Below are 56340 nucleotides of genomic sequence, written 5' to 3' on the forward strand. Positions count from 1 at the left end.
GCGGGGCCTGGACCTGTCGAGGGCGGGGTTCCGGATCACGGCCGAGCTGGGTTCCCTGGACGGCGGGGCGCCCATCGCCCCCGGGGTGTGGGGCCCCGCGCTCTGTGGCCCTGCGGCACGGATTCCCGCGGTCCACGGCCGGCCGGCCGCGCCGCAGGCTACGCCTGCCGACCCGGCCCGCCCACGGTGTCGAACTCGGCCCACACCGTCTTGCCCAGCTCGTGCCGCTCGGCTCCCCAGCGGTCCGAGGCGTGCTCGACGATGAAGAGGCCGTGCCCGCCCGGAACGGACGGCTCGTGCGGGCGGCGCGGGGACGGCAGCGTGGAACCGCCGTCGCTGACCTCCACGCGCAGCCGCGCGGGCGAGGCGTCGAGGACCAGCTCCAGCGGTCCGCCGGCGTGCAGCATGGCGTTGGAGACCAGCTCCGCCACCAGCAGCACGACGTCCTCCACCCGGTCCTCGTCGACCCCGTCCGGGCCGGCGGGCCAGGCCCAGTCCTCCAGGCAGCGCGTGGTGAACGCGCGGGCCTTCGCCACCGGCCTGGGCAGGCCGGCCAGGGTCATGCGTCGGCGCTGGCCGCCGGGCGGCAGGACGCCCGGTCCCGGCCGGCCGTCGTCCAGGGTCCCCGGGATGGTCGTCATGTGCGGGTGCCCCTTCGGTCCTGGACCCTCGGTCTCGGTACTGGTGTCGATCGCTCCGGGTCGGTGGTGTTCGCGACCCTGTGCCCGGCCCCCGGCCGGGCACGTCTGCTCGGATGCCCCGTCACGGCCGGATCATGCCTCCCGGACGTGAACCCGGTCCTCAGGCGGCCAGAGCGGCGTCGACGGAATCGAACACGGTGAAGACGGCCTGCGCTCCGGTCAGGTCGAGGACCCGCCGTACGGTGGGTGCCACCGCCGCCAGCCGGAAGTCCACGCCCGCCGCCAGGGCCGCGGCCCGCGTCTTCAGCAGCAGGTTCAACCCGGAGGAGTCGCAGAAGCCGACCCCCGAAAGGTCCACCACGACCACCGGGGTGCCCTGTTCGACCAATGCGGACAGCGATTCCTGTGCGGGGGCCAAGGACTCGATGTCCAGGTCCCCCGCGACGTGACACACGGCCACGCGCTCCTGCGTACGGTCCACCCGCACCGTGAGCGGGCTCTCGTCCGCGTATCCGGCGCCCGGGCCGGTTCCCTGCTCATTACCGGCTGACATGGTCGTCTTTCCCTCCAGAGACAGCGCATCGACCTTACGCAAGCGGTCCCGCGCAGCCAAGCCCGGGTCCTCATCCCGTTCGCCCTCGTGTTCGCCCCGGACTTCCCGCCCGTCCCGGGCCTCCCGTCCGTCCGCCGGACCGCGCCCGGCGGGGCCGTCCCGGGCCTCGGCGGGGCCCCTGGTGTCCGGGGCCTCCCGGCCCGCTTCCGCGGGCGTGCCGGTGGTCACGGGGCCTCCGGGCGTTCGCGGACGGACACCCCGACGAGGCAGGTGTCGTCGTCGGTGTCGGCGAGGCTGTAGCGGAGCAGGTGGTCGAGGTGGCCCTCCAGGTCGCCGGGGCCTCCGACGGCCTCCCCGGCCTGCTCCGTGAGGGAGATCAGGCCGGTCAGCGAGGCCTGGAGGGACTGGTCCCGCCGTTCGATCAGCCCGTCGGTGTAGAGGACGAGCAGATCGCCCGGCCGGAGCTGGACCTCGCTCTCCTCGTACTCGGCCTGTCCGAGCACGCCGAGCAGGATGCCCGAAAGCTGGGGCAGGGTCTCCGCGCCGCCCTCGCGCAGCAGCACCGGCGGCAGGTGGCCGGCCCGGGCCCAGCGCAGGCGCCGGGTCTCCGGGTCGTACAGCCCGCACACGGCCGTCGCGGTCAGGTCCTCGGTGAGTTGGTGGGTGATGCTGTTGAGCCAGGTCAGCAGCTGGGCCGGGCCCGCCCCGGTGGCGGCCAGCCCGCGCAGGGCGTTGCGCAGGGCGACCATGCCGGTGGCGGCCTCGATGCCGTGTCCGGCCACGTCCCCGACGCACAGCAGGATCTTGCCGGAGGGCAGGGCCACCGTGTCGTACCAGTCCCCGCCGACGAGGTGGTCCTTCTCGGCGGGGCGGTAGCGGACGGCGACGCGCAGGTCCTCCGCGTCCACGGGACCGCGTACGGAGGGCATGATGGCGTGCTGCAACTGCCGGGCCAGTCGGCTGCGTTCGGCGGCCTCCTGGGCGGTCTGCGCCAGCTGGTCGCGGGTGGCGGCCAGGGCCACCTCGGTCCAGTGCTGGGCGGAGATGTCCTGGTAGGCGCCGCGCACCACGGTCAGTCGGTGGTCGGGGTCGTGGACCGGTTCGGCGACCACCCGGATGTGGCGGGCCACCCCGTCGGGCCGGAGGAGCCGGAAGGCCGTGGACGAGGGCCGCTGGTGGTGGAGCAGGTTCCGCAGGAAGCGGCCGATGGCGTGCCGGTCGTCGGGGTGGGCGTGTTCGGCGAGCTCTTCCAAGGGGATGGGCGGGGAGGTCGGGGGCAGGCCGTGCAGTTCGTACACGGCTTCGTTCCAGGCGATCTGCCGGGTGCGCAGGTTTTCCTCGAAGCCGCCGATCCGGCCGAGTCGTTGGGCGTGCTGGAGGAGTCGGGCCACCCGGGGGGTGCCCTCGTCGATCCGCCAGACGACCGCGAGGCAGTCCCCGTGCCGGCTGACGCTCACCTTGGCGGTGGTGCTGAGGGGGACGCCGTCCACCATCGCCGACAGGGTCATGGCGCCGGTGTGGAAGGGCTCGCCGGTGACGAAGACGTGTTCGGCCTTCTCCAGCAGGCCGCCGGGCTCGGCGGCCAGGGGGTACGCCTCCAGGAGCCGGGCCCCGAGGATGGCGCTGTTGGGGCGGCCGGCGAAGTCGACGAAGGCCGGGTTGAGGTAGCGGATGCCGAACCGGGGGGCGCCGGGCGCACCGCCCGGGTCCGCCTGGAGGATCAGGCAGGGGTCCATCAGGCCGTCGGTGAGCGAGCGCAGTCCCTCGAAGTGGGCGTCGCGTTCCCCGGCGGCGGCGGAGCCGTCGTCCGCCCAGTTCTCCAGGGTCGCGGCGCACAGCTCGGCCAGTGCCTCGAACTGTCGTTGGAGGGGTTGGGACTGCTCGGGGAGCGGTCCTTCCCAGCAGATCTCCAGGACGCCGGTGAGGCGGCCGCCGATGCCGGCGGGCACGGCGAGCCGGCCGCCGCCGATGCCGTGCTGGCCGATCGAGGGGATCCCGGCGCCGGCGAGCGCCGGGTAGGCGACCGCGGCCCGCTGGTCCAGGGCCCGCCGGGCGGGGGTGGGCACGCCGGGGGGCACGTGCCGCCAGCGGTGCGCCTCCTCCTCGCTGAACCCGGCGCTGCCGGCCAGGGACAGGGACTGGTCGGGGTGGGCGGCCCAGACGGCCACCGCGACGGCCCCGAGGGGGCGCAGGGCGTGGTCCAGCATGGAGCGGGCGACCGCTTCGGTGTCCTGTCCGGAGAGGGCGTGCGCCTCGGCGCTGCGCAGCCGGACGGCGACGGAGTCGGTGCCGGCCGGGTCGGGTGCCGTCGCCCCGGCGGGTACGGCGGCGGAGGCGGTGACGAAATCGCGGGCGACGGCCGAGATCCGGTCGGCGGCGGCCTGGTTGACGAGGTCGGCGGCGAGGACGAGGGGGGTGACGCCGGCCTTCTCGGCGAGTCCGGCCAGTTGGACGGCGGCTTCGGTGGGGCCGCAGTGGAGCCGTTCGACGAGGACGCCGACGGCCATTTCGACCAGGGCCCGGCCCGCCGCGTCGGCGTGGGCCTGTTCCAGTTCGCGGCGGAGCAGGTCGACGGTGGTGGCGAGGCGGCCCACGGCGGTGCCCTCGTCACCCGCCGGAGTGCCCGCCGGGCCGTCCGGCGCCAGGTCCTGAGCGAAGTCCGGCGCGAACTCCGGCAGGGCGGCGGCCCGGGGGACGGGCAGGTCGGTGCCGCCGGCGGCGGAGGGGGCATCGGCGGCGGGGGCCCCGGTGGGGCCTTCGCCGGCGTGCGGCTCCTCGACGTGCTGCACTGCGGCGGCTCCTCGGGTCTGCGGGGGCTCGGGCGCCCCTGTTCCTGCGGTCACGGTGGTCTCCGGGGCCTCAGGGGGCGAGCTGGCGGGTGATCCGGGCGACGAGCTCCCCGGCGTCCACCGGCTTGGTGATGTAGTCGCTGGCGCCGGAGGCCAGGCTCTTCTCGCGGTCTCCGATCATGGCCTTGGCGGTGACGGCGATGATCGGGAGCTTGCCGTGTTCGGGCATGTCCCGGATCGCCGCGGTGGCGGCGTAGCCGTCCATCTCGGGCATCATCACGTCCATCAGGATGACGTCGATGCCGGGGTGCGCGGCCAGGGCGTCGAGCGCGGCGCGGCCGTTCTCCGCCTGGAGGACCCGCATGCCGTGCAGTTCGAGGATCCCCGTGATGGCGTAGAGGTTGCGGTCGTCGTCGTCGACGACCAGGGCGGTGCGGCCGGCCAGCGAGGGGTCGACTTCGGGGTCCCAGGAGCGGCCGGTGTCGGGTTCGGTACGGGGGACCAGGGGGAGCACGTCGCCGGGCCGGTCGGCGCTCATGTGGAGGGCGATGCGTTCGCGGAGCTCGTCGAGGCCGGTGATGAGCTCGGTGAGGCCCGCGCCGCCGCGGTCGCGCAGGATCCGCGCGTCGTGGACGGAGGCGCCGCGACCGGCGTGGGCGAGGACGGGTACGGCGTGCAGGGCGGGGTCCCGTTCCATCTCCTCCAGCAGGGCGATGGCCTCGCCGCCGGGCAGGTCCAGGTCGAGGACCACGCAGTGGCAGGGGCTCGTGGCGAGGGTCGCGGCGGCTTCCTGGCCGCCGACCGCGGTGATGATCTCCACGCCGCGGGTGTCCTGTTCGCCGGTGCGCCGGGGCAGGCCCGCGACGGCGTTCTCGGCGACCAGGGAGAGCAGGCCGCCGGCGCGGGACTCCACGACGAGCAGGCGCCGTGGCCCGGGGAGTCCGCCGCCGGGCTCGCCGGGGCGGGCCTGCCCCGCGTGGACGTCGTCCTCCGTGGGGGCGAGGACGCCGGCTTCGATCTCGCGGGGCGCGCCGGAGGCCGTGGCCTCGGCGAACTCGGAGCGGGCCACGGGCAGGTAGAGGGTGAAGGTGCTGCCCTTGCCGAGGGTGCTCTCGGCGGTGATGGCCCCGCCCAGCAGGAAGGCGATCTCCCGGCTGATGGACAGGCCGAGGCCGGTGCCGCCGTACTTGCGGCTGGTGGTGCCGTCGGCCTGCTGGAAGGCGCCGAACACCGATTCCAGGTGCTGCGGGGCGATGCCGATGCCGGTGTCGGTGACCTGGAAGGCGAGGACCCGGCCGTCCCGGCGGACGAGTTCGGGGACCCGGGACTCGTCGGCCGGTTCGATGCTGACCTCCACCCGGCCCTGTTCGGTGAACTTCACCGCGTTGGAGAGGAGGTTGCGGAGGATCTGGCGCAGCCGGTAGTCGTCGGTGAGCAGTTCCGCGGGGACCTCGGGGGAGGTCCGGACCGTGAACGACAGGCTCTTCTGGCTGGTCATGGGCCGGAAGGTGGCCTCGACGTAGTCCAGCAGCCGGCTGAGGGGGACCACCTCGGGGGTGAGGTCCATTTTCCCGGCCTCGACCTTGGACAGGTCGAGGATGTCGTTGATGAGCTGGAGCAGGTCGGAGCCGGCGGAGTGGATGATGCCGGCGTACTCGACCTGCTTGGCGGTGAGGTTGCGGCTGGGGTTCTGGGCGAGGAGCTGGGCGAGGATCAGCAGGCTGTTGAGCGGGGTGCGCAGTTCGTGGCTCATGTTGGCCAGGAACTCCGACTTGTAGGTGGAGGCCACGGAGAGCTGGTGGGCGCGGGCCTCCAGCTCCTGGCGGGCCTGCTCGATCTCCAGGTTCTTGGTCTCGATGTCGCGGTTCTGGGCGGCGAGGAGCTCGGCCTTGTCCTCCAGTTCGGCGTTGGAGGCCTGGAGTTCCTCCTGCCGGGCCTGGAGTTCCTGGGAGCGGGTCCGCAGCTCCTCGGTGAGCCGCTGGGACTCGATGAGGAGTTCGTCGGTGCGGGCGTTGGCGACGATGGTGTTGACGTTGACGCCGATCGCCTCCATCAGCTGGTCCAGGAAGTCCCGGTGGACCTGGGTGAAGGGGCGGACGGAGGCCAGCTCGATGACGCCGAGGACCTGGCCCTCGACGACGATGGGGAGGACGACGAGGGAGAGGCGTTCGGTCTGCCCGAGCCCCGAGGACACCGCCAGGTATCCGGCGGGCAGTTCGTCGACGGCGATGGCGCGCCGGCTGCGGGCGGCCTGTCCGACGAAGGACTCGCCGAGCCGGAAGCGGGTGGGCCGGGAGCCGTCGGGGAAGGCATAGGAGCCGACGAGCTGGAGGAAGGTCTCCTCGGCGGTTTCCTCGGCGAGGTAGAAGGCTCCGCACTGGGCGGACACCAGCGGGGTCAGCTCGTCCATGATCGACTCGGCCACGAGGGTGAGGTCGCGGCGGCCCTGGAGGAGGGCCGAGATCCGGGCCAGGTTCGTCTTGAGCCAGTCCTGTTCCTCGTTGGCCCGGGTGGTCTCGCGCAGGGACTCCACCATGAAGTTGATGTTGTCCTTGAGGTCGGCGACCTCGCCGGAGGCGTCCACGGTGATGGAGCGGGTGAGGTCGCCCTCGGCGACGGCGCCGGTGACCTCGGCGATCGCGCGGACCTGTCGGGTCAGGTTCCCGGCGAGTTCGTTGACGTTCTCCGTCAGCCGCTTCCAGGTGCCGGAGACGCCCTCGACCTCGGCCTGGCCGCCGAGCCGGCCCTCGCTGCCCACCTCGCGGGCCACGCGGGTGACCTCGGCGGCGAAGGAACTGAGCTGGTCCACCATGGTGTTGATGGTGGTCTTGAGCTCCAGGATCTCCCCGCGGGCGTCCACGTCGATCTTGCGGGTGAGGTCGCCCTTGGCGACGGCGGTGGTGACCTGGGCGATGTTGCGCACCTGACTGGTCAGGTTGTGCGCCATGAAGTTGACGTTGTCGGTGAGGTCCTTCCAGGTGCCCGCGACGTTGGGGACCCGGGCCTGGCCGCCGAGGATGCCCTCGGTGCCGACCTCACGGGCCACGCGGGTCACCTCGTCGGCGAAGGCCGACAGGGTGTCCACCATGGTGTTGATGACGCCGGCGAGGGCGGCGACCTCGCCCTTGGCCTCCACCGTGATCTTCTGGGAGAGGTCGCCCTTGGCGACGGCCGTGGCCACCTGCGCGATGGAGCGGACCTGACCGGTGAGGTTGGAGGCCATCACGTTGACGTTGTCGGTGAGGTCCTTCCAGGTGCCCGAGACCCCGCGGACGGTGGCCTGGCCGCCGAGGTTGCCGGCGGTGCCGACCTCGCGGGCCACGCGGGTGACCTCGTCGGCGAAGGCCGACAGCTGGTCCACCATCGTGTTGATGGTGTCCTTCAGCTCCAGGATCTCGCCGCGGGCGGTCACGGTGATCTTCTGGGAGAGGTCGCCCTCCGCCACGGCCGTGGCCACCTGCGCGATGGCGCGTACCTGACTGGTCAGGTTGCCGGCCATGAAGTTCACGGAGTCGGTGAGGTCGCGCCAGGTGCCGGAGACGCCCTGGACGTCGGCCTGGCCGCCGAGGATGCCCTCGGTGCCGACCTCGCGGGCCACGCGGGTCACCTCGCCCGCGAACGAACTGAGCTGGTCCACCATGGTGTTGACGGTGTTCTTCAGCTCCAGGATCTCGCCGCGGGCGTCCACGGTGATCTTCTGGGAGAGGTCGCCCTTGGCGACGGCCGTGGCCACCTGCGCGATGTCGCGGACCTGGGTGGTGAGGTTGCCGGCCATCGCGTTGACGGAGTCGGTGAGGTCCTCCCAGGTGCCGGAGACCCCGGGGACCTGCGCCTGACCGCCGAGCTGTCCCTCGGTGCCCACCTCGCGGGCCACGCGGGTCACCTCCGAGGTGAACCGGGACAGCTGGTCCACCATGCCGTTGAAGACGGTGGCGATCTCGCCGAGCAGGCCGTCCGCCTCGCGGGGCAGCCGGATGCCGAAGTCGCCGTCGCGCACGGCCGTCAGTCCGGCCAGCAGCAGTCGCAGCTCGGGCTCGCCGACCTGCGCGACGCCGGTCCCGGCCCCGGCTCCGGTTCCCTGGGCCGGCACAACGCTCTCGGACGGTGATGCGCCAGCCATCGAACGTCGCCTCCATAGCCCGCCGGGCCCCTCGGCCGGCATCGATCCCGCGCGTCCCCGGGCGACCGCGGACGGGAGCCCGTGGCCCGCCGTCCGACCTGCGCGGACCGTCCTGCGGCACCCCCTCGTGGAAGGGGGCCCGGCCGGGTGTGCACGAGGCCGTACGGGGTGTACGGGTCGGGAGATTACCCCATGTCAGGGGGGCTCCGGAGGGCCCGGAAGGGCCCGGAAAAAACACCTGCGGACGCGTGCATGGAAGCCGGGAATAGGGGCATACGCGGTGCCTCGGGTGGGGCCCGGGCCACGGCGCCCGATCGGTGCCGGAGTGGCCCCGGCCCCCCCGGGCGGGAGCTACCAGGAGGACCTGGTGACCCCCGGCAGGAAGCCGGCGTGCGCCTGCTCCCGCATCCGGATGCGGGAGAGTCCGAACTTCCGCAGGTACCCGCGGGGACGGCCGTCGACGCCGTCCCGGTTGCGGAGCCGGGTGGCGCTCGCGTCGCGGGGCTGGGCGCGCAGTTCGGACCGCGCGGCGGCGCGTTCCGCCGCCGTCGAGGCCGGTCGCCGCAGTACCTCCTTGAGCGCGGCCCGCCTGGCCGCGTACCGCTCCACTACCGCGCGGCGGTGCTCGTTCCGCGCGATGCGGCTCTTCCTCGCCATCAGACCTTCACCCCGCGGGCGCGGATCCGGGCCACCGCGGCCTCGACGCCGATGGTGTCGACGGTCTTGATCGCCTTGGCGCTCAGGGTGAGGCGGACGTGCCGCCCCTCGCTCGGCAGCCAGTAGCGCTTGCGCTGGATGTTGGGGTCGAAGCGGCGCGGGGTACGCCGGTGCGAGTGGGAGATGTTCCTGCCGAACCCCGGTCGGGCTCCGGTCAACTGGCAATGCGCGGACACGGTCTCACCTGTCCCTCTCTCGACGGATCCGTCGACGGAAGTCGTTATTGGAAATGATTTCCATTCCCGTATAGTAGCCGCATGCCACGCACCGACCACATCCCCCTCGCCATGCGCCGCACCCGAACCGACCGCCCCCACCACCCGCGGGCCCGGCACCGGAGCACCTCGTGACCCTGTCCGTCGCCCTCGTCGGCGGGCTCCACGCGGACGCCCGCAAGGAGGTCGTGGACCGGCTCCTGCGCACCGTCCCCGACAGCCTCGCCCTCCACCACGACCTGTCCGCCGCCGCCCGCGGCACCGTCCGGCGCGTGGTGCGCGACGCCACGGGAGAGCTGTCCCGGGCCGAGGTGCCCCTCGTCGACGACTGCGCCTGCTGCGCCCTGCGCGAGGACCTGCTCCCCGCACTGCACCGGCTCGCCGCCTCCGGGACGACCCGGCTGGCCGTCATCGAACTCTGGGACTCCGTCGAACCGAAGCCGATGGCCGAGACCGTCGCCGCGCACGGCGGCGACGCGCTCGCCCTGACCGCCGTCATCACCGCCGTCGACCCCGCCCTCGTCCTGCCCTACCTCGCCAACGGCGACGACCTCGCCGAAGCGGGCCTCGCCGCCGCTGCCGACGACCGACGGACCATCGGCGACACCTGGGCGCGACAACTCGAATACGCGCCCGTGCTCGCCCTCGTCGACGGCACGGAGGACGATCGGCGGACCCACGAGGAGGACCACGCCCTGCTCGCGCAACTCCATCCGACCGCCCGGCGCGTGGCGGCCGGCTCCGGAGCACTGGCCGCCCACGCCTTCGCCGGCTTCGACGTGGACGCGGCCGCGGCCGCCCAGCACCCCGCCTGCGCCCGACTGCCCCAGGAGGCCGAACAGGCGGGGGTCTCCACCCTGGTGTGGCACCGGCGCCGCCCCTTCCACCCCGAACGCCTCTACCGCGCGCTGGAAGACCTGAGCTGCGCCGCCGCCCGCAGCCGGGGCCGGTTCTGGCTCGCCGACCGCCCCGACACGCTGCTGGCGTGGGGCGCGGCGGGCGGAGCCCTCTGCGTGGAGGAGACCGGCCCCTGGCTGTCCGCGCTGCCGGACGCCGCCTGGGAGCTGGTGCCGGCGTTCCGCCGGGCGGCCGCCTCGCTCGACTGGCACCCCCGGCACGGCGACCGCTGTACGCACCTCGTGTTCACCTCGCCCGACCTCGACCGCCCCGGACTGGAACGACTCCTGGAGTCCTGCCTCCTGACCGACGCCGAGTACGCCGCCGGGCCCGAAGGATGGCGGGCCCTCCCCGCGGCCTTCGACACCCTCTTCGACCCCGTCCCGTAGCACCGAAGCCCCTGCCCGACCGGCGACCGCCCCACTGACCGTCCGCCCGGCCACCCGTCCGACCGACCGAGGAACCCCCATGGCCCTTCGCCCCAAGTCCCCCAAGTCCCTCAAGGCCCCCAGGGGGCTCGCGTCCCGCCGCAACCCGCTGGACGCGGCGGGGATCACGTACATCGACTACAAGGACACCGACCTGCTGCGGAGGTTCCTCTCCGACCGGGGCAAGATCCGCAGCCGTCGCGTCACCCGCGTCTCGGCCCGGCAGCAGCGCCGACTCGCCGCCGCGATCAAGAACGCCCGCGAGATGGCCCTGCTCCCGTACGCCTCCCGGTAGGAAGCGCCCGACGCGCACCACCGACCACCCCGGCTCCGCCCACCACGCACCCCGACCACTCCTGAGGAGACCTCCCATGGCCGTTCCCAAGCGCAAGACCTCCCGCAGCAACACCCGCCACCGCAGGGCCCGGTGGAAGGCCGCCGCGCCCCGGCTCGTCACCGTCACCGTCGACGGCTCGCCGCACCGGGTGCCGCAGCACCTCGTGAATGCGTACGAGCGCGGCCTGCTGCGCCCCGAAGGCTGAGCGGGCCGGCCCTCAGGGGCGGCGGCCCCAGGCGAGCAGCATGCCGGGCCCCAGCTCGGCAGGGCCGGGGGAGGAGGGGGTCGCGGGGGCGGCCAGGACCGCCAGGGCTTCGTCGACGGTGGTCGGGTCCACCCCGCCCCGCTCCTCCAGCGCCGGCCGCATCCGCTGCCAGGTCGCCCGCCAGAACTCCGCCAAGGGGCCGCCGGGCACCAGCGGCGGGCAGTACAGTTCCGCGCCCACCCCCACGAGCCCCTCTTCGTGGAGGAACCGCGGGTACCGCGTCACGGGCCCGATGTCGGTGCCGATCGTCGCCCGCAGCGCCCGCCACATCGCGTCCATGGTGCGCCGGTACGCCGACGGCGCGGCCGGGTCGGAGTCCGGAGCCGGGTTCGGGTCCGAAGGCGTGCTCCCGCCCGAAGCGGCACCGGCGGCGGGGTCCACGGCGTCCCCCAGCAGGAGCAGGCCGCCGGGGGCGAGCCGCGCCGCCAGCCCGGCCAGGACCCGACGCCGCTCCGGCAGGTGCATCAGGACGAACCGGGCGTGCACCAGATCGAACCGGTCCGACCCCAGGGCCGAGTCCAGGGAGGCGGGGTCGGTGACGTCCGCGAGGGCGACGCGCAGCCGGGCCGCGGCACCGGAGGGCGGGGCCGGGCCCGGATCCAGGGACGCCGCCAGGCCGGCCAGAGCGGAGGTGTCGCGGTCCACCGCCACCACCTCCGCGGCCCCGCCCTCCGTGAGCAGCCACCGCGCCACGGTTCCGGTCCCCGCGCCGATCTCCAGGCAGCGCTGCCCCGGCCCCGCGCCCAGCGCCCGCAACCGGCCGGTGGTCACCGGGTCGTAGACCACCGCGGCGTCGTCGATGCGTTCCGCCTCGCGGGGATGGGCGGGCTCGAACAGGTCTTCGCCGTAGTGGCCCGAGGTCCCGGGCGCGGCCCGGGGGACCTCCGATGGGGAGCCCGTTCCGTCCGCCCGGTCCGCCGGGTCCGCCGGGTCCGCCGGCCGTTCCTCGGTCATGACCGCTCCTTTCGTGCGGGTCGTGCGCGTCATCCGGGTCGTCCGGGTCGTCCGGGTCGTGCGGGTCGTGCGGTCCGTCGCCCCGGCCGGCCGCGGGCGGCCAGCAGGCAGGCGGGGACGGCCACGGCGGCGCCCGTGTACAGCAACACCTGATAGTCCGTGGCGTGCAGGATCTGCCCGCCCACCGCGCCGGCCACCGACAGGCCGACGAACAGCGCGCCGTTGTTCCACGACAGCACCGCCGTGGCCCGGCCCGGGAAGAGGTCCACCAAGTGCCGCTGCTGCGCCGGGAAGAAGGCGTACGCGGCGAAGGCGAACAGGCCCAGCGCACCGGCGAGGGCCCACGGCACCGGGTAGGCCAACGCCACCACCACTTCCAGGACGGCCGTCAGCAGCAGCGCCGTCCCGGTGACGCGTACGGCGCCGGCCCGGTCGGCGAACCGGCCCCCGACCTGCCCGCCGATCACCGCGCCCACCCCGTAGACCACCAGCAGCCAGGTCACGCTCGAAGCCCGGCCGTCCGCGTGGAGGGCGACCGCCAGGAAGGTGTAGAGGGTGTACACGGAGAAGGCCCACAGCGCCGTGACCGTCACCGCCGACATCGCCGCGGCCGTCCCGGGGGACCGCGCGCCGTGCCGGGCTCCGGCCTCGGACGGGGCGTCGACGGCCCCCGCCGGTGCCGGACCGACGGCGGGCTCCGCGGCCACGGCGGGCTCCGGGGCGGCCGCCCCTGGGTGCCGGCGCCAGACGAAGGCGTGCGGGAACGCCAGCAGGAAGGTGCCCGCCGCCAGGATCAGGAAGGCCGACTCCCAGCCCACGTACCGCCCCAGCAGGGAGCCCGCCGGGGCGCCCACCCACAACGCCGTGAGCAGTCCCGAGCCCACCACCGCCAGCACCTGGGCCCGCGCCCGGTCCCGGGCCCGCGTGCTGACCAGCGCGTACACCGTCGGACCCGTCGCGGCGGCGGCCACCCCGGCCACCACCCGGGCCGCGAGCAGCAGACCGAAGCCGGGGGCCAGGGCCGTGCCGACGTTGGCCAGGGAGAACAGGACGAGGGCCACGACCAGCACCGTGGCCCGGTCCCACCGGTCGGAGATCCAGCCGGCGACGGGCGAGGCCACCACGTACGCGACCGAGAAGGCCGTCACCAGCAGGCCCGTACGGGCCGCCGAGACCTCGAAGGAGGCCGCGATCGCGGGGAGGAGCGGGGCGACCACGAAGAGGTCCGTCCCCACCAGGAACTGCGTCAGCCAGGCCAGCGCGACCGGCCCGGCCGACAGTCCGGGCGCCGTGTCCTGAGTCGCCCCGCCACCGGTCGGGCGCATGCCCCCAACGTAGGTCCTCCCGCCGGGCCCGGCCAGCGGGCCCGTGCCCGCCGGGTCCGGCCGGACCTGGGCGGACGTTCGTACAACCCCACATGCGGGTGATCCACACGGCGGGCCCGGTCCGCCCGCCTCGCGCCGGCGTTACGAGGTTGTACGTCTGACGCCCCACGGCGTCGCACACGACATCGATACGGCGGCGCACAGCGCCGTACGGCGTCCCGCGAGGTCACAGGGCGTACCTCCGATGCCGCTCGCCGCCCTCCCGGCGCCGCGGCCCCAGCCCCCACCCCTCCGGGAGACCACGTGACCCGCGATGCACGGCCCGCCCTCGACCTCGCCCTCCGCCGGACCCTCGGCGAACGGAGGATCGGGCTGGTGGCCTGGCGGCTGCTCGTCCTCCAGATCGCGCACCCCGCCGTCGCGGGCGGCATGAGCCGCTACTCCACCTACCGGGCCCACCCCTGGCGCCGCATCGAGCACACCATGGAGAGCGGCAGCCGCCTCTTCTTCGCCGGGCCCGAGGAGCGCCGGCTGGAGGTGGCACGGCTCCAGCGCACCCACCGCCGCATCCAGGGCACCGACGACACCGGCCGCCCCTACACGGCCGAGGACCCCGAGACCCGCGCCTGGGTCATGGTCACGCTGTACGAGTCCATGACCGCCATGCACGAGCTGTCCGGCACCCCGCTGCCCCCGGCCGCCCGCAAGCTGCTCTACACCCAGTTCAAGGAGGTCTGCGCCGACCTCGGGATCCCCGAGGAGGTGCTCCCGGCAGGTGCCGACGACGTGCCCGCCTACGTGGACCGCATGGTCCGCGAGGTCCTGGAGTACGGAGAGGAGGTCCACTACCTGCTCCACGAGATGCTCCGCGAGGCCCCGCTGCCCCGCAGGCTCGGCCCGCTGGCCCCGGCCTGGCCGGCGCTCCGCTCCGTCATGGCCCGCGGGCTGGCCGCGCTCACCGTCGCGGACCTGCCCCCGGCCTGGCACGAGCGGTTCGGCACGCCCCGCCCGCGCGGCGCCGCGGCCCTGTCGTGGACCCTGCACCGGGGCCTGCGGCTGGCCATGACCGGCCTCCCCGACCACCTGCGCTACCGCCGCCACTCCGCGGACCGCGACCGGGCCCTCGCCGCCAGGCCCGCACCGAAGGTGCCCCGGGCCCGCACCGCGAGCTCCCGGCCCGCCCGGCTCGAAGCCTTCTTCCGGCAGGTCCTCGACCAGACCGGCGACGGCCGCGTCGACACCGCCGACCTCCAGGCCATGGCCCACAACATCTGCTGGCGGCTCGAACTGCCCGTGGAACGCGAGGACGTGCTCTACGCCGCCTTCGAGGAGTGGTGGAAGCAGCTCCGCGCCGGCATGGACGGGGACGGCGACGGGGCCGTGGACTGCGCCGAGTTCGTGACCGCGATGACCGCCGGCCTCGACCGGGACCCCGGCTACCTGGAGCGGGGGCTCGGCCCGGCCATGCGCGCCCTGTTCCGGGCCGCCGACACCGACGGCAGCGGCCACCTCTGCGCCGACGAGTACCGGGTCCTGTTCGGCGGCTCCCGCGTCCACCCGGCGGAACTCAACGACGGCTTCCGGGAGCTCGACGTCGACGGGGACGGCCGCATCAGCGAGGACGAGTTCGTGGCCGCCTTCACGGACTTCTTCACCGCCCGCACCGACACGACCGCGGGCACCGCCCTCCTCGGCCGCGCCTGACCCCACCGAGCCGGGACCCCACGTGGGGCCCCGGCCCCTGTTCGTGGTGTGCCCGGTCACGGGCTCCGGGGCGGAGCTGCCGGTTCCGGCGAGGTGGGGAGGGGCGGGCCGAAGGTGTCGTGGTCCGCCGGGACGCCCTCGTGGGTGCCGCCCTCGGAGTCCCCGTACCGCCAGGTGAAGGGCAGGCCGCGGGCCCGGGTCGGGCGGGGGCCGTCCATCAGGTGGAAGTGCAGGTGCGGCTCGCTGGAGTTGCCCGAGTTCCCGCACGCGGCCAGTACCTGACCGGCGGTCACGCGGTCGCCGACCGCCACCTCAAGGGAGCCGCGCCGCAGGTGGGCCAGCACGGCGTGCACCCCCTCCCCCAGGTCGAGGACGAGGTGGTTGCCCAGGAGGAACCGTGGCCCGCCGACGGCTCGGACCAGCCCCTCGGCGAAGAAGTAGGGCAGGCCGGCGACCGAGGTGCGGGTCAGGTGGTCCCGTTGCCCGCCGGAGGCGGCGACCACCACACCCGCGCCCGGCGCGAGCACCGGGGCACCGAAGGCCGGGTACGCCTCGGGGCGACGGAACGGCGGCCACAGCCACACCGGTTCCGGAGCGGGCCTCCGCACCAGGTCGACGGCGTAGGTCTGCGCGTACGCGTGCGTGTGACCGGGCGTCTTGGTGGCGGGTCCGTTGAGGGCCGTCCAGAGCCCTCGCACCGGCAGTTCCGTCCGCGACGGAGCCCGCCGCGGTTCCGGTGATCGCCGGGCCCGCTGGAAGCCCCACCCCAGCAACACCCCGGCCACGGCCAGCCCGAGCCCGGTGAACCACAGGGGCCCCAAGCCGCGTTCGTTGATCACCAGACACAGTGCGCCCAGGACGAGGATCCGCGCGTACTGGGCCATGAGCACCCTGACCATGCGGGCTCCCCCTTCGTCGGTAGCCCCCGTAGTCCAGTCGCATCCGTGCCCCCGGGCAACGGCTCCGGGGGAGATCGTCCGGATGGCGCTCAGGGCCGGCCGGGAAGGCGTCGGGCGGGTCGTTCCTCGCGCGTGGGGGACGGTGGGGTGGTCGTCGGCGGGACGGCGGGTGCGCGGAGGCCGCGGACGGCGGGGAGGGCCAGGACGACGGAGTTGGCGAGGAGCTGCCAGCCGACGCCGACGGCCAGGACCGGACCGATGCCGGTGGACTCGGCCAGCGGCCCGGCGAGGGCGAGGCCGATCGGTCCCACGGAGTACGCGCCGAAGGTCACGTACGACATGACCCGGGAGAGGCTGTCGACGGGGACGTGCTGCTGGATGGTCGTCATCCAGAGGCTGTTGAACACCGCGCTCGACACTCCCGCGGCCACGGCCGCGGCGCACACCGTCCACAGCGGGGCGCGGACGGCCAGGGCGGCCGAGGGTGCCGCCCACAGGAAGGTGATCGTGGTGGTCACCACGAGCGGCCGCGACGGGCGGCGGCCCAGCAGGAGCAGCCCGCCGAGCAGGGAACCGCCGCCGAAGGCACCGACGATCAGGCCCCAGGCCTCCGGGCCCCCATAGTGGCGGTCGGCGGAGATCGGACCGAGCACCAGGTACGGGGCCCAGACCAGCAGGTTGAAGAGGGTGAACTGGAGGGTGACCGTCCACAGCCAGGTGTGGGCGGAGAAGGTCTGCCAACCGGCGCGGAGTTCCGCGAGCACGGAGCCGCTCCCGGTGCCCGGGGCCCGGTGCCCCGTACGCAGGAGGAGCAGGGCGCCGATGCTGATCAGGTAGCTGAGCGCGTCCACGAGGAGCACCGTCGCGGCCGAGGTGAGGGCGACCAGGACGCCGGCCAGGGCCGGACCGCCCACGCTCGCCACCGACTGGGCCATGCCCAGCAGGGAGTTCGCCTCCGGGAGCCCGTCCTTCGGGGCCAGCTCGGGGACCAGGCCGTCGAACGAGGGCCGGAACAGGGCCTCGCCCAGTCCGCCGCAGGCCGCGAGGGCGAGGACCGCCCAGAGCGGTACCGGGCCGGCCAGGAAGAGCAGCGCCAGGATTCCCTGGCTGAGCGCGCGGACCGCGTCGGCCGAGAGCATGACCAGTCGTCGTGGCAGCCGGTCGCCGAGCACTCCGCCGCCCAGCAGGAAGAGCACCATCGGGACGATGCGGGCGGCGAGGACGAGGCTCAGATCCGTGGGCGAGCCGCCGTGGTGGAGGACCGCGAAGGCCAGGGCCACCGAGGCCATGGAGGTGCCGAGGTGAGAAGTGGCGTACCCGACGAAGAACACGGCGAACTCGCGCTCGCGGAGCACGGCCCAGCGCCCACCGGCGGCGGAGGCCCGTCCCGGACGGGCGGGCCGTATCACGCCGGGGCCCCGGTGCCGGGAGGGCCCCCGGTGCCGGGAGGGCGCGTGGTGGAGGGTGGGTGCCTGGTGGCGGGTGGGGCCAGGAAGCCGTCGACGGCCTCGCGGAAGCCGGGCCAGAGGCGGCTGAACTCGTCGAGAGCGGCCAGGCCGGTGTCGGTGAGGGCGTAGTAGCGCCGCGGCGGTCCGGCGGCCGACTCCTGCCAGGTGGTCGCGACCAGGTCGTCGCGGCGGAGGCGGGAGAGCAGCGGGTAGACCGTGCCCTGGCCTGTGGCCAGCGCCCCGGACTCCTCCAGCGCGTGCAGGATCTCCACGCCGTACCGGGGGCGGTCCCGCATCAGGGCGAGGACGCAGTACTCCAGGACACCTTTGCGCAGCTGGGCGGTGGCCCGCGCCTGCTTGGTCGACTCACCAGGTTCCATGCGTTGCAAGTTACCTGGCGGGGCGAGGAGCGGGGAAGGGCGCCGGATCGGCGTTCGGGTGACGGACAGTCGGGTGACGGAGGCCGGGTGGGATGGGCGGGGGTGTCGGTGCGTCAGCCGTGCCGGAGGGAGCGTTCCGTCACGGGGAAGTCGAAGTGGGTGTCCGGGTGCTCTTCCGGGCGGTGGGTGAAGTGCCACCACTCCTCCCGGAGCCCGGTGAAGCCCTGCGCGGCGAGGACGCTCCCCAACAGCCGCCTGTTCTCCCGCGCGGCGCCGACGATCCGCGGGTCGTCGGTGTGCGACAAGGTGTCGAAGCAATCGAAGGCGGTGCCCATGTCCACGGAATCGTCCGCCCGCCGCTGCTCCCGAGGCCCGTGACAGGCGCCCGCGGGCCGGCCGGGCACCCCGGAACGCGGCCGCCGCAGGTCCACGAGCGTCACGTCCACCGTGCCGCCCCTGCTGTGACCCGACCTCGCGGCGATGTAACCGTCCGCGAACAGCCGATCCTTGGCGACCCGCGGGTAGTACTCCGCCTTGGTGCGCTCGTCCGTCGGATCCGCGGCCCACCGTACGAAGTGGTCCACCGCCCGCTGCGGCCGGTAGCAGTCGTACACCTTCAGCGAGAGGCCCCGAGGCAGCAGCTCCCGCTGCGCCCGGTGCAGCGCTTCGGCGGCGGGTCGGGTGAGCAGGCAGACGGGCCGCCGGTAGCCGTCGACCGGCCCGCCGGTGAAGTTGGCGGCGGTGGCGTAGCGGACGTCCTGCCGGATGGTGGGGTCCACGGAGGTCAGCGCGACGAAGTCCGCGGGCGCCCGGTCGGTCGGGGGGCCGGGGAGGCCCCGGGCCGAAGACGGGGCGGCGAGGGGCGGGAGCGCGAGCGCGAGCGGCGGGAGGAGGGCCGCCGCGAGGGCCGTCAGGAGGACGCGGCGGGGGAGCAGGAGCGGCGGGCAAGGGCGGCGGGGCGGGGACGGGCGGCGGGGCGGCATGGGGGCGTACGGCGTCCGTTCCCGGCGGGTGCCGATGGGGGAGCGGGGGAGCGGGAGGAGGAGCGGGAGCGGGACGGGTGGAACGCCCCGCGCCGAGCATGCCGTACGAGGACGGTGCCGTCCGTCCCCCGTTCGGGGGACGGACGGCACACGGGGGACGGGTGACCCCCTCCGACCCGGATCAGCCGAGGCGTTCGGCGACCTTCAGGCGCAGCGCCGGGAGGGCTTCGTACAGCGTGCCGCCCGGGCAGGCCGTCGCGTTCACGTCGCGGTGGCTGGAGATGACGGGGACGGTGAGGACCTTGCCCGTCGGGTGCGGGTTGGTGCCGCCGCCGCCCGCCGAGGTCAGCTGCACGGTGCCGGCCGGGTCCAGCCCGTACTGGCCGCCCTTCCACGCCAGGAGGTCGGCCAGACCGTCGATCATCGCCTCGCTGGGGCGCGGGTCGGGGCCGGTGTTCTCGCCGCCCTCGGCGTTGTTCGGCTCGAAGTTGCCGAGCGTCGCGATGCCGAAGGTGTTCCGGTTGAAGCCCGAGGCGTGACCGCCGAGGACGGCCGGGACGGCCGTGTTGTCGGGGCGCATGTCCACGGAGCCCTTGCGGCCCTCCCAGATGCCGCCGAAGCGGTCGACGACGAAGTGGTACGGGAAGTCGCCGTAGCCGAGGTTCTTGATGTGGTGGACGTAGATGCCGTTGATGATCTGCGGCACCTGCTCCTGCGTGTAGGAGTTGTTGCCGACGACCGTGTGGTGGACCAGCGCGGCCTTGATCGTCGCCTGCGTCTTGTAGCCGGCGTCTGCCAGGTTCTCGTCGGCCCCCCATGCCTGGCGGGGGTTCACCACCGGCTGGGCGGCGGAGGTGGCGGCCGGTGCCGTGCGCGCGGCCGGGGCCCGGCGGGCGCTGGGGGCCTGGTTCTCGCGGGCGACCGCACCGGCCGTGGTGCCGGTGGCCGGGTCGATCAGGGAGAGCCGCAGGTCCTGCGGGAGGCGGCCGCTCGGGGAGTTGAGGCGGAGCTGCACCCCGTCCGCGTCGTCGGTGTAGAAGGCGGGCGCCCCGGCCCGCTTCGCCTCTTCCGACACACCCTCCTCCAGCTCCAGCGGAACGTTCCGCCAGCCTTCCCAGACGCCGTTCCGGTGCACCCGCGCCCGCGCGGTCAGCCCCGCGTCGACCTGCGAGTCCTTCGCCCAGCTCAGGCCGAGCGAGGAGAACCGCTTGCCGGTGAGCGCCCGGGTGGCGAAGCCCTGCCCGGCCGCCGGGCCCGCCGTGCCCGAGGCCCGCGCGGGCAGGGCCGACAGCGCGGCGGAGGGCCGGCCGGTCGCGTCGGTGAGCCGGGAGTCCTCCACCGGGGAGACCGCGCGGACCGCGCCCCGGAGGGCGGCGGGCGTCGACTGGGCGGCCGTGGGACGGGCGTCGGCCGTGGCCGCGTTCCCCGGACCGGCGACGGCCAGCGGCGCGGTCAGGGAGACCACGCCGAGCGCGATGACCGGGAACTTCCTGCGAAACGTCATGCTGAATCCCTCTGCTGCGGCCCCGCATCGCACCGCGGCAGAGGGGGCGCGATCGTGTGACCGACAGGTGAGGCGCCCAGGCTCACACGACGAAGTGCCTGATCAGCGCCATGATCGGAGGCTATGTCAGGTCTGTCCCGGTGCGGTGCGTCACGCGAGCCTCGGCGCGCCGCCCCGCACCGGGCTCCCGGAGCCGACCCGACCGTGAGGATTGATCGGGCGGAGGCGGGGTGGGGGCGGGGAGGCCGGCCTCAGGCGCGGGAGGCGGCCAGGCGCTCGTCGAGGATCAGCTTGAAGTCCTCGTAGCCGCGCGGTCGGACCCGCGTCCCCTCCACGAAGAAGGTCGGCGTGCCCTGCACCTTCAGCCCCGCCCCGTCCCGCTGGTCGTACGCGATCCGTTCGGCGGTCCGCGGGTCGGCCACGGCCGCGTCGTACCGGGCCAGGTCGAGGCCGAGCTGCCGCGCGTACCCGCGGAACACGGCGTCCTTGGGCTCCTGCGCCTCGCCCCACTCGGCCTGCGTCTCGAAGAGCATGTCGTGCATCTCGGCGAACTTGCCCTGCTGGGCCGCGGCCTCGGCGGCCCGTGCCGCGGAGTGGCTGTTGCGGTGGCCGGGCAGCGGGAAGTAGCGGGCCACGAAGGTGACCCGGTCCCCGTACTCCTTCTTCAGCCGCTCCATCACCGGGTGGAAGGCCCCGCAGGACTCGCACTCGAAGTCGAGGAACTCGACCACGGTGACCCGGCTCTCCGCGGGACGGGTCAGCCGGTGGCTGTTCTCCCGCACGGCCCGCGCATCGGATGCGGCCGGCGGCGGCGCCGCGTACCCGGAATCACCGGGCCCGGACTCGGGCCGCAGGAGGACGAAGGAACCGAGGGCGGCGCCGAAGGCGACGACCAACACCAGGAGGGCCAACAACTGCTTCTTGAACTTCACGGAAGGGACACCGCTTTCGCGTCGGAGCCCCGCACCTGCCGCGCCCCGGTGCGCGCAGACGCGGCACGGGTCCGGGCGGGCGGACGCGGAGCGGAGGGGGAGAGGTCGGGGGAGGGGAAGGGCACGGTCGTGTGCGAGCGCGGGTACGGGCGCGCGCGTACGGCCTGAGCGCGCGTACGGGTACGGAATCCGGCGCGCGAAGGAGCACGGACGGGACCGGGAGGGGCGGCGGTGGAACCGAGGGCGCGGCGCCCTCCGGAACGGAGGTCGGGAACGACACGGGGTCGGGCGGCCGCCGCGGTCGATACCGCCGGCCTAGGCCGTGAGGCGGTACGTCGAGGTGGGCGGTGGTGCGCGGCCGGGGCGGAGCCGGACCAGTACGGCCGGCCGGAACACCATCGCGCCATGGGCGCGGGGCCCGGCCGGGCCCGTCGGGGCGGGGGCCGGGGCGAACAGCGGGAGCAGCGCGTACCAGAGCCCGCGCGCGGCCGCGGCGAGCGGGCGCACCTCCCGTGGCAGGGCCTGCGTGGCCCCGAGCAGACGGACCGCCAGCAGCAGGGTGACGGCGTGGCCGCCGGACAGGGCCAGGGGCCCGGGGCCGGCGGCCGTCAGCTGTTCCAGGAGCGGCGGGCGCGGTCCGGGGCCCGGACCGGCCAGGGCCTCGCAGGCGCCGGGCAGGACGTAGCAGGCCACGTGCGCGGTCTGGGCCGCGGCCAGTGCGGCGAGGACCTGGGCGTCGCTGAGCCTGCGGCGCGTGAGGACGAGCCCCGGCAACAGTGCGGTACCGACGACCACGATCGGCAGGGGGAAGTGCGCGCCCGTCGCGCCGGCCGGCAGATGTCCGACCAGCGGCAGCAGGACGCACCAGACCGCGAGTATCCCGGCCCCCGCCGTCCGCCACACACCGGACCACGGCCGGGGGCCGCGTGGCGGGCGGAGCACGGACATGTCGTGGCCTTCGGGAACGCGCGGTACGAGGGACGCCCGCAGCGTACCGGCCGGTATCACCACCCCGGCCACCGACCCCTGCCCGTCCCCCGGCTCCCGTGACCGTGCCCCCTTGTGACCCCTGTGACCCCTGTGGCCCTTGTGGCCCTTGTGCGTCGGGACCGCTTCCGTGCTCTCCTCCGCCCGGCCGGGAGTCCGCTCCCGGTCGGGCGGGCGGTGGGGGTGGGTCAGCGGGGGGCGGGAGCGGGGGTCGCCGAGCGGGCGTGGGGGAGGGCGGGACCGGTGGCGGTCGTGGCCGTCGGGGTCGCGTCGGGGCGGGCGGCGGTCCAGGTGCCGTCCGCGAGGCGGAGGGCCAGGCCGTGGTCGGCGAGCCCGCTCAGGTGCTTGGCCACGGTCCGGGCGGTGAACCCGACCGTCGCGCACAGGTCGTCCACGGACACGCCCGTCGCGTCGGTCGCCGGGTCGTTGCCCGAGCCGGACCCCGGAACCGCTGCCTCCAGCGCGCTCCAGGTCCGCTCGGCCTGCTGGCCCAGACCCCCTTCGCGGGCCGGGGCGAAGGCCGCCGCGCACGCGGCCTCCAGTGCCGTGGCCGAGGGTCCGCCCGCGGCGGCGGTGGTCGCGGTGGTTGCCACGGCGGTGGCGGTGTCCCCGCCGTCGTCCGCACCCGCCGTCTCGTCGGCGGCCCCGTCACGGGGCGCGGGCATCGTGCGCGCGCCATCGGACGCGGGAACCTCAGCGGCGGATGCCGGGACCGTCTCCGGCTCGGCCGCACCGGCCCCCGTCGTCATGTCGGGGAGCACCTCCGCGGCCGTGCCCGCGCCGACCGGCCTCCCCGTGTCAGCGCCGTCGGTGACCGTGTGCGTCCCCGCGGTCGCGCCCGCAGTCGTGCTCGTCACCGTGTGCGCGTGCGCGTGCGCGTTCGTGTGCGTGTCGGTGTTCGTGATCGCGCTCGTCTCCGTACCCGCACCCGTCGGCGTGCCGCCGGTGGCCGGGATCCGGTCCGCGGCGGGACGGCGTACCCCCGCCCGGCCCACCGGCCGGGGCGTACGGTTCACCCGGCGGTGCTTGCGGCCCTTCTGGTGCTTGCTCACGTGACTTTCCTCCAGCGTCTCGGTCTCGCTCCTGCACCTAACGAGGCGGACGGTCCGCAGGGCCGCCCCGACACGGGACAACCCGGAGAATCACCGGCACGGCTCATCCGCCGCTCCGCGTACGCCCGCTTCCCGGCACGGGACGCCCCGTCCGTGGTACACACGGCACCGAACATCCGGGCGGACAACGCCCGAACCCCCGCACGGGTTACGCCCGCACGCCCCGCCGGGACGAAATCCCCGTGGCCGGCGCGCGCGAGCTCCGGCCGGGCGCGGGCGAGTTCAGCGCGCAGGCGGGATCACCGCGAGAGCCGCCGCTGGTGTCCGGCGCTCGAACCATTCGGCGATCGGTCCGACCGTCAGCCCGTGCAGGACCACGCTCAGCAGGACCGTCGCGCACATCGCGTTGACCACGAACGTGCCCTGGACGGCCGGGAGCTGCGCGGCGGCCAGCACGGCGAACACGATCGAGGTGACCCCGCGCGAGCCCAGCCAGCCCACCGTCGCCCGCTCCGGCCAGGTCAACCCCAGGCCACCCAGCGAGAGCACCACCGGCACGAAGCGGGCCGCGGTCAGTGCCAGCAGCCCGTACCCGACCACGGCCCAGCCGATCCCGCCCGTCGCGAACTCGTCGGCGGTCAGGGCCCCGAAGACGAACCACACCGCGAAGGCCATCACCTGACCGGCGTCGTGCACCAGCTCCAGGCTGTCCCCGCCGATCGCGTGCGCGGCGGGGGCGTAGCACAGGCCCGTCACGAAGGCCGCGACGAAACCGTTCCCGCCGGCCAGCACGGCGGCCGAGTACGCGAGGAACGGCAGCGCCAGACCGGCCAGCCGCAGGCTCCCCACACCGGCCCAGCCACCCGCCAGGGACTTCCGTACCAGCCATCCGGCGCAGAAGCCCAGGGCCGCCCCGATCAGGAGGGCCAGGCCGGCCTCCCGGATCGCCCGCAGCACCAGGCCGCCCACGGTGTTGCCCTCCGCGGACACGACGTTGGCCACGCAGAACACGAACACCGGTGAGATGAGGCCGTCGTTGAGTCCGCCCTCGATGTTCAGGGCCGCCCGCACCTTCAGCGGGACCCGCGAGTCCCGCAGGAAGGTCGAGACCGGGGCCAGGTCCATGGGCATCACCACCAGGGCCGTCACCACCAGCAGCCACCAGCCCGCGTCCGGGAACAGCAGGGCTCCGAACAGGGTGGCCAACCCGACGGACACGGGCAGCGCGATGCCCAGAAGCCGCCATTCCCCGACCGTCTTCTCCAGACGGTCGTAGTCCTTGGACTCCGTCGCGTCCACGAACAGCAGTACCGCCAGGACCAGTTCGACGCCGAGCTGGAAGCCGTGCGCGTCCAGCTCCAGTGGAACCGCGGGATCCGGGCCGCGGGTCAGCGCGATCCCCGCCGCGGCGAAGGCGAGCGGCGCGGTCACGCTCCAGCGCACCAACCGGTCCGCCGTCAGCGACCAGGCGAACAGCAGCAGCAACACAATCAGGAACGCCGTCATCGAAGCTCACCCTGGGGGCGGAGGGCCGGGCCGGGAGGCACGGCCCGGGGCCGGACCGACCCCGGGAACCGCCCAGTCTTCCCCCGCACCCCCCGCCCCGACGGCAGGACACGGGAGGGCGCTCCGGTCATCCGCCGTCTGCCGTCTGCCGTCTGCCGTGTGCCGTGTGCCCTGTGCCCTGTGCCCTGTGTCGTCCGGTGGTCGTCGGCTACGCGGTGCGGACCCGTGGCAGACCGAAGGCGGCCATCTGCTTCTCCTCGTAGGAGAGGAGGCCGAGGCTGCGGTAGAAGGCGGCGTTCACCTTGCCCTCCGGGGTGGACTCGTGGTCCGTCGAGAGCAGGAAGAAGCGGCAGTGTGCGTAGCGCTCCTTGAGGTGTTCCAGGAGGGCCCGACCGACACCGCGGCGATGGTGTGCCGGGTTCACCAGGAGGTCCTGCACGTAGCAGACGTGCTCGTCGTCGGAGAGGGTCCGGGCCAGCCCCAGGAGGGTGCCCGAGGCGTCCCGGGCGGTGACCACCAGGTGGGAGTTGGCCAGGCCGCGGCAGAGCCGCCCGACGTCCTCGGTGTAGCCCTCCCACTCCACCGAGGCGTAGAGGGCGAACACCTCCTCGGGGTCGAACACGTCCTCGCGCGCGATGAGCAGCGCCCCGGTGCCCGTGCCGCCCCCGCCCGTGCCCGTGCCCGCTCCTGTTCCCGCTGCCACCCGGTCCCCCTCCGTCGTTCCGTCCGGCCGGGCCGTGACGCCGTACCGCGCCCGCCCCTCCCCGCATCCTCTGTTGATCTTGGTCGGAACGCAACGTTCAGCGGGTGCGGCGGGAGATGCTGTCGGTGGCGATCGCGACGGCGATGCCGAGGACGGCCATCACCGTGTACCCGTACACCTCGTACCCGTCGGGCACGAGGAAGCGCAGGAAGCCGAAGAAGCGGATCCAGCCGAACCACTCGTGGAGGAGTCCGCTGACGGCCCCCACGATCAGGACGAAGCAAAGGACGTCCGTGATCGCCTTGGCGGGGTTCTTGGGCTTCTTGGGGCTCTTGGAAGAAGTCATGGCACGATGCTGGCCCGTGCCACGGGGCCACCGCGTCGGGCTTCGGGATGCGGTCCGGACCCGCCGGTGCGACCAAGGTCTGCGATCCGGGCCCGGGACGTCGTACTTAAGTCGCGGATCCGGTAGGGGCTCCCCGGTGCCCCGTACATTCCGAGCATGCGCACCGCCTTGCACCGGATTCGGATCGGTATCGGGATCGGGGAGCGGGACTCCGTGCCCGATCCGTCCCCGCCGGGCCGGCCGACCGACCCTCCCCGGCCGACCGACCCTCCCCGGCGGCCCCGGACCGCCCGGGACTGGGCCGCCGACCTGGGGTTGTTCCTCTTCGCCGGGCTGTTCGCCCTGGTCACCTCGGTGTCCATCCCGGTGCCCGAGTCGATCGGCCCGGTCTGGCGCACCCTCGACCAACTCCTCGGCGGCCTCGCCTGTGCGGCGGTGTTCCTGCGCCGCCGGTGGCCGGTGGCCCTGGCGGTGGCGCTCCTGCTGGCCGGGTCCTGGGCGCACTATCTGACCGGTCCGGCGCTGGTGGCGGTGTTCACGGTGGCCGCGAGCCGCCCGCTGCGGGTCACGGGCTGGGTGGCGGTGGTCGCCTTCGCCCCGCTGCCGGTGTTCCTCTTCCAGGTGCCGGGGATGGCCGAGGAGCGGGTCGGCGCGGCCGTCACGTACTTCGCCCTGCTGGTCGCCGCCTTCGGCTGGGGGCTGTGGCGCCGTTCGCGACGACAGCTGATCGACTCCCTCCGCGAGCGCGCCGAACTGGCCGAGGCGGACGCCGTCCTGCGGTCCGAGCGGGCGCAGCGGCTGGCCCGTGAGGAGATCGCCCGGGAAATGCACGACGTGCTGGGCCACCGACTGTCGCTGCTGAGCGTGCACGCGGGCGCGCTGGAGTTCAATCCCGGCGCCCCCCGGGAGGAGATCGAACGGGCCGCCGCGGTGATCCGGGAGAGCGCCCACCAGGCGCTCCGCGACCTCCGCGAGGTCATCGGGGTCCTCCGCGACCCCGACGGGGCCGCGCCCGGCACCGCCGGGGACCGGCCCCAACCCGGACTCGCCGACCTGCCCGCGCTGTTCGCGGAGGCCCGCGTGGCCGGCACCGTGCTGCGGACCGAGGGGATCGCGGGGACCGAGGGGATCGAGGCCGAGGCCGAGGACGGGTCCGGGTCCGGGGACGGACTCGTCTCCGGCGTGGACGGCGCGGATGACGCACCCGGTGTGGGCGCGGTACCCGCCGTCCTCGGGCGCACCGCGTACCGGATCGTGCAGGAGTCCCTCACCAACGCCCGCCGGCACGCGCCCGGCGCCCCCGTCCGGGTCCGGCTGACCGGTGGCCCGGCTGACGGTCTCCGGATCGAGGTCACCAACCCCCTGGCGGGGGAAGAGGGTCCGGCGGAACGCGGGGCCGCGCTCGGAGCCGGCGGCGAAGGACCCGGAGAGGTCCCCGGGGGCGGGAGGGGGCTGCTCGGGCTCGCCGAGCGCGCCCGGCTGGCCGGCGGGCGCATCCGCTACGGGGTCCAGGGCGCCGAGTTCGAGGTGTCCGCCTGGCTACCCTGGGCCGACGACCCGGCCTCGACCCGGGCCGCCCCGGAACCGCCGCCCGAACCGTGAGGTGCCCGAAGTGATCCGCCTGCTCCTCGTCGACGACGACCCGCTGGTCCGCGCCGGACTGCGGCTGATGCTGGGTGGCGCGGCCGACCTGGAGGTGGTCGCGGAGGCCGCGGACGGGGCCCAGGTACCGGCCCTGGTCTCCGCGCACGCTCCGGACGTGGTCCTCATGGACATCCGGATGCCCGGCACCGACGGGCTGACCGCAACCGAAGCCCTGCGCGCCACCCCCGGAGCGCCCGAGGTCATCGTCCTGACCACCTTCCACGCCGACGAGCACGTGCTGCGGGCCCTGCGCGCGGGAGCGGCCGGGTTCCTGCTCAAGGACACCCCGCCGCGCGAGATCGTCGAGGCGGTCCGTCGGGTGGCGGCGGGTGAACCGGTCCTCTCCCCGGCCGTGGTCCGGCAACTCATCCACCAGGTGGCGGCGACCGGAACCCCCGCCGCCGCGCCCCGGGATCCGGCCGCCGACCGGGCCGCGACGGCCCGCGCCCGACTGGCCCTCCTCGCCGACCGGGAACGGGAGGTCGCCGTCGCCGTGGGCCGGGGGCGCTCGAACGCGGAGATCGCCCGCGAGCTGTACCTCTCGCTCCCCACCGTGAAGACCCACGTCTCCCGCATCCTCGCCAAGCTCGACCTGAACAACCGGGTGCAGATCGCCTTGATCGTCCACGACGCGGGCGAGAGCGAGACCCGCTGAGACGGTGCCCCGGTCGGTGCCCGCGGCGAGGGAACGGACGCGGGTTCGGTGGGGCGGGTGGGGCGCGTGGTGGCAGTGGGGCCAAATCGGCCGTTGGGGCGCCGAGTTCGCGGCGGTCCTCGCCGTTCCCGTACCGCTCCGGTGCCGTCTGCGCCATGCTGAGCCGTATGGGTGAACGGGCCCGCCCGGCGGGTGGTGGTGCGGTGCCCACCCCTCACACTGAGCACTCCGCGCGGACGGCCGGGCCGAGGTTCCGCCGGCCGCGGTGCGGCTCCGGGCCGGTCCGGACCGGGCGCGCCACGGGTCCACGGGCGCGGGCGAGGAGGAGAACATGCGCACGGTGTACGTGTGTCTGGGCTGCGCGGGGCTCTACCTGCCGCCCGAGTCGATGGTCTACCCGGCCTCCGAGGTTCCGGCCAGCCCCGTGCACTGCGCGCTCCCCGCGTGTGCCCGCCGGGCCGGGGAGACCCTGGAGGTGATGGGGGTCCCGGAGGAGGTGGCGGCCCGCATGGCCCGCCGCGCGGCCGGACTCGACGGCCCGGTCCGCCGTCCCCGCCCGGGCCGCCTCGCCCGGGGCCGCCGCTCGGCCCCCGGCCCCGGCGCCGCCAGGAACCGCCTGCTGTAACCGGTGCCGCGGCCGACCGCGTCTCGCCACATCCCAGGGGGGACATGACAGGAGTGGCAGAACAGCCCGGTGAGGACGACGGCCGTCGCGCGTCGCCGGAGGGACCGGAGGGAGCCCGCCGAGCGGCTCCGGCGTCCGAGGCCGCCCCCGATCCGGCCCCCAACCCGGTCCGGGACACTGCCCCGGTCCCGGACGCGGACGCGGAGGAGACGCAGCCCCCGCCCAAGGGGATCCGCCGGGTGCTCGCGTGGGTGGGCATCGCGGTGCTCGCGGGCGCTGCCTCGGTGCTGTCCGCGGTGACCGAGGACGCCATCGGTCGGGTGGGCGGGGTGGTCACCGCCCCGTTCCGCGACGTGGAGCGGCCCGTGGCGCCGATCGCCGTGAAGACGGAGAGCGTCGGCCCGTACGACTCCTGCCTGAACCAGGAAGGGATGGTCTTCCCGCACAGCATCGACGCGCTGTCCGGCTTCGGTGCGGCGCACAGCGGCCCCGTACCGCCGATGACGGAGAAGAAGTCGCGGCAGGCCGAGGCCGCGGCGGCCGCCTGGGACTCCGCGCACGGAGGCGTGCCCTCGGACGTGAACATCTTCTACGTCCACGTGCAGGGCCGGGACGACCGGGAGGTGACCCTCACGGGACTCTCCGTCCACGTGCGAGAGGTCCGGGAGGCGCCCGAAGGGGTGCGCATGATCATGTCGACCCAGTGCGGAGAGACGAACGAGAGCCGGTTCACGGTCCAGACGGACGCACGGAACCCACGCGTTCGCTTCCTCAGCGGGCGGGCGGACTCCGGGGAGAAGCGCGTCAAGGGCTTCCCGGTGCGGGTGTCGGCCCAGGACACCGAGAACCTGGAGATCGTCGCCCACTCCCTCCACAAGGAGACTCGCCACACCTTCTCGCTGGACTGGGTCTCGGGTGACGAGTCCGGCACCTACGAGATCACGGCCGAGGGCGGGGAGCCCTTCGCCGTCGCCTCCTCCAAGCGCGCGAAGGCGTACAGCTTCGAGGGGTATCCGGGGGCCGTCGTGAAGCCGGCCCCCAAGGAGGTCTGGGACGGCCAACCGCCCTGGGCGGCCCGTCAGCACTGAGACCGGGCCGGCCCCTCGCCCGAGCGACTGGGTGCCGCTCGGCCCGTCTCGGTGCGCATTGGTACAGGCGGGCCAGGCTGCGGACGGGTCGGGCGTGGCAGAAGGGGCGGACGGGTCGGATGAGGTGATCATCTGCTCACCGTCGGCGGTGACCGACGGTGTCCCGCCCCGCTCAGCCCTGCTCCGAAGAGGACCGATGTCCCGTAGACACCTGCGCGCGGTGATGGTCGCCGCGCTCGCCACCGGCACCCTCGCGGTGCCCCTGGCTCCCGCGTACGCCGACGCGGTCACCATGACCTTCTCCCAGCCGTACGTACCGACCATCGCGCCCGGCCAGACCGGCCGGGCCACGATCGTCGGCGTCAACGGCACCGGGGCCGCCTTCATCAACACCTTCCGGATCACCGCCCCGGACCAGACGACCTTCGCGGAGTCGCGGTACTACTGGAACGACGGACCCGGCTCGATCGCCTGCACGGCCTCCGCCGACAACCGACTGCTGACCTGCGACGCGGGCGTCGGGTCCTCCTTCAACTTCCCGGCCAACTCCCGGACCCGCATGTCCGTGGTCCTGCGCGTGGACGCGGGGGCCCCGCAGGGCGCCACCCTCGAAGGCGGTCAATGGGTGGTCCAGAACGGATACCCGGGCTCCCCGGGCCTGTTCGCCGTGAACACCCCGATCACGGGCCCGAAGGGCGACAAGGGTGACAAGGGCGAGCCGGGGGCCAAGGGTGACCCCGGGGCGTCCGGTGCCCAAGGCCCTGCCGGCGCGACGGGCCCCACGGGTGCCACCGGGCCCTCGGGTCCGAAGGGTGACAAGGGAGAGCCGGGCGACAAGGGAGCCCCCGGCGCCACCGGCCCGAAGGGCGACACCGGTGCCACCGGAGCGACGGGTCCGCAAGGCCCCGCGGGAACCACCGGTGCCACCGGCCCCAAGGGTGACCAGGGCACCCCGGGCGTGCCCGGAGCCAAGGGCGACCAGGGAGTGCCGGGTGCCAAGGGCGATGCCGGAGCCCCCGGCCCCCAGGGGGTGAAAGGGGACAAGGGTGACCCGGGCGCGCCCGGTCCGCAGGGCCCCAAGGGGGAGAACGGGGCCACCGGCCAGGCCGGCGCGCAGGGAGCCGTCGGACCGAAGGGTGACACGGGTGCCCAGGGCGCCGAAGGCGCCACGGGTCCGCAGGGGCAGCCCGGCGCCACCGGGCCCACGGGAGCCAAGGGCGAGGACGGGGCGACCGGTCCGGTCGGCCCGAAGGGCGACCAGGGCGACCCCGGAGCCACCGGCGCCCAGGGTGCGAACGGCGAGAAGGGCGACCCCGGCGCACCCGGCCCGCAGGGCCCCAAGGGAGACACCGGAGCGACCGGCCAGGCCGGCCCGCGCGGTGAGACCGGGGCCACGGGCGCCGTCGGGCCCCAGGGCGACACGGGCGAGAAGGGGCCCCGGGGCGACACGGGTGCCACCGGTCCCGTCGGTCCGCAGGGCGCGCAGGGTGCCCAAGGGACGCCGGGAGCGACGGGCCCGAAGGGCGACCCGGGTGCCGACGGGGCCACGGGAGCCACCGGTCCCCAGGGTGAACGCGGCGAACCCGGTGCGCCCGGCCCGCTCGGGCCGAAGGGCGAACAGGGTCCGGCCGGGCCGGTCGGACCCGCGGGGGAGACCGGAGCACAGGGCGTCACCGGTGCCACCGGGCCGAAGGGCGACCCCGGTGAGCGCGGCGAGCGCGGCGAAACGGGTGCCGCCGGGGCCAAGGGCGATCCCGGCTCACCCGGTCCCGACGGACCGCGCGGGGAGCCCGGGGCCGACGGGCCGGCCGGACCACGTGGTGAGCAGGGCGCGGCGGGCCCGCAGGGCGTTCCCGGACCGCGCGGCGACCAGGGCCCCTCGGGCCCGGCCGGTCCCGCGGGTGCCAAGGGCGAACAGGGCGACCCGGGGCCGACGGGCCCGCAGGGCACCCGCGGCGAGCAGGGCGAGGAGGGCCCGGCGGGTTCCCAGGGTCCCGCCGGACCCCAGGGTCCCGCGGGCGGCCAGGGCCCGACCGGCCCCAAGGGCGACGACGGAGCCCCGGGCGTGACGGGCCCGTCCGGCCCCGCCGGCCCGCCCGGAGCCAAGGGTGAGCAGGGCGACCCCGGCACGAAGGGCGATCCGGGGCAGCGCGGTGACGCGGGCCCCGAGGGTCCGTCCGGCGCACAGGGGCCGGTCGGCCCGAAGGGCGAACAGGGCGACACGGGCCCGCGCGGCGACCAAGGCGAGAGCGGCCCGACGGGCCCGAAGGGCGAACCGGGGACGACGGGAGCCACGGGTGCCACCGGCCCCCGGGGCGAGCCGGGCGCACCCGGCCCCCAGGGCCCGCAGGGAGCGAAGGGCGAGAAGGGCGATCGCGGCGAGAAGGGCGACAAGGGCGGGGCCGGCTCCTGCACGAAGTGCGGGAAGGGGCACCACCACAAGGCCAAGGTGGTCTCCCACGGCCCGCTGCCGGTGCACAGCGGGCCGCACCGGTCGAAGAAGACCGTCGCGCACCTCCGGCCCGGCACCTTCGTGCCGGTCAGCTGCAAGGTGAACGGCGAGCGGGTGGCGGACAACCGCGTCTGGTACCGGCTGGCCGACGGTCGCGGCTGGATCGCCGCCCGCTACGCGAAGAACGAGGGGGAGATCCCCTTCTGCAAGTGACGGACCCGGGTGACGGACCCGGTGACGGACCCGAGTGAGGGATCGGTGCGTCGGTCCGTGCGGCCCGTCCCGCCCCGTGCCCTTTCGGGCCGGGCGGGACGGGCCGTTGCCGTCCGACGGCGCAGGGCCGGACGGCCCCCTCCCCGGGAGGAGGACCGCGGGAGGGGAGCTCCAAGGCCTCAGGGCCCGGGGGTGTCGGGGCCTCAGCGCCGTTCGAAGACGACCTCGGGGTCGCCGGCCGAAGGGCCGTCCAGGCGGGCCGAGGGGCGGCCCTTGAGGTGCAGGTCGAAGAACTCGCTCACGTACGCGCGGACGATCTCCTCGGAGCGGGTGCCCGAGAGCGGGGTCTCGGGGTGCGCGTAGCCGACCTGGTCGCCCAGGACCGGCCAGTCGGTGAAGCCGGGGTGGCCCGTGCCCGTGACGGTCAGCCAGCGCTTCCAGCCGTCCAGGCGGGGCCAGGAATCGGGCCAACTGGGGTCCTCGAAGTCCGGCGGGAGGAGGGCCGGGTCGCCGCCGAGCAGCAGGAAGGGGCGTCCGCCGAGGCCCGTCTCGGGCAGCGGGGCGAAGAAGGTGCCGTCCATGTTGACGCCCGCGTCGACCCGGCGGTCGGCGGCCATGGCCGAGGCGGCGGAGGCCCCGCCGATGGAGTGGCCGGCCATGCCCACGCGGCGGCCGTCGAGGAGGTGCGCGTACCGCCAGGCCGGCCGGTCGCCGGTGAGGCGGTCCAGCAGGAAGCTCACGTCCAGGGCGCGCGCGGCGGAGACCCGGGCCAACGCGCCGTTCGGGAAGACCTGTTCGCAGGCGGTGCAGCCGAGGACCCGGCCGCCGGGGAAGCTGGTGCCGTCGGACTCGTAGGCGTGGTCCACGGCGGCGACCACGTAGCCGCGCGAGGTCAGTTCCTCGGCGAGGGTGGTCAGGGAGGAGCGGGGCAGGGTGAAGCCGGGGGAGAGCACGATCAGCGGGTAGGGGGCTCCGCCGCGGCGCGGAAGGGCGTCCTGGCGCGCGTGGGTGCGCGCGGAGGCGATCTGCTCGGGCGTGGTGTGCAGACCGAGCTCGCCGCGGTCGGTGAGCAGGGCCCGGGCCTCGGGCACGGTCGTGTAGGCGGCCGGGCGACCGGTGCCGGCCACCGCCGGGTAGTACAGGGAGACCAGGAGCTCGCGGTCGGCGGTCGGCACCCAGGGGTCCTTGCGGGTCCGGTCGACCAGGTGCAGGGTGTCGCGGCCGACGGCGAAGGGGCCGGTGGGGCGCGGGAGTTCGAGTCGTGCGGCGGCCGGCCGGGTCGCGGTCGGGCCGTCGAGGGCGCGGGCGGGGCCGGTGGCGGCCACCGTCGCGGAGGGGGCGCCGAGCAGCAGCGCGCACCCCGCGGTCGCCCCGGCGACCACGCGAATGATCTTCTTCATGAGGTGACTCTATGGTGAGTTTGGTTAGGCTTACCTAACTGATATGGGAATGGCCGAAAGGGGCTGCCGGAGCGTCCGGTTCCGAGCTCCCGGTCGATCAGCGGGTCGCCCGGCCCCCCGCCCGGTGCGTGCCCGGCCTCCCGTCACGCACTGTCACACCCGGGGCGTACGCTTCCGGCAGTCGATGACCTTCATCCGAAGCCCGTCATCCGAAGCGCCCTGCCCGAACGGGAGTTCCGCCATGCCGTCGATCACCCCGCCCCGCGCCGTGCCCGTCGTGGGCGAAGGGGCCTTCGGGTCCCGCGTCGCCCTGGTGGGGGCGGGCGGGCAGCTCGTCCGGCCCCCGGAGTTCTCCGTCGTCGGCCGCTTCGCCCCGGACGGGCAGGGCGGCCTGACCGCCCCCGCCGCCACCCTCGACCACCGCTGGGGCTACCTCGACGGCGAGGGCCACTGGCGCGACGAGCCCCGCCACGAGAAGGCGAGCGGCTTCGACTCCGCCGGCCGCTCCCGGTACCGCGCGGACGGCCTGTGGGGGTACGCCGACCTCACCGGAGCCCCCGTCACCCCGGCCCGGTTCACCGAAGCGGGCTTCTTCCATCACGAACTGGCCGTGGTCCGCACCGAAGGGGGCTTCGGATTCGTCGACCCGACCGGCACCGTCGTCCTCGGCGGCACCCACCGGTGGGCGGGCCGCTACGGCCCCAACGGGCTCGCCCCCGTGGTGGCGGCGGACGGCGACCGCGGCTACCAGGACCGGGAAGGGCGACTCGTCGTGCCGGTGGCCTTCGACGAGGCCCGTACCTTCAACTCCGCCGGCACCGCGCCCGTCCGTGTCGGGGAACGCTGGGGCCTGCTGCGCGAGTCCGGGGAGTGGGCGGTGGAGCCGACCTTCCGGTACGTGGCCGAGTTCCACGCCAACGGCCTGGCCTACGCCATCGGCGAGCCGTTCACGGACGACAGCGGTTTCGTGGACCACCGAGGCGAGTTCGTGATCCGGACCCGCGGCGGCCGGGAGGACTCCTTCGGACACGGCCTGCTCAAGAGCGGCAGCGGCTTCTCCTGCGGATTCCTCGACGCGACCGGCCGCTGGGTCGTGGAGGAGGTCTACGAGTGGGCCGACCGCTTCGACGCGGGCGGCGCCGCCGTGGCCCGCCCCGCCGAGGACGGCACCTGGGGCGTGCTGCGCGCCGACGGCGGCTACGTGCCCAGCGGACATCCGGAGCCGCTGACGGACGACGACGGCTGGGTGGTCGGCTTCCTCGGCGGCACGGGCGGCGGCCACGGACTTGCCGCCTTCCGCACCGAACAGGGGCACCTGGCCTACCTCGACCGCGAGGGCCGCGAGGTGTGCCGGGTCGGACCGGACGCGGCCGACGGCAGCGCCGTCGTCCTGCGGGACGCCTCGGGCGCGGTGGCCTGGCGGGCCGCCGACCGCCCCGGTACCTTCCTGCCGGAGCCGCCCTTCCTGACCGGCGACCCCGAGTCCTACCTCGACGGCGTCCCGCTGGACGCCGATCCCGAACCCCTCGTCCGGGAGCTCGCGGACCGGCCCGCGCGGCCCTTCTACCCCTGCTCCCTCATCTTCGGCTCCGGAGAGGACCCGTACGACCTGGAGGGACTGGACGAGCACGACCTGGAAGGCGTCTCGCACGGCGCGATACGGGTCCTCGCCAGTGCCTGGCTGGCGGCCGAACTGGAAGCCGAGTACCCCTTCCTGGAGGACAACTTCCAGGCGGGCTTCGGCCGGATCCACGACGCCTTCGAGGAGAAGCTGCGGGCCCGGTACGGCGACCCCCTCCCGCACGAGAACCACTGCCTGCGCAGCGGCGACGGGAACATGTCCCTCACCTGGGAGTTGGACGGCCGCCACCTCGTCCTGGAGCAGTACTACCAAGTGGGGGACGGCGACCGCGAGGCCCAGATCTGGCTGGCCGTCATCGACCCCGAGGACTGAGCCCCGGATCCGGCCCCGGCCCCGAGTGCCGGCACGGGTCCGGGGCCCGGTCCGGCGGGTCAGGCGGGAACCGCGGCCCGTACGAGCACCACGGCCCGGGTGCCGAGGGTCAGGATCCGGGCCTCCGGGCGGGCGAACCCCCAGCTCCCGGCCAGCAGGACGGCTTCCGCCACGGTCTCCGGGAGGACCAGGTCCCCGGCGACGAGCTCCGCGAACACCCCGCCCGGCCGGAATCCGGAGGCCACCGGCAGGCTGAACCCGACCCGGCCGCCGGGCCGCACGGCGCGCAACCAGTCCGCGGGCGCGGCCGTGCCCAGGAAGTGCAGGGACGAGGCACACAGCAGCACGTCCACCGAGCCGTCGGGAACGGGCAGCGGAACGGCCGCGGCCACCCGCCAGTCCACGGCGGCGGCGAACCCGGCACGCTCGGCCCGGGCCCGCCCCGCGGCCACCATGCCCGCCGACAGGTCCACCGCCAGCACCGGCCGCCGAACAGGCGCCCACGCCCCCGTGCCCGACACCGGGGCGGGGTCCGTGGCCGGGGTGGGGTCCGCCACCTCGGCCGGGCCGTGCGCGGCCCGCCGGCGGGCCACCGCCAGGGCGACGGCTCCGGTGCCGCAGGCCACGTCCGCGACGACCTCCTCAGCCGCCGGGGCCAGCCAATCCGTCAGTTCCGTCGCGATCGCGTCGTGATGGGCGTCGTCGTAGTCCCCGGCGAGCCCGTCGAAGGCCCGCGCCAGCCGCTCGTTCACCGGTGTCATGATCCCCACCCTAGAGGGCGGTTCGGGCCACCCCGGACCTCCTCCCGGTCGCCTCCGGGCCCGTGGCGGAGGGGGGGCGAAGGCGGGACGGAGGACGGAACAGGGGAACGGAGAATCGATTTTCCGAAGGGGGTGGATTTCGTGATCAAACATGGCTCGACCCGTTTGTTCTTACAAAACCTGTTCGTCGCATGTGAGTTGCCATGCGGTCGAGGAATCCGAGAGGGCCTTTCGTGTCGGAGAGCATGTCGGACGTGATGGATATCGCCGGGGCGGAACTGCGCCACCTGAGCCGGGTCCTCGGTGATGTCGGGGTGCACGCCTGGGACCGGCTCCTCGGCTGGTTCGTGGACGACTGGTTCCGGTTGGACGTCTTCGGGCTGGAGAACGTCCCCGCGGAGGGGCCCGCCGTACTCGTCGCCAACCACTCGGGAGCCTGGGGACTGGACGCGTTCGTCCTGCTCAAGGCCCTGTCCCGGTCGGTTCCCCGACAGGTGCGGGTGCTCGCGGACCCGCTGGTCTTCCGGACCCCGGTGCTCGGACCGTACGCCCAGGCGATGGGGGCCGTGCCCGTCGACCCGCGGGTGGGACTGGAGCACCTGCGGGCCGGCGAGCTGGTCGGGGTCTTCCCCGAGGGCATGTCGGGGCTGGAGAAGCCCTTCCGGGAGCGGTACCGGCTCCGGTCCTTCAGCCCCGGATTCGCGGTGGCCGCCCTGAACGCCGGGGTGCCGGTCGTGCCGATCTCCGTGATCGGGGCCGAGGAATCCGTCCCGCGACTCGGTGAGATCCCCTCCCTGGCGCGCCTGTTCAAGCTGCCCTTCTTTCCCGTCACCCCCGCCTTCCCGCTGCCCGGGAAGTGGCGCATCACCGTCGGGGAAGCGATTCCGGCGCCGGAGCGCCCCCAAGGCTTCCGGGACCGCTCGCTGCTGGCCCGCAGCTTCTCCGCCGAGGTGCGGGCCGCCCTCCAGGAGCTCGTGGACCGGGAACGGGAGCAGCGGGACATCGGTCTGCGCGCCGGCTGACCCCCTCCGACCCGCCCGGACCGGGGCCGCGCCCCCGGTCCGGGCCCCGGATCACTCCGCGAGGGCGCGGGCGGCGCGCCGGACGTCGGCGGCGGCGCGGGAGCAGCGCTCCGCGTGGTCCAGCAGCACCAGTCGGAAGCGCTCGCCGGTCTCGTCGGCGTTCCAGCCCGGCCGGGCCGCGCACGCCGCCAGTTCCTCGGCCTGCCGGTCCAGCCGGTCCGCGCTGGTGCGGGCGAGCGCCCCGTAGGAGGCGGGCCGGTAGCCGTGCGCGGAGGAGGGGACCGTACCGGCGCTGCCCGCGGAGCTCGGACGGCCGCAGGCGCCGTCGTCCGGAGCGCGGTACGAGGGGGTCGGGTCGAGGGCCACGAGCACCGACTCCGGCGGGAGTTCGTGGGGCAGCCGGTCCGGGTCGAGCGCCGGGGCGATGAGCGTGAGCCGGGCGCGTTCTCCCAGTCCCCGCAGGATCTCGGCGGCCACGCCGGCCGCGAACCCGCTCGCCGTACACCCCGCGGGCGCCCCGCAGAGCGGGGACGGACCGGATGCGAACCAGGCGCCGGGGGAGGGGAGTTCCGCCCGCTCGGCCTCCGCGCCTTGCGGGCCTTCCGCACCTTCTGCGCCTTCCGCGCCCTCTGCTTCCGCGAGGCGCGCGGGCGAGACCAGGACGTCCGTGCCCTCCTCGACCCGCAGGTCCTGCCAGGTGAACGCGGCGCGCACCGGGTGCACGGCCGCGGCCACCGGCGGATAGTGCGCGAGGGCCCGCCGGACCGCCCCGGCGCAGGCGTCCGGGGCCGTCGCGGTGCCCGACGCGGCCCCCACCGGAGTCCGGGAGTGCGGGCTCGCGGCCTCCACCGCCCCCGCCACCACGGCCGTCCCCGCCGCCACCCTTGCTTCTGCCGCCTCCGCTTCCGGTGCGGGATGCGGGACGGCGGGGGCCTGCGCGTCGGTTCCGGACGGGGATCCGGAGCCGGCCGTACTGGTGGCCGCGTACAGGGCGAGGGCCTGGAGGGCCGTGACGCCGGCCGCCTCGGAGACCACCGCGAGGGCGTGTGCCAGGGCGGGTACGGCCTCGTCGGGTCCGTACCCGGCCGCCGCGAGGCGACCGATGACGGTGTCCGGGTCCGGGGCCGGGTCGGCCAGGTAGGGGGCCAGCCGGCGGTGCACGGCGGCCTCCCGGGCCGCGTGGGCGCGGGTGCCCGCGGCCCCGGCCGCCGCCCGGACCACCTCGCTGAGCAGGGTGTCCTCGGCGGCGTCACCACCCACGACCACGATGCGGGCCAGCCGCCGCATCCCGTGGCGCCAACGCGCGGGATCCAGGGTGCCGTCCCCGCGCCGGTCCCCGATCACGGCGTCCAGCTCCGCGGCGATCCGGGCGCGGAGCGGGCCGGTGGCGGGTACGGCCGCGGCGGGCAGCGGGGTGTGCGGGTGCAGGCCGTACCGGTGTCCGGCGGGGGTCAGTCCGACGGCCGGGCCCAGGGCGCCCGCCTCCTCGGCGGACCGCAGCAGGGCCGCCGTACCGGACCGGGTGAGCGGCACCAGGAAGGTACCGAACGGGGTGCCGATCGACACGGGCCGTCCCGACCCGGAACGGCGCAGGTGGGCCAGTACCCGGCGCACCGCGCCCTCCCGGGTGAGCGCGTCCAGCCCGAGGGCCCGGGCGGGGGCGTCGGTCCAGGGCAGCCGGTGGGCGAGGGCGGCGGCGCCGAACACGGCGCTCGCGGGCAGCCACGCGGTGGCGGCGGGGCGGGCCTCTGCGGAGGTCATGGGCAGGACGCCTTCCTCGGGTCGGGCGGCGGAGCGGGTCGGGTCGGACCGGCTCGGGAGGGGTGGAGAGGGGCGGGGGCTCACCGGTCGCGCAGCATGTACGGCTGGTTGCCGATGATCGGCCCGTCGTAGGCCCCGATGAGCGCGTTGACCTGTTCGCGGTGGTGGGCGACGTCCCCGCGGAGGGCGTCGGAGTACGCCTGGGGGGCGTGGGAGAGCGGGTAGTCGTAGGACTCGTCCCGCCAGGCCAGTTCAGTCCAGGTGTCCGGCACGTCGTGGGGCGAGGCGGGGCCGCGACCGTCGAGGGCGGGGATCACGTCGTGCTCGTTCACGAGGCTGATGACCCGGGTGGTGTGGTCGGCGGGCCGCTTGCTGTCGATGGGGGAGCCCACGGCGATCACGTGCGTGATGCGGTACTCGGCGGCCACCTCCGGGTCCGAGGCCAGGTTCATGGCCGTCATCCCGCCCAGACTGTGACCGACGATCATCAGCTCGGACCCGGCCGGCACCCCCGCCCGCAGCAGCAGCTTGCGGGCCGCGCGCGTGTACGTGGTGTCCGTCCGCAGCAGGCCGTCGAAGGCGCCGACGAGGTCCTGCGGGGTGCTGTTGCTCAGCAGACCGAAGCTGGTGCCGGGCAGCAGCAGGACGTGCCGCTCGACGCCGTCCGCGCAGGCGACCCGGCGCAGCAGCACCAGGCCGTGGTTGCCCAGCGCGCCGATGTCGTCCACGTAACTGACCACGTCGTTGCGGGAGGTGGTGAGGACCTTGGCCAGGATCGGATCCGGATCGGTCCGCTCGGCGCGGCCCGGACCCGGGTTGAGGTGGGCGAGCACCCGGCTCGGCAGCCCCAGGAACGGATCGGTGGTGGGCACGCCGCCGGCCAGGGTGACCCAGGAGAAGCCGTCATTGACCGGGTTCTCGTCCAGCATCCCCGCCAGCGCGCACAACTCCATGATCACCGGGGTCACGGTGGTGAGGGCGCGGGTCACCCCGAGGTGTTCGATGAGCGCGCGCAGGGCCCGGAGGGCTTCCAGCCGGTCCCCGGCGACCATGGCGCCGGTGAGCCGCCGGGCCGCGGGCGAGTCCAGGCTCGGGTGGGCGGTGGTGGCCGCCTCGATGCGCAGCGCGAAGGCGTCCACCGCCATGGACACCGCGGCGGGACGGCGCCGGGCCAGGTTCCCCGCGATCCGCGCGATCTCCCCGGGCACCCCGCCGTTGGCGCCGAAGGCCAGACCCACCGGGGAGGTCAGGGCCCGGGCGCAGGACCAGGCGGCGCCCAGCGCCCAGCCGGGCCGGCGCAGCGCTTCGACCCCGAAGCGCCAACTGCCCAGGGCGCCCGTCAGCTCGGCGCCCGCCTGCTTCGCGGTCAGCGCCGCGTCGGCCAGCAACACCGAGGCGGCGATGAGCAGTTCGGCGTCCACGGCGGTCGGGCGGGCGGTCGGACCCGGGGCCGGACCGGTGGTCGGGCCGCCGGTCGGGCCGGTGGGGGTGGGCGCACCGTCGGGCGCGGTGCCGGGGGCGGGGACCGGGGTGGGGACGGGGGTGGGGGTTCGGGTGGGGGCCTGGGCCGGTGCGGTGGAGGTGTGTTCCGGTGCCGCCTGGTGCCGGTGCCGCCGGTCGGGCCGGCCGGCCGGTTCCGGAGCCTTCGGCCGGGCCGGGGCCGGAGCCGGGGACTCGGGCTGGGTCGGGCGCACTGCCGGTCCGGCCGCTTGGGGCGTCACGTGCCTGCCTTTCGTCGCTGTGGCGCGGTGCCTCCGTCGTACTCCCGCCGGAGCCCCGCCGTCCGGTGCGCATGGTGACACCCCGGTCGGGCGCGGGCGTGCACTCCGGCAGCCGCACGGCGCGCGGACGGCGTGCGTGGCGTGGACCGGGTGCCCGCCCCCGAGCCCCGCGCGCCCCGTGATCCGGGCCTGCGGACGGACCGCACGGCCCGCGTACCGCCGGGGCGGGACGTCCGTGATCCGTCTTCCCCGGAGGGCTGATGGAGCCCGGCCCGCGTTGACGAGGACCCTGTCGGGCGGGGCGTTGTCGGTGGTGGGTGCGAGGATCGGGCTCCCCGGTTCCGCCGCCACGGCGGTCCGGCGGGGCGCTTCGTGGTGCGCGTACGGCCGGAGCCGGCGACATCCGAGCGCACCCGGAAGCACGCTGACCACTCAGCGGTACGCGGGAGTGGTCAGTGGCGATCGGCAGCACAGGACAGTGGCAGCACACGGACGAACGGGGAGGCGGCGGCATGCCGGTCACGAACGAGAAGGTCGCGGAACGGGTTTTCCTGGCGAGGCTCTACGGGGACGACTACTTCCCGAACCACCTGCTGGACCGGGGCGGCGCCATCCTGCGCGGCCTGTGCGAGCGGATCGAGGCCGAGCGCCCCGCGGACCTGCCGGCCCTGTACGTGCTGACGCACGGGGCCACCGAGGAGTTCAACCTCCTGGGCGAGGCGCTCGACGAGGCCGGCAGCGAGATCGAGACGGTCGCCCGGGAGGAGATCGCGGAGGATTTCTGGTTCATCGCCACTGCCTACGGCTTCGAGGGAGCCGACATCGAGGAGCTGATCGCTCCCAGGGAGTGGTGACGCCCGGAGCGTGATCTCCGGGCGATCGGCCGTGTGGTGCCGCTGCCCCCGGACCTCACGGAGGGACGTGGGTCAGGCGGCCGTCAGGAACTCCGCCACCGCCGTGCGGAACCGCTCCGGCCCGTCGAGCCACGGGTGGTGCGAGGCGCCGCTCTGGACCACGGTGCGGGCCCGCGGCAGCAGGGCGGCCAACTCGGCCGTGGTCCGCGGCGGGGCACCGGGATCCACGGCGCCCGCGAGCAGCAGCACCGGCAGGTCCAGGCCGGACAGGCCGGAGCGGACGGCGTCCGGATCGAAGGCGCCCTCGGCACCGTAGGCCGCGACGACGGCCGGGTCGGTCCGTTCCTCCGTCGCGGCGTGGTGGGCGCGGGCCGCCGCGTCCCAGCGGCCGTACGAGAAGGGGGCGACGGCCTCCCAGGCCCCTTCGGCGGGCTCGCCGGAGACCAGGGAACGCAGCGCCTCGAAGGCGCCCGGGAACCAGGGCTCCTCGGCACGCGGCCGGACGGTCTCGACGCGCAGTTCACCCGGGACGGTCAGGCCCACGGCCCGCACGCTCGGGGTGACCAGCACGAGTCGTCGTATCCGCTCCGGGTGGCGGAGGGCGTACAGCAGGGCCAGGTTCGCACCGGCACAGTGCGCGAGGAGGTCGACGCGCGGCAGCCCGAGGTGCTCGCGCAGGGCTTCCACGTCGTCGACGAGCCGGTCGCAGCGCAGCGACCCCGGATCGGCGGGCGAGGCGGAGGCGCCCGTTCCGCGCAGGTCGAGTCGGACGAGCCGGCGGTGCGCGGTGAGACCGCCCAGGTCACCGAGGTACGCGGAGTCCGTCGGGCCGCCCGGCAGACAGATCAGCGGGGGCCCCTCTCCGTCGAGGTGGTAGGCGAGTGCGGTGCCGTCGGGCGCGGAGAAGGTGGGCATGGCCGAGACCTTGCCCGTGAAGCGCGGGCGGATCAAACGATTTGCTGGTTGGCAGCGTCAATGGTTCGGGGATCAACCGTCGTATACGGCCGAAAAGTTACGCCCAAAAGGTTACTGTCCGCACTCGGTCGGTTTTGGATAGCAAGGGGGCGGCATCCGGAACGGTCCGCCGACGGTCGGCGGTGGGTCCGGCATGCCCGGAAGGGATACCTGTCGTGATCCGCACCCGTGTCGCCGCACTCGCGACCATCGCCGTGACCGCCCTCGCGATCGGCACGAGCCCCGCCTCCGCCGCCCCCGGCGACACCCTGAACGTGTGCAGCAGCACCCTGACGCCCACCGGCTGGGTGGACGTGCAGTGGTGGAACAGCGCGGGCTGCGGCTCGGGCTTCACCCCCAACTCCAAGCAGATCAAGGACCTCAACGGGTACCCGGTCGGCACCCAGCTCAACGCCTGCGCCTCCACCTGGCCGCCGGCCGGCTGGACCATCGTCAGCACCTACTACTCCAGCAGCTGTCGCTACTCCGCGGTTCCCAGCCTCAACCCCAACAGCTGGACCCTGAAGCGCACCTCCTGACCCGCCCGACGCGACCGGGCCGGGCCGAGGGGCCCGGCCCGGTCCGTCGCCTACCGCGACCCCGGCGGACCCTGCTGCTCCGGAGACCGCGGCACGGCGTAGCCGGGCACCGAGGGCCAGCGCACCGTCAGCACCACCGAGTCCTCCTCCGCGCACCAGGAATGGTCCACCCCGCGCCCCCACACCACGTAGTCGCCCGGCTTCTCCAACACCACGCTGCGCCCGGGCAGTTCCACCCGGAAACGACCAGTGACCAGGATCTGGAACGCGGTGCGTTCCTCGCCCCGCACCCACCGGGCCCGCTCCTCCCCGCGCGGATGGACCCCCCACTTGATCTCCACGTCCTCGCTGTGGAGGGGGCCGCCCGGCTCCTTGAAGTGCCCGAGCAGCCACCCCCGGTCCAGCGGGGCGTCCGTACCGGCGTTCCCCGTGTACACGCGCCCCGCCGCCACGTCCCCGGGGGAGACCCCGCCCGAGGGGCCGCCGTGCGCCGCCGCTTCCGTCCGGTTCGCTTCGTCGTCGTCCACGAGCCGTGACGCTACGCCGCACACCCCCGATCCGACGAACGACCGCCCCGCGGACCGCGCGGCGCGCCGGGCCGCGCCCCTACCGCGCCGTACGCGCACCGCACCCGAACAGATCCTCCCGCCTCAGCGGACCCGCAGGACGGACTTGCCCCTGCTGCGCCCCGCTTCGAGCAGCTCGTGGGCCAAGGGCGCGTCGGCGAGCGCGTACTCGGCCGACACCTCGACCCGCACCCGACCCGCCGCCGCCAGGTCCAGGGCCGCCCGCGCGTGCGCCCGCAGGGTCTCCGGGGCCCGCCGGGCGAGATCCCCGATGTTGTAGCCGGTCAGGGCGCGGTTGTTCTTCCACAGCGGCAGCACCGGCAGCTCCAGGTCCGGGTGCCGACCCGCCTCCCCATAGACCACGGTCCGCCCGAACGGGGCCAGGACCTCGAACCCGGCCAGTCGGGTCGGCCCGCCCACCGGGTCGAGGAGCACGTCCACCCCCCGGCCCGCGGTGGCCTCCCGGACCGCCCCGGGGAAGTCCTCCCGCGGGAACACCGCGTCGTACCCGAACCGCCGCGCGTACTCCGCCTTCTCCGGCGTGCCCACCGTCCCGTACACCCGGGCCGCGCCCAACTCGCGGGCCAACTGCGCCGCGACGGAGCCCACCCCGCCCGCCGCCGCGTGCACCAGAACCGTGTCCCCGGCCCCGATCCGCGCCGCCCCGGCCAGCACCCCGTACGCGGTGGTCAGCACCAGCGGGGCGGCCCCCGCGGTCCGGAGGTCCAGGCCCGCGGCGGGGAACACGAACGCGGCCGGGGCCACGACGTACTGGGCGTAGCCGCCGCCCGCCGGGAGGTACGCCGCCACCTCGTCACCGATCGCGAACCCGGACACCTCCGGGCCCACGGCGGCCACGTTCCCGGCCGCCTCCAGACCGGTGACCGTCTCGCCCTCGGGCTCCCCGAAGTCCCCCAGCCGGTGCTGCACCTCGCCGTAGTTCACCCCGGCGTACGCCACCCGGATCAGCACCTCACCGGGGCCGGGCTCCGGGTCCGGCAGCTCCACCGGCCGCAGCACCCCGGGTCCGCCGGTCTCCTTGAACGCGATCGCGCGCACGATTCCTCCCCCGTCCGGGCCGGTCGGCGCGGCGCGGGCGAGGTCCGCCCGGGTCCGGGACCGGCCCGCTCGAAGGCCCGAACCGCGTTCGAGATCGCGGTATTCCCCGGTGCGGCGTCGGCGGTTCCCGTCGTCAGGCGGAGGTGGCCTCCACCGAGCCCCGGCCGCCGGCCGGGCCGACCCCGTCCTCCTCCGCGCCCGGCCTGCCGTCGCCCGCCATGAACCGCCACACCAGCGCGTGCCCCAGGACGTTCAGCGCGATCAGCATCAGGGCCTCGGCCTGGATGGGTCGGAGCCCTGTCGCCTCCCGGACGCGGCCGGCAGGATGACGTGGTGTCCGATGATCTCCGTGAGGCGTGGCTGCGCGGCATCGCCGCCAACCCGGCGGCGCCCGCCGACGCCCTCGTCCGTCTCCTCGACCCGGCCGCCGGCGCGATCGGTCCGCCGCTGTGCGAGAGCAGGGACCTGCCCGGCGCCTTCCTGGAGGTCGTCCTCCGCCACCCGGACCGCACGCTCCGACAGGCACTCGCCCGGAACCGGCACGTCGACCCGGTGCTCCTCGCCCCCTTGGCCGCCGACCCCTCGGGCCTCGTCCGCGCCCGGCTCGCCGCCGGCCCCTGGCCCCGGCCCCGACGGGTCCGCCCGCTGCCCGACGAGACCCTCGTCGCCCTCATGACCGCCACCGACGGCGGAGCGGACGGACGGCTCACCGCGGGAGAGATCGCCGCGGAGTTGGAGTCCTCGCGCCAGATACCCCTCGCCTTCCGACGCGCCATGGCCGGGCACCCGCACCCCGGGATCCGGATACGGGCCACCTTCGACTGGACGGCACGGAACGCCGCGGAACGCCGGGCCCTGCTCGACGACCCCGACCCCGAGGTACGGGAGTCGGCGCGGCAGCACAGCTGGATCGTGGACCCCCGGGCGGCCGAGGCCCGACTCCCCACCTTCGGCACGCTCGGCAGACCCTCCGTGCTGAGCCGGTGCGCCCTGACCCCGGCGGTCGTCGACCAGTGCCTCGCCGACGGCACGGTATGGCCCCTGGCCGTGAACCCGCACACCCCGCCCGGAGCCCTCGCCCGGCTCGCCCGGCACCCCGACCCGAGGATCCGCGCGCAGGTCGCCGCCCGACCCGACCTGGCACCGGGTCCGGCGGCCGAGCTGCGCACCGACCCCGACGCGTCCGTCCGGCTCCGCGCCCGCCTCCGGCCCGCCACCCGCACCTGGTCCGAACACGACGCCCTCGACTGGGTCCTGGGCCACGGCCTCGACTGCACCTGCCCGATCATGGACCCGCTCGTCGGCCCGGACGGCGGACCCTCCCCGGAGTGGATCGCCTCCTGTGCGGTGTCCGAGGAGCCGGCGCTCCGTCGGGTCGCCGCGAGCCGGCCCGACCTGCCCGCGGAACCCGCCGCCGCACTCGCCCGGGACGAGGACGAGGAGGTACGGATCCGCCTCGCCTGCCACCACCCGTCGGCGCCCGCCGGGCTGCTCCTGGAGGTGTTCACGGCCCACCCGGTCCATCGCCCCCACCTGCGGAGCCTGCCCGGGTTCCCGCGCGCCGGCACCGCCCACCTCGTCGGTCACCCCGATCCGGAGGTACGTGCCCTGGCAGCCGTCGACCCCGCCCTGCCCGTACCGCCCCTGGCCGACCCGGACCCGCTGGTCCGCCGGGCCGCCGCCGCCAACCCCTCCCTGACGCCGAGCGCGCTGGAAGCCCTGCTCGGCGATCCCCGCACCGCCGAGGGCGCGGCCGCCAACCCCTCGCTGCCCGCCGCCCGGATGCACGCCCTCCTCGACCACTGCCTCGGCACGACGGGGACGGCGACGGCGACGGGCGAGGGGCCAAGGGAGCGGACGGGCCTGCCGGCTGAGGGTCAGGGAGCGGGCTCGGTGGCGGCGGACACGGGGTCCACCCGGTAGACGGCCGGGCCCCGGGCGCCCTCCAGCCCCTTGAGGGTGAGGTGCAGCGGGCCGCGGGTGCTCTCCACGACCCGCTCGTGCACGACCGCGTCGCAGGCCGCCGTCCAGCGGTCCTCGACCCCCGCCGCCACCTCGGCCTCGATGACACCGCCGCCCGCGCAGACCACGGAGAAGCGGTACGTGCCCGCCCGCCAGGACTCGTCCCGGATCCCGTGGGCGTCGGGCAGGTCGGTGGTGCCCGCCATCACGGGGTCGGTGTCGTAGCCGTGCTCGCTCCAACCGGGCTGCGCGTCGAAGTCGATGCTCCGTTTGAGCCGGGCCAGTTGCTCGGCCCCGGCCCGTGCCTCACCGGAGGGGGTCCGGGCCGGAGCGGATGCGGACGGCCCACCAGCGGCTGCCGTCCCCTCCCCGGCGCCCGCCCCGGCGGGCCCGCTCGTGCACCCCGTGAGCAGGGCCAGGACGACGCCGCCCAGGACGACGGAGGGGAGGACGGAAGCGGCCGGGCCGCGGCGGTACGTGGTCATGAGCGCAACCTAGGGGCACCGGCACCGCCCGAACAGAGCCCGGATGATCTTCTGAGCCGAATCTGAGCGTGGACGCCCCCCATCCGCTTCGCCACCCCTTCCCCGCCCCCCGTTCCGTCGCCTCCCCGCCCCCTCGCGGTCATCCGCGCCCGCTACGCTGCGCGCCGTCCGGGCGGGCGGGGCGGTGGCGTGCGGGAGGGGGCCGCGGTGCGGAAGGGCGTGCGGGCGGGGCTCGTCGGCGTGGTCCTGGTCCTCGGGGGCCTGGCGCTCGGGGTCCTGATGGCGGTCGTCCTGGGGCTCGCCGGCGTCGGGGGAGCCGGGGGAGGGGCCCCGCGGTCGGAGCGGCCGCCGGAGGCGCGCGTCACCGGCCCGTTCACCGCGCACCGGCCGCCGCTGCGGTTCCAGCCCGAAGGGGTGCTGCCCGGAGCGCTCGTGGCCCGCGCGGCGGTGCTCGACGGGGCCCGGGCCCACGTGATCGGACCCGAACGGCTCACGACCGTGGACCTGGCCTCGGGCGCGGTCCTGTGGTCGGTCGCCCCGCTCGCGCCGGTCCCCGACTACTTGTGGGATGCGCCGCCGGAGGGCCCGCCCGTGGTCACCGCCGTGGCCGGGCGGCGGCTCGTGCTCGCGGCCTTCGCCACCGGTGCGGGAGCGAGCGAACTCCTCGCCTTGGACGCGGACCGGGGAACGGTGGTCCACCGGATCCGCTGGGACGGCCCGGAGGGCTCGGGCGCCATCCGCTGCACCCTGGTGGCGGTGGCCGGCCCCGAGGGGGCCCCGGCCCGGGCACGGACCGCCGTGGTGTCCTGCGTCGAGGGCGAGTACCGCACCTACGGGATCCCGCTCTCCGGCCGGGGACCGTCCTGGTGGGTCGACGGGTTCCAGGCCGGCCACGCCCTCGTCGGGGACCGGATCGCCGGGGACTTCGCCCTCGACGACTCCGGGAGCTTCGGCGGCCCGGCGCGGGCCGCCGCACTGGACGCCCGTACCGGGCGGGTGCTGTGGCGGGCCGCCGCCCGGCCCGAGCACCGGAGTTCCGAGGGCGCGCTGCGGCCCTTCTCCCCCTTCCTGTTGCTCGCCGGACCGGACGTCCTGGACGCGCGCACCGGGCGCAAGCGGGACCTGCCGGGACTGCGGGCCGAGCACCCGCTGATCCTGGACTGCCGTCACGACGGCGGTGACCTGACCGCGTGCGCCTTCCTGGGCTCGGAACTGGCGGTCCACGACGCCCGCTCCGGGCGCCGCCTCTGGCAGTGGGGCGGCCGGACCGCGAGGGACACCTTCGCGCCCACCCTCCGCGGCGCCCGCGACGGCCTGCTGTACGCCACCGAGGGCCCCGGCACGCACCTGGTCCTCGACGGGCGCACCGGAGCCGTCCTGGAGCGCCGGGCGGGCGCGGCCCCGGTCCTGGTCAACGCGTTCGCCGGGCTGGAGGAGATGGCTCCCGGCGCCTACGGCACCCCGCTCGCGGTGTTCCGCACCCGACGCTGACCGCCGCACCGCCGGCCACACCGCCGGCCGGTCCGCGCGGCGGTCCGGCCGCGCCGCCCGACGGTGCGGGCGTCCGCGTGCGCCCCGGCCGTGCGCCCGCGCGCCTCCGCACGCCCTCGTCGCGGGGATGGCCGTCGGAAGGGTTCACCCGGACGATGAACTCCGGCCACCGATGGGCTGGTTCCGGCCGTCGGTGTGATCCGTCGCTCGGCCGGTCACACCGCACCCCGCCCTCACCCTCCACCCCGCACGTCCACCTCCACCCCTCACCCGCACCTTCACGCTCACGACGGGAGCACGATGGGAAGACGCTGGCTGGTCACGGGATGTTCCTCCGGACTCGGCAGGGCCCTCGCCCTCGCCGCGGCCGAGGCCGGGCACGAACTGGCGGTCACCGCCCGCAAGACGGCCGACCTGGAGGACCTGGCGGCGGCCTGGCCGGGACGGATCGTCCCGGTGCCGCTCGAACTGCGCGACCCCGACTCCTGCGAACGCGCCGTCGCGACGGCCGTCGATCGGCTCGGGGGCATCGACCTGCTGGTCAACAACGCCGCCATCGGCCTGTTCGGAGCCGTCGAGGAGGTCTCGGACGCCGAGCTGCGCGACCAGTTGGAGACCCTCCTCGTCGGACCGTGGCGGCTGATCCGGCACGCCCTGCCCCTCATGCGCGCCCAGGGCCACGGCCACATCGTGAACGTCTCCTCGGTCGCCGGCCGGATCGCCTTCCCCGGCCTGGCCGCGTACATCGCCGGGAAGCACGCGCTCGAAGGGATGAGCCAGGCCCTGGCCGCCGAGGCCGCGCCGCACGGCATCCGCGTCACCGTCCTCGAACCCGGCATGTTCGCCACCCGCTACGGCACCTCCATGACCGAGACCCGCGCGCACCTCCCCGCCTACGACGGCACCAACCGCCAGATGCTCGAAGGCGCCCGCGGCATGGCCGACAGCCCGGAGACCGGACGCCCCGAGGACTTCGCGGCCCGCGTCCTGGAGATCGTCGGCTCGACGGAACCCACCCCGCTCCGGATCCCCGTCGGCGCGGACGCCTACGGCTACCTCGACCTCGCCGGTCACGCTGCCGCGGAGGAACTGGCCGCCGCCCGCGCCCTGACCAAAGGACCGCCGCCGCTGCCCCCGGGCGCCCTCCCGCCGCACACGCCGGTACCGGAGGACTGAGGACGGGCCCGGTCCCGGAGCCCCACAGGGGTGGGCTCCGGGACCGGGCCGAAGCACGCGACGCGCGGGCGCCGAGGGCTCGGTCCGCGCGGGCCGAGGCTCAGTCCACGAACGCCAGGCGGAGCCCGAAGGCGGCGATCACGCCGCCCGTGAGCCGGTCCAGGACGAGCCGGGCCCGTCGCGTCCGCAGCACCCCGCCCAGGGCCCGCGCGCACGCGATCAGGACGGCCGACCACATCAGCCCGAACACCACGTGCACGGAGGTCAGCTGGACCCCGGCGGCCAGGTGGCCGCCCCCCTCGGGCAGGAACTGCGGCAGCACGGCCACGTAGAAGGCGCCCACCTTGGGATTGAGGAGGTTCGTCAGGGTGCCCTGCCGCCAGCCGCCCGTGAAGGAGTCGGCCTCCGCGCGGTCGGGGGCCTCCGCCGCCGGGGCGGCGCCCTCCCGGCGGAACGTGGCGATCAGCATGCGCGCGCCCAACCAGACAAGGTAGGCCGCACCCGCCCAGCGCAGGGCCGTGTACGCGGCCTGCGAGGCGGTCAGGAGGGCGGTCACCCCGAGCGAGGTCAGCGTCCCCCAGACCAGGACCCCGGTCTGCACGCCGAGGACGACCCCCCACGCCCGCCGGTGCCGACCGAGCGCCGAGGTCCGCAGGACCAGCGCCGTGTCGAGCCCCGGGGTCAGGGTGAGCAGCCCCACGACGAGGGCGAAGGACCACAACGCGCCACTGGATGCCATGGCCGTGGAGCGTACCGGCCCCGACGCGCCCCCCCCGAAACGCCCCCCAAATGCGGTGGAGGCGGTGCGGGTCCGCTTGCTACCGTCGCCGGGCCGGCCGCGGGACTCCGGTGCGACTTCCGGAACCTGCCCTGACAGCAATGATTCGCAGCTCGCACCCCTCTTCCCCGGCCGGCACCCACCGGCACCCACCGACGCACCAGCCCCGTCGGCCCGTCGGCAGGCTCGGACGGTCGTGGACGACGGCCCCCATGGTGGCGGCCCGAGGAAGGACGGCGAGGATGGCACCCGGAACGGCAACCGAAGGCGATCGCCGCGCGAGCCCTCCCGATCCGGGTGCCGTTCCCCCTCCGGGCACCGGTCCCGGAGCCACGGCCGCGGACCGCGTGGCCGCCGACGACGTGCTCCTCTTCGTGAACGCGGCGATCACCGCCACCGGACAGCGGGAGTTCCACGGCGACGCCGGCGAACAGCGCCTCTCCCTCGACTTCCTGCACGCCTACATGCTCGGCAACCACCGCGCGCTGTACGCGGGCGTCCTCGCCCTGGACATCAACGACCACAACGCGGTCCTCATCATCCGCCGACTCCTCCGCACCGCCGCCGAGGCCGGCCCCGACCAGCGCCGCGCCGAAGGCCGCCTGATCGCCGGCCGGCTGGCCCTGCTGCCCCCGCAGCGGGTCTACGGACTCTTCGACGCGCTGCGTCGCGACGGCGTCAACAACCGCCGCACCCGGGCCCTCGTCCGGGACTGGCTGCGTGCCCGCCCCGACCTCTCCCTCGACGCCGTCAAGTACCGCGGCGCCCTGAAGCGGGCCATGCGGCACACCCACTTCTCCCCGGACCCCGGCCAGGAGGAGCTGCGGGCCTTCGTGTTCGCGCCCCGCGGCCGCACCCGTTACGCGACCCCGCTCTTCGAGGCGTGGCGCCGCGCCCACCACGAGCAGGGCGCCCTCTACGAGCTGCCCTTCACGGTGGCCGAGGGCTTCGCCGCCCGCCACGGGATCCCCCGGGCCGTGTTCCTGGAGCGGATCGCCCCCCGGATGACCCGCCTGGAGACCCTGCGCCTCCAGGGCTCCGCGCAGCGGCACGCGAGCGCCACCGGCCGCCGGGACGCCCTCCTGCCCACCGACCTCGGCCGCATGCCCCTGACCAGGCTGGCCGCGTACGTCCTCGGCCTGCCCCTCGCCGAACGGCGGGACCGCCGGGCCGAGCTGACCGACGCCCTCACGGCGGCGGCCGCCCGCACGGCCGGTGCGCACCGCGGGAGTTGGGGCACCGTCGCGGCGGTCCTCGACGACAGCTTCTCCTCCTTCGGCTCCGTGACCAAGCGGCGCCGGCCCCTCGCGGTCGCCCTGGCCTGCCACCACCTGCTCGCGGCCCTGGCCCGGCCCGGCGGCCACACCGGGCTGTGGACCTCCGGTGCCACCGACGCGCTGCTCGTCCGCCCGTACGGCACCACGCCGCTCGGCCACCGGATCCTCGACGCGCTGGACACCGGGCCGGCGCGGCTCGTGATCGTCTCGGACGGCTGGGACAACGCGCCGGCCGGTCTGGCGGGGGAGGTGCTGCGGGTGTGGCGGACCCGGCTCGACCCGGAGGGCCGCACGAGCGTCGTGCACCTCAACCCGGTCTACGACGCCGACGGTTTCGACGTGCGCCGGTTGTCCCCGACGGTGCCCACGGCGGGCATCCGCGACGCCGAGGACCTGCCCGCCCTCGTCGAGCTCGCCCAGTTCGCCGAAGGACGCACCGGGCTGCCCGACCTCATCGCCTACCTGGACGCACGGGCCGCCCGGCTCACCGAAGGCACCCGCCCCGCCGGGCCCGGGGAGCCGACGCCCGCCCGGAAGGAACGGACCCCGTGACCACGGCGCACACGCCCTCCCCGTCCTCCTCCCCGTCGTCGCCCTCCTCGTCGGGGGCCCGGCCCGGCACGCCCACCGTCCTCCACCTGTCCGGTCTGGAGACCCGACCCGCCCAGGTCTGGGGAGCCGTCCGGCTGGTGCCGCTGGTGCGCCGCGAGCCCGTGACGGACTTCCGCCTGCACCGGCGGCTCTACGAGGAGCCCCCGGAGCCCGCCCCCGGACGCCACCCGGCGGCCCGCCCGGACCCCTACCGGACCCCGGACCCCGAGAGCGATCCGTACCGGGCGCCGTCGGTCGTGGCGGTGGCCCCCCGGCGCACCTACACCGCCTACGTCCCGCACGGGTTCGTGGCCACGTGGACCCGCGACGGCACCCCGGCCGCCGCCTTCGGCACCCAGCTGTCGGACGGCACCACGGACGCGCCGCCCACCGCCATGGGCCTGCGCTTCCACCGGCGCACGGCCCGCCGCGAGGCCAAGGACCGTCTGCGGTTCCTGCCCCAGCACCTGGCCCTGGAGGGCTATCTCGCCCTGCACTTCGGGGGGCCCACCACGGCCTGGGAGGAATGGTCGGCGCGCGCCCTGGCGCAGGGGCTGTCGCCGCGCGCCGAGGAGGCGTACACGGGCGCCGGCGTCCGCGGACCGGCGGACGCCCTACGGGTGTTCGAGATCCACCCCGGCCAGTGCGGCCTGTTGCTGTACACCGGCGACGCCCTCGCCGCGGCCTTCGTCGTGCCGCACCCCGAGGACTACCGCGCCCTGCACCCGAGCCTCCTCCAGGACCTGTACGGGGAGCTCGTCCACCACTACGCCACCCTGATGCCGGCGGTCCCGGAGTTCCGGGCCCGCGTCGACGGCGCCGGCATCGGCTCCCTGGCGGAGCTGCGGGCCGCGGCCCGGGAGCAGGAGGAGGAGTGGGCGGCGTTCCACGATTCCGTCATGGCGGGCGGGCTGCTGGGGGCGGAGTACACCTGGGAGGAGGTGTACCGCGCGGGTCGGTTCACCCTGAGCCGCTTCCTGCCGTCGTTCCGCCGACGGGAGGAGAACCACATCGGTGAGGCGGTCACTGACGAGCGGGGCCGGTTCGTCTACCTGAAGACCTTCCGGCTCGGCGAACGGCAGGTCCGGCGCGGCCACTTGCTCGCCGTTCTGGCCGCCCACGACTGGCACCTCGGCGCCGCGGCCGCCGCCCTCGGCATCGACGCGGCGGCCCTGGGGCTGCGGCTGGAGTCCGCGGGCTTCGGTCACCTGCTGCGCCAGGACGTCCTGGACGGCTACCGGGCCGCCCGCCGCCGGGCGGGCGCCGGGAGCGGGCGACGCGGCGGCGCGGGCGGAACGGGCGGCCGGTAGGCCGTCAGCACACCGGTGGCCGACAGGCGGTGCGGTGACGGTCGGGGCGGTCTCCGGTGGCCGTCAGGCGCACCGCCCGGCGGTGTCGGGGCGGTCCGGTGCCGGGAGCACCCCGAGGGGCGTCCCGGCGCCGGGCGGTCGGTCAGGGGGCGCCCCCGTAGCCGGACTCCGCGGCCGCCGCGGCCCGCTGCGCGCGGAAGTTGGCGCGGTAGGCGTCGTGGACGGCGGCGTCCTCGTACTTCAGGTAGGTCTCGTCGTTGGCGGTGAGGGCGAGGCCGGTGAAGGTGTGGCTGCCCGTCCAGGTGATCTTCTGGTCCTTGACGCCCTTGTAGGCGCCCTCCACGAGCAGGTACTTGGTGTGGCTCGCGGTGCCGGCGGCGCCCGTGGTCGGGTCGGTGTGGTCGTCGTTGTTCAGACGGTGCAGGGTGATCCGGCCCAGCGCGGTGGAGCGGGTCAACCAGTACGCCGTCTCGCGGTGCTCTCCGACGGCCTCGTAGTCGGACAGCTTGCCGTACACCACGTCCACGTAGCAGCCGGCGTCGGCGAGCTTCCACAGCTCGCGGGCGACCGCGGGCCGGGAGATGTGCCCGTTGGCGATGCGGATCACGGTGCGGCCGTCGGCGGTGCCGTGCCCGGGGGTGTTGCCGTGGCAGACCGGGGTGGTGGGGGTGACCGGGGTGGCGACGGTCGTCAGGATGTTGACGACCACGTCCTCCGGGTTGCGGGGGAAGAAGTAGGCCTTCGCGGGCCCGGCCTGGACGTCCATGTCGAGGTCGGCGGCGCGCAGCGGGTCGTTGGGGCCGGTCTGCGCGGCGGCGGTGAGCCGGTCGAAGTAGGTGACGTAGCCGGTGTGCAGGGCGCTGTTGCCGACCACGGTCATGGCGTCGTTCCACAGCTCGTCGGTGTCGGCCGAGGTGAGGTTCCCCGAGGACTGCACGACGACGTCGTCGAGCGGGACCCCGGTGGTGGGGGAGCCGCTGCCGGTGGTGCGGGAGAAGAGGAAGAACTTGTTGTGGTTGACGCCGCCGGTGCCCTTCGCGAGGCACGCCTGGTTCGCGGCGCACTTCTTGAACCACGAGCTGCCGAACTGCTGTCCGGCGCCGGGCACCTTGGCGAAGGCGGTCTCCAGCTTGCTCTGCACGGTCTTGCCGGAGGTGCCCATCCAGGCGGCGTTCACGGAGTCGTCGTCGACGAGCACCTGCACGTTGACGCCGCGCTGGTGGGCGGCGGCGAGCTGGTCCGCGAGCCAGCCGGAGCCGAAGACGTAGAGGGATATGCGGATGGTGGAGCCGGGGGTGGCGCCGTTGACGAGGCGGCCGAGGTGGCTGAGGATGGCGCGCTGCTTGATGCCGCCGGGGTCCTTGGGGTCGTTGAAGACCGGGCCGGTGCTGACGTAGGTGGTCGGCTCGGCCGAGGCGGAGGGTGCCGCCAGGGCCGCCATGGCCGCCACGAGGAGGGTGGGCAGGATCCTGTTCTTGAACACCGCGAAACGATAGCCCGCCCACCGCCCTGCCCCGCACCACCCCCGCCGGCCCCCGCACCGGCTCTGACCTGGCCCGTTCCCGGACAGTCGGGGCCGCGGCGCGAAGGGTGCGAAGGGCGTGGAGCGGTCAGCCGACGAGGCGGCGGCGCCAGTCCAGCGGGGTGACGGTGATCGCGCGGGAGGGGTCCATGTCCCAGTCCGTGCGCAGCCCCACCTGCCCCAGGGCGGACACCAGCTCGTGGCCCACGGCCGCCGCGGTGTCCCCCTCCCCGTCGAAACCGCCGTACAGCAGCGTCAGTCCGTGCCCGGCCGCCGCGGACTCGGTGCACTGGCTGTGGAAGTAGACGTATCCGCGGGCGTCGGGTCGGCCCGCCGCGGCGATGTCGCCCTCGCCGCAGGTGCGGCAGCAGGCGAAGTTCTCGCGCGCGGTGATCCCGTCGGCCTCCAGGGCGGCGAAGGCGCGGGTGAGGCGTTCGGGATCGGTCTCGCCCTCCCAGCCGGACTGTTCCGCGACCCGCTCCGTCCACAGCCGGTCCGCGAGCCGCCGGGCCTGCGCGGGGGAGACCGGGCGACGGTCCTTCGTCACCAGGAACTCCTCGGCGATCTCGGCGAGTCCGTCCCGGGTGGTGTACCCGGCGGCCAGGACGGTGCGGACCTCGGCCTCCAGCAGCGCGAGGTCCTCCGCGGACAGTTCCAGGGGCGGCACCTCGGGTACGGGACCGAAGTCGAGCCGCTCCCAGTGCGCGGCCGTGTGCCGGTCGGGCTCGTGGCGGGCCCAGGAGGTGAGGAGCCGGGCGGCGGCCCCGGCGTCGGCGGCGATGGTCCCGAAGTGCC

General features: G+C 75.2%; 49 protein-coding genes (1 of these 49 only partly in view). 18 read left to right on the forward strand and 31 right to left on the reverse strand.

The features are described 5' to 3' along the window. Window positions 1-158: 158 nt before the first annotated feature. From ABTZ17_RS11270 to rpmB, 6 genes are all read right to left on the reverse strand, one after another. A complete protein-coding gene (locus ABTZ17_RS11270; RefSeq protein WP_352195307.1) occupies window positions 159-641 on the reverse strand; it encodes an ATP-binding protein in 483 nt (160 codons plus the stop codon). A gap of 160 nt (window positions 642-801) precedes the next feature. Further along, on the reverse strand, window positions 802-1194 hold the full coding sequence (locus tag ABTZ17_RS11275) for an STAS domain-containing protein (RefSeq protein WP_352195308.1): 393 nt from the start codon (window positions 1192-1194) through the stop codon (window positions 802-804). Between the two features lie 224 nt (window positions 1195-1418). Beyond that, entirely contained in the window at window positions 1419-3983 is a 2565-nt protein-coding gene (locus ABTZ17_RS11280; protein WP_502994643.1) for a SpoIIE family protein phosphatase, read from the reverse strand. Window positions 3984-4053: 70 nt separating this feature from the next. Continuing rightward, window positions 4054-8103, reverse strand: a complete 4050-nt coding sequence (locus ABTZ17_RS11285) for a HAMP domain-containing protein (protein ID WP_352195309.1) — start codon at window positions 8101-8103, stop codon at window positions 4054-4056. Window positions 8104-8454: 351 nt separating this feature from the next. Continuing rightward, window positions 8455-8760: a 30S ribosomal protein S14 gene (rpsN, locus tag ABTZ17_RS11290; protein ID WP_352195310.1), complete on the reverse strand. Its 306-nt coding sequence runs from the start codon at window positions 8758-8760 to the stop codon at window positions 8455-8457. After that, window positions 8760-8996 carry a 50S ribosomal protein L28 gene (rpmB, locus tag ABTZ17_RS11295; protein ID WP_352195311.1) on the reverse strand — a complete coding sequence of 79 codons (237 nt, stop codon included), beginning with the start codon at window positions 8994-8996 and terminating at the stop codon, window positions 8760-8762. Before rpmB ends, rpsN begins: the two co-directional genes overlap by 1 nt. A 170-nt stretch (window positions 8997-9166) precedes the next feature. Between rpmB and ABTZ17_RS11300 the strand changes: the two genes are divergently transcribed. The 3 genes from ABTZ17_RS11300 to rpmF all read left to right on the forward strand — a co-directional run bounded on the left by ABTZ17_RS11300 (window position 9167) and on the right by rpmF (window position 10902). After that, window positions 9167-10321: a CobW family GTP-binding protein gene (locus ABTZ17_RS11300; protein ID WP_352195312.1), complete on the forward strand. Its 1155-nt coding sequence runs from the start codon at window positions 9167-9169 to the stop codon at window positions 10319-10321. A 79-nt stretch (window positions 10322-10400) separates the two neighbouring features. Continuing rightward, entirely contained in the window at window positions 10401-10655 is a 255-nt protein-coding gene (gene rpsR / locus ABTZ17_RS11305; protein WP_352195313.1) for a 30S ribosomal protein S18, read from the forward strand. Window positions 10656-10731: 76 nt separating this feature from the next. Next, window positions 10732-10902: a 50S ribosomal protein L32 gene (gene rpmF, locus ABTZ17_RS11310; protein ID WP_352195314.1), complete on the forward strand. Its 171-nt coding sequence runs from the start codon at window positions 10732-10734 to the stop codon at window positions 10900-10902. A gap of 12 nt (window positions 10903-10914) precedes the next feature. Here rpmF and ABTZ17_RS11315 read toward each other — a convergent pair whose 3' ends face one another. Further along, the gene (locus ABTZ17_RS11315; protein WP_352195315.1) at window positions 10915-11916 is read right to left on the reverse strand and encodes a class I SAM-dependent methyltransferase; all 1002 of its coding nucleotides are present in this window, start codon (window positions 11914-11916) and stop codon (window positions 10915-10917) included. 29 nt (window positions 11917-11945) lie between these two features. Further along, window positions 11946-13241: an MFS transporter gene (locus tag ABTZ17_RS11320; RefSeq protein ID WP_352195316.1), complete on the reverse strand. Its 1296-nt coding sequence runs from the start codon at window positions 13239-13241 to the stop codon at window positions 11946-11948. A gap of 303 nt (window positions 13242-13544) precedes the next feature. Here ABTZ17_RS11320 and ABTZ17_RS11325 point away from each other — a divergent pair, with 303 nt between their 5' ends. After that, window positions 13545-14945: an oxygenase MpaB family protein gene (locus tag ABTZ17_RS11325; protein ID WP_352195317.1), complete on the forward strand. Its 1401-nt coding sequence runs from the start codon at window positions 13545-13547 to the stop codon at window positions 14943-14945. A 56-nt stretch (window positions 14946-15001) separates the two neighbouring features. Here ABTZ17_RS11325 and ABTZ17_RS11330 read toward each other — a convergent pair whose 3' ends face one another. The 11 genes from ABTZ17_RS11330 to ABTZ17_RS11380 form a co-directional block, all read right to left on the reverse strand. Further along, on the reverse strand, window positions 15002-15844 hold the full coding sequence (locus ABTZ17_RS11330; protein ID WP_352195318.1) for a M23 family metallopeptidase: 843 nt from the start codon (window positions 15842-15844) through the stop codon (window positions 15002-15004). 89 nt (window positions 15845-15933) lie between these two features. Next, window positions 15934-17253, reverse strand: a complete 1320-nt coding sequence (locus tag ABTZ17_RS11335) for an MFS transporter (RefSeq protein WP_352195319.1) — start codon at window positions 17251-17253, stop codon at window positions 15934-15936. Further along, the gene (locus ABTZ17_RS11340) at window positions 17250-17672 is read right to left on the reverse strand and encodes a PadR family transcriptional regulator (protein ID WP_352195320.1); all 423 of its coding nucleotides are present in this window, start codon (window positions 17670-17672) and stop codon (window positions 17250-17252) included. Before ABTZ17_RS11340 ends, ABTZ17_RS11335 begins: the two co-directional genes overlap by 4 nt. A 113-nt stretch (window positions 17673-17785) precedes the next feature. Next, window positions 17786-18655 carry a M15 family metallopeptidase gene (locus ABTZ17_RS11345; protein ID WP_352195321.1) on the reverse strand — a complete coding sequence of 290 codons (870 nt, stop codon included), beginning with the start codon at window positions 18653-18655 and terminating at the stop codon, window positions 17786-17788. A gap of 181 nt (window positions 18656-18836) precedes the next feature. After that, window positions 18837-20159, reverse strand: a complete 1323-nt coding sequence (locus ABTZ17_RS11350) for an N-acetylmuramoyl-L-alanine amidase (RefSeq protein ID WP_352195322.1) — start codon at window positions 20157-20159, stop codon at window positions 18837-18839. 251 nt (window positions 20160-20410) lie between these two features. Next, complete coding sequence (locus tag ABTZ17_RS11355; protein WP_352195323.1) at window positions 20411-21091, reverse strand: DsbA family protein; 681 nt, start codon at window positions 21089-21091, stop codon at window positions 20411-20413. A gap of 315 nt (window positions 21092-21406) precedes the next feature. After that, window positions 21407-22039, reverse strand: coding sequence for a hypothetical protein (locus ABTZ17_RS11360; RefSeq protein ID WP_352195324.1), 633 nt, complete (start codon window positions 22037-22039; stop codon window positions 21407-21409). A gap of 227 nt (window positions 22040-22266) precedes the next feature. Further along, a complete protein-coding gene (locus tag ABTZ17_RS11365) occupies window positions 22267-23130 on the reverse strand; it encodes a hypothetical protein (protein ID WP_352195325.1) in 864 nt (287 codons plus the stop codon). A 282-nt stretch (window positions 23131-23412) separates the two neighbouring features. Further along, complete coding sequence (locus ABTZ17_RS11370) at window positions 23413-24636, reverse strand: cation:proton antiporter domain-containing protein (RefSeq protein ID WP_352195326.1); 1224 nt, start codon at window positions 24634-24636, stop codon at window positions 23413-23415. Window positions 24637-24844: 208 nt separating this feature from the next. Next, window positions 24845-25339, reverse strand: coding sequence for a GNAT family N-acetyltransferase (locus ABTZ17_RS11375; RefSeq protein WP_352195327.1), 495 nt, complete (start codon window positions 25337-25339; stop codon window positions 24845-24847). 97 nt (window positions 25340-25436) lie between these two features. After that, entirely contained in the window at window positions 25437-25685 is a 249-nt protein-coding gene (locus tag ABTZ17_RS11380; RefSeq protein WP_352195328.1) for a hypothetical protein, read from the reverse strand. A gap of 156 nt (window positions 25686-25841) precedes the next feature. Here ABTZ17_RS11380 and ABTZ17_RS11385 point away from each other — a divergent pair, with 156 nt between their 5' ends. The 5 genes from ABTZ17_RS11385 (at window position 25842) to ABTZ17_RS11405 (ending at window position 32362) form a co-directional block, all read left to right on the forward strand. After that, window positions 25842-27287, forward strand: a complete 1446-nt coding sequence (locus tag ABTZ17_RS11385) for a sensor histidine kinase (protein ID WP_352195329.1) — start codon at window positions 25842-25844, stop codon at window positions 27285-27287. A gap of 67 nt (window positions 27288-27354) precedes the next feature. Continuing rightward, window positions 27355-27984, forward strand: coding sequence for a response regulator (locus tag ABTZ17_RS11390; RefSeq protein WP_352195359.1), 630 nt, complete (start codon window positions 27355-27357; stop codon window positions 27982-27984). A gap of 331 nt (window positions 27985-28315) precedes the next feature. Next, the gene (locus tag ABTZ17_RS11395; RefSeq protein ID WP_352195330.1) at window positions 28316-28609 is read left to right on the forward strand and encodes a hypothetical protein; all 294 of its coding nucleotides are present in this window, start codon (window positions 28316-28318) and stop codon (window positions 28607-28609) included. Window positions 28610-28653: 44 nt separating this feature from the next. Further along, window positions 28654-29697 (forward strand): hypothetical protein, encoded by a 1044-nt coding sequence (locus ABTZ17_RS11400; protein WP_352195331.1) that lies wholly within the window; start codon window positions 28654-28656, stop codon window positions 29695-29697. A 196-nt stretch (window positions 29698-29893) separates the two neighbouring features. Beyond that, complete coding sequence (locus tag ABTZ17_RS11405; protein ID WP_352195332.1) at window positions 29894-32362, forward strand: hypothetical protein; 2469 nt, start codon at window positions 29894-29896, stop codon at window positions 32360-32362. A 203-nt stretch (window positions 32363-32565) separates the two neighbouring features. Here ABTZ17_RS11405 and ABTZ17_RS11410 read toward each other — a convergent pair whose 3' ends face one another. Beyond that, on the reverse strand, window positions 32566-33762 hold the full coding sequence (locus ABTZ17_RS11410) for an alpha/beta hydrolase family protein (RefSeq protein ID WP_352195333.1): 1197 nt from the start codon (window positions 33760-33762) through the stop codon (window positions 32566-32568). A 241-nt stretch (window positions 33763-34003) separates the two neighbouring features. On the opposite strand from ABTZ17_RS11410, the gene ABTZ17_RS11415 reads away from it, so the two are divergent. Next, window positions 34004-35716 (forward strand): WG repeat-containing protein, encoded by a 1713-nt coding sequence (locus ABTZ17_RS11415; RefSeq protein WP_352195334.1) that lies wholly within the window; start codon window positions 34004-34006, stop codon window positions 35714-35716. A gap of 59 nt (window positions 35717-35775) precedes the next feature. On the opposite strand, the gene ABTZ17_RS11420 is transcribed toward ABTZ17_RS11415, so the two are convergent. Further along, window positions 35776-36477, reverse strand: coding sequence for a class I SAM-dependent methyltransferase (locus tag ABTZ17_RS11420; protein ID WP_352195335.1), 702 nt, complete (start codon window positions 36475-36477; stop codon window positions 35776-35778). A 233-nt stretch (window positions 36478-36710) separates the two neighbouring features. On the opposite strand from ABTZ17_RS11420, the gene ABTZ17_RS11425 reads away from it, so the two are divergent. After that, window positions 36711-37499, forward strand: coding sequence for a lysophospholipid acyltransferase family protein (locus ABTZ17_RS11425; protein ID WP_352195336.1), 789 nt, complete (start codon window positions 36711-36713; stop codon window positions 37497-37499). A 51-nt stretch (window positions 37500-37550) separates the two neighbouring features. Here the strand turns inward: ABTZ17_RS11425 and ABTZ17_RS11430 are convergent, their stop codons facing one another. Further along, on the reverse strand, window positions 37551-39260 hold the full coding sequence (locus tag ABTZ17_RS11430; protein ID WP_352195337.1) for a hypothetical protein: 1710 nt from the start codon (window positions 39258-39260) through the stop codon (window positions 37551-37553). An 80-nt stretch (window positions 39261-39340) separates the two neighbouring features. Further along, window positions 39341-40954, reverse strand: coding sequence for an alpha/beta hydrolase family protein (locus tag ABTZ17_RS11435; RefSeq protein WP_352195338.1), 1614 nt, complete (start codon window positions 40952-40954; stop codon window positions 39341-39343). 539 nt (window positions 40955-41493) lie between these two features. Here ABTZ17_RS11435 and ABTZ17_RS11440 point away from each other — a divergent pair. Continuing rightward, window positions 41494-41835 (forward strand): DUF5713 family protein, encoded by a 342-nt coding sequence (locus tag ABTZ17_RS11440; RefSeq protein ID WP_352195339.1) that lies wholly within the window; start codon window positions 41494-41496, stop codon window positions 41833-41835. Between the two features lie 72 nt (window positions 41836-41907). On the opposite strand, the gene ABTZ17_RS11445 is transcribed toward ABTZ17_RS11440, so the two are convergent. Continuing rightward, window positions 41908-42750 (reverse strand): alpha/beta fold hydrolase, encoded by an 843-nt coding sequence (locus ABTZ17_RS11445; RefSeq protein WP_352195340.1) that lies wholly within the window; start codon window positions 42748-42750, stop codon window positions 41908-41910. Window positions 42751-42965: 215 nt separating this feature from the next. Between ABTZ17_RS11445 and ABTZ17_RS11450 the strand changes: the two genes are divergently transcribed. Then, complete coding sequence (locus ABTZ17_RS11450) at window positions 42966-43328, forward strand: hypothetical protein (RefSeq protein WP_352195341.1); 363 nt, start codon at window positions 42966-42968, stop codon at window positions 43326-43328. 50 nt (window positions 43329-43378) lie between these two features. On the opposite strand, the gene ABTZ17_RS11455 is transcribed toward ABTZ17_RS11450, so the two are convergent. The 3 genes from ABTZ17_RS11455 to ABTZ17_RS11465 form a co-directional block, all read right to left on the reverse strand. Further along, on the reverse strand, window positions 43379-43765 hold the full coding sequence (locus tag ABTZ17_RS11455) for a cupin domain-containing protein (protein ID WP_352195360.1): 387 nt from the start codon (window positions 43763-43765) through the stop codon (window positions 43379-43381). A gap of 213 nt (window positions 43766-43978) precedes the next feature. Continuing rightward, window positions 43979-44953, reverse strand: coding sequence for a quinone oxidoreductase family protein (locus ABTZ17_RS11460; protein ID WP_352195342.1), 975 nt, complete (start codon window positions 44951-44953; stop codon window positions 43979-43981). 133 nt (window positions 44954-45086) lie between these two features. Then, entirely contained in the window at window positions 45087-45221 is a 135-nt protein-coding gene (locus tag ABTZ17_RS11465; protein WP_352195343.1) for a hypothetical protein, read from the reverse strand. A gap of 65 nt (window positions 45222-45286) precedes the next feature. Here ABTZ17_RS11465 and ABTZ17_RS11470 point away from each other — a divergent pair, with 65 nt between their 5' ends. Next, window positions 45287-46876, forward strand: a complete 1590-nt coding sequence (locus ABTZ17_RS11470; RefSeq protein WP_352195344.1) for a hypothetical protein — start codon at window positions 45287-45289, stop codon at window positions 46874-46876. On the opposite strand, the gene ABTZ17_RS11475 is transcribed toward ABTZ17_RS11470, so the two are convergent. Beyond that, window positions 46831-47400 carry a hypothetical protein gene (locus tag ABTZ17_RS11475; RefSeq protein WP_352195345.1) on the reverse strand — a complete coding sequence of 190 codons (570 nt, stop codon included), beginning with the start codon at window positions 47398-47400 and terminating at the stop codon, window positions 46831-46833. The genes ABTZ17_RS11470 and ABTZ17_RS11475 overlap by 46 nt on opposite strands. Window positions 47401-47607: 207 nt before the next feature. Here ABTZ17_RS11475 and ABTZ17_RS11480 point away from each other — a divergent pair, with 207 nt between their 5' ends. After that, window positions 47608-48891: an outer membrane protein assembly factor BamB family protein gene (locus tag ABTZ17_RS11480; RefSeq protein ID WP_352195346.1), complete on the forward strand. Its 1284-nt coding sequence runs from the start codon at window positions 47608-47610 to the stop codon at window positions 48889-48891. 300 nt (window positions 48892-49191) lie between these two features. Continuing rightward, window positions 49192-50067 carry an SDR family oxidoreductase gene (locus ABTZ17_RS11485; RefSeq protein WP_352195347.1) on the forward strand — a complete coding sequence of 292 codons (876 nt, stop codon included), beginning with the start codon at window positions 49192-49194 and terminating at the stop codon, window positions 50065-50067. A gap of 100 nt (window positions 50068-50167) precedes the next feature. Here the strand turns inward: ABTZ17_RS11485 and ABTZ17_RS11490 are convergent, their stop codons facing one another. Next, window positions 50168-50806: a LysE family translocator gene (locus tag ABTZ17_RS11490; protein WP_352195348.1), complete on the reverse strand. Its 639-nt coding sequence runs from the start codon at window positions 50804-50806 to the stop codon at window positions 50168-50170. 386 nt (window positions 50807-51192) lie between these two features. Here ABTZ17_RS11490 and ABTZ17_RS11495 point away from each other — a divergent pair, with 386 nt between their 5' ends. Together ABTZ17_RS11495 and ABTZ17_RS11500 are read left to right on the forward strand one after the other, a co-directional pair. Beyond that, complete coding sequence (locus ABTZ17_RS11495; RefSeq protein ID WP_352195349.1) at window positions 51193-52674, forward strand: hypothetical protein; 1482 nt, start codon at window positions 51193-51195, stop codon at window positions 52672-52674. 86 nt (window positions 52675-52760) lie between these two features. Beyond that, window positions 52761-54023: an ARPP-2 domain-containing protein gene (locus ABTZ17_RS11500; RefSeq protein ID WP_352195361.1), complete on the forward strand. Its 1263-nt coding sequence runs from the start codon at window positions 52761-52763 to the stop codon at window positions 54021-54023. A gap of 142 nt (window positions 54024-54165) precedes the next feature. On the opposite strand, the gene ABTZ17_RS11505 is transcribed toward ABTZ17_RS11500, so the two are convergent. Both ABTZ17_RS11505 and ABTZ17_RS11510 read right to left on the reverse strand, forming a co-directional pair. Then, window positions 54166-55506 (reverse strand): phospholipase D-like domain-containing protein, encoded by a 1341-nt coding sequence (locus ABTZ17_RS11505; protein ID WP_352195350.1) that lies wholly within the window; start codon window positions 55504-55506, stop codon window positions 54166-54168. A 127-nt stretch (window positions 55507-55633) separates the two neighbouring features. Next, window positions 55634-56340, reverse strand: the 3' portion of a protein-coding gene (locus ABTZ17_RS11510; protein ID WP_352195351.1) for a DUF6891 domain-containing protein. Its footprint extends 214 nt past the window's final position; only the last 707 of its 921 coding nucleotides appear in the window; the start codon falls outside the window, past its right edge — the gene reads right to left on this strand; the stop codon is at window positions 55634-55636.

The sequence above is a fragment of the Streptomyces sp. NPDC097619 genome, assembly GCF_040302735.1.
GTDB lineage: Bacteria > Actinomycetota > Actinomycetes > Streptomycetales > Streptomycetaceae > Streptomyces.

What these genes read in the sequence shown, in the direction of transcription:
- ABTZ17_RS11360 (WP_352195324.1), bottom strand. Translation starts at nt 22,039, where the DNA reads ATGTCCGTGCTCCGCCCGCCACGCGGCCCCCGGCCGTGGTCCGGTGTG.
- rpmF (WP_352195314.1), top strand. Translation starts at nt 10,732, where the DNA reads ATGGCCGTTCCCAAGCGCAAGACCTCCCGCAGCAACACCCGCCACCGC.
- ABTZ17_RS11275 (WP_352195308.1), bottom strand. Translation starts at nt 1,194, where the DNA reads ATGTCAGCCGGTAATGAGCAGGGAACCGGCCCGGGCGCCGGATACGCG.
- ABTZ17_RS11285 (WP_352195309.1), bottom strand. Translation starts at nt 8,103, where the DNA reads ATGGCTGGCGCATCACCGTCCGAGAGCGTTGTGCCGGCCCAGGGAACC.
- ABTZ17_RS11270 (WP_352195307.1), bottom strand. Translation starts at nt 641, where the DNA reads ATGACGACCATCCCGGGGACCCTGGACGACGGCCGGCCGGGACCGGGC.
- ABTZ17_RS11410 (WP_352195333.1), bottom strand. Translation starts at nt 33,762, where the DNA reads ATGAAGAAGATCATTCGCGTGGTCGCCGGGGCGACCGCGGGGTGCGCG.
- ABTZ17_RS11345 (WP_352195321.1), bottom strand. Translation starts at nt 18,655, where the DNA reads ATGCCGCCCCGCCGCCCGTCCCCGCCCCGCCGCCCTTGCCCGCCGCTC.
- ABTZ17_RS11330 (WP_352195318.1), bottom strand. Translation starts at nt 15,844, where the DNA reads ATGGTCAGGGTGCTCATGGCCCAGTACGCGCGGATCCTCGTCCTGGGC.
- ABTZ17_RS11430 (WP_352195337.1), bottom strand. Translation starts at nt 39,260, where the DNA reads ATGACCTCCGCAGAGGCCCGCCCCGCCGCCACCGCGTGGCTGCCCGCG.
- ABTZ17_RS11465 (WP_352195343.1), bottom strand. Translation starts at nt 45,221, where the DNA reads ATGCTGATCGCGCTGAACGTCCTGGGGCACGCGCTGGTGTGGCGGTTC.
- ABTZ17_RS11380 (WP_352195328.1), bottom strand. Translation starts at nt 25,685, where the DNA reads ATGACTTCTTCCAAGAGCCCCAAGAAGCCCAAGAACCCCGCCAAGGCG.
- ABTZ17_RS11400 (WP_352195331.1), top strand. Translation starts at nt 28,654, where the DNA reads ATGACAGGAGTGGCAGAACAGCCCGGTGAGGACGACGGCCGTCGCGCG.
- ABTZ17_RS11415 (WP_352195334.1), top strand. Translation starts at nt 34,004, where the DNA reads ATGCCGTCGATCACCCCGCCCCGCGCCGTGCCCGTCGTGGGCGAAGGG.
- ABTZ17_RS11440 (WP_352195339.1), top strand. Translation starts at nt 41,494, where the DNA reads ATGCCGGTCACGAACGAGAAGGTCGCGGAACGGGTTTTCCTGGCGAGG.
- ABTZ17_RS11445 (WP_352195340.1), bottom strand. Translation starts at nt 42,750, where the DNA reads ATGCCCACCTTCTCCGCGCCCGACGGCACCGCACTCGCCTACCACCTC.
- ABTZ17_RS11395 (WP_352195330.1), top strand. Translation starts at nt 28,316, where the DNA reads ATGCGCACGGTGTACGTGTGTCTGGGCTGCGCGGGGCTCTACCTGCCG.
- ABTZ17_RS11485 (WP_352195347.1), top strand. Translation starts at nt 49,192, where the DNA reads ATGGGAAGACGCTGGCTGGTCACGGGATGTTCCTCCGGACTCGGCAGG.
- ABTZ17_RS11405 (WP_352195332.1), top strand. Translation starts at nt 29,894, where the DNA reads ATGTCCCGTAGACACCTGCGCGCGGTGATGGTCGCCGCGCTCGCCACC.
- ABTZ17_RS11350 (WP_352195322.1), bottom strand. Translation starts at nt 20,159, where the DNA reads ATGACGTTTCGCAGGAAGTTCCCGGTCATCGCGCTCGGCGTGGTCTCC.
- rpsN (WP_352195310.1), bottom strand. Translation starts at nt 8,760, where the DNA reads ATGGCGAGGAAGAGCCGCATCGCGCGGAACGAGCACCGCCGCGCGGTA.
- ABTZ17_RS11315 (WP_352195315.1), bottom strand. Translation starts at nt 11,916, where the DNA reads ATGACCGAGGAACGGCCGGCGGACCCGGCGGACCCGGCGGACCGGGCG.
- ABTZ17_RS11320 (WP_352195316.1), bottom strand. Translation starts at nt 13,241, where the DNA reads ATGCGCCCGACCGGTGGCGGGGCGACTCAGGACACGGCGCCCGGACTG.
- ABTZ17_RS11340 (WP_352195320.1), bottom strand. Translation starts at nt 17,672, where the DNA reads ATGGAACCTGGTGAGTCGACCAAGCAGGCGCGGGCCACCGCCCAGCTG.
- ABTZ17_RS11390 (WP_352195359.1), top strand. Translation starts at nt 27,355, where the DNA reads ATGCTGGGTGGCGCGGCCGACCTGGAGGTGGTCGCGGAGGCCGCGGAC.
- ABTZ17_RS11420 (WP_352195335.1), bottom strand. Translation starts at nt 36,477, where the DNA reads ATGACACCGGTGAACGAGCGGCTGGCGCGGGCCTTCGACGGGCTCGCC.
- ABTZ17_RS11475 (WP_352195345.1), bottom strand. Translation starts at nt 47,400, where the DNA reads ATGACCACGTACCGCCGCGGCCCGGCCGCTTCCGTCCTCCCCTCCGTC.
- rpsR (WP_352195313.1), top strand. Translation starts at nt 10,401, where the DNA reads ATGGCCCTTCGCCCCAAGTCCCCCAAGTCCCTCAAGGCCCCCAGGGGG.
- ABTZ17_RS11385 (WP_352195329.1), top strand. Translation starts at nt 25,842, where the DNA reads ATGCGCACCGCCTTGCACCGGATTCGGATCGGTATCGGGATCGGGGAG.
- ABTZ17_RS11490 (WP_352195348.1), bottom strand. Translation starts at nt 50,806, where the DNA reads ATGGCATCCAGTGGCGCGTTGTGGTCCTTCGCCCTCGTCGTGGGGCTG.
- ABTZ17_RS11370 (WP_352195326.1), bottom strand. Translation starts at nt 24,636, where the DNA reads ATGACGGCGTTCCTGATTGTGTTGCTGCTGCTGTTCGCCTGGTCGCTG.